This is a genomic window from Nocardia sp. NPDC049190, from assembly GCF_040648115.1.
Taxonomy (GTDB): domain Bacteria; phylum Actinomycetota; class Actinomycetes; order Mycobacteriales; family Mycobacteriaceae; genus Nocardia.
Genome location: NZ_JBEZDE010000042.1, coordinates 1 through 50,077 on the forward strand (window position 1 = coordinate 1; position 50,077 = coordinate 50,077).

Annotated in this window: 45 protein-coding genes and 1 pseudogene; 19 read left to right on the top strand and 27 right to left on the bottom strand. The window is 65.7% G+C overall.

Annotated features, from left to right (window positions below; all coding sequences use genetic code 11):
* Window positions 1-145: 145 nt before the first annotated feature.
* Both AB0B25_RS26895 and AB0B25_RS26900 read right to left on the bottom strand, forming a co-directional pair.
* Complete coding sequence (locus AB0B25_RS26895) at window positions 146-1,114, bottom strand: carbohydrate kinase family protein (protein WP_357184960.1); 969 nt, start codon at window positions 1,112-1,114, stop codon at window positions 146-148.
* Window positions 1,115-1,369: 255 nt separating this feature from the next.
* Window positions 1,370-1,720, bottom strand: coding sequence for an iron-sulfur cluster assembly accessory protein (locus AB0B25_RS26900; protein ID WP_357184962.1), 351 nt, complete (start codon window positions 1,718-1,720; stop codon window positions 1,370-1,372).
* Between the two features lie 257 nt (window positions 1,721-1,977).
* Between AB0B25_RS26900 and AB0B25_RS26905 the strand changes: the two genes are divergently transcribed.
* Window positions 1,978-2,586 carry a DUF3043 domain-containing protein gene (locus tag AB0B25_RS26905; protein ID WP_357185067.1) on the top strand — a complete coding sequence of 203 codons (609 nt, stop codon included), beginning with the start codon at window positions 1,978-1,980 and terminating at the stop codon, window positions 2,584-2,586.
* A 201-nt stretch (window positions 2,587-2,787) separates the two neighbouring features.
* On the opposite strand, the gene AB0B25_RS26910 is transcribed toward AB0B25_RS26905, so the two are convergent.
* The gene (locus tag AB0B25_RS26910; protein ID WP_357184965.1) at window positions 2,788-2,973 is read right to left on the bottom strand and encodes a hypothetical protein; all 186 of its coding nucleotides are present in this window, start codon (window positions 2,971-2,973) and stop codon (window positions 2,788-2,790) included.
* A gap of 61 nt (window positions 2,974-3,034) precedes the next feature.
* Here AB0B25_RS26910 and AB0B25_RS26915 point away from each other — a divergent pair, with 61 nt between their 5' ends.
* The 5 genes from AB0B25_RS26915 to AB0B25_RS26935 all read left to right on the top strand — a co-directional run bounded on the left by AB0B25_RS26915 (window position 3,035) and on the right by AB0B25_RS26935 (window position 7,787).
* Complete coding sequence (locus tag AB0B25_RS26915) at window positions 3,035-4,015, top strand: helix-turn-helix domain-containing protein (protein ID WP_357184967.1); 981 nt, start codon at window positions 3,035-3,037, stop codon at window positions 4,013-4,015.
* A 153-nt stretch (window positions 4,016-4,168) separates the two neighbouring features.
* On the top strand, window positions 4,169-4,726 hold the full coding sequence (gene cobU / locus AB0B25_RS26920; protein ID WP_357184970.1) for a bifunctional adenosylcobinamide kinase/adenosylcobinamide-phosphate guanylyltransferase: 558 nt from the start codon (window positions 4,169-4,171) through the stop codon (window positions 4,724-4,726).
* Between the two features lie 178 nt (window positions 4,727-4,904).
* Complete coding sequence (gene cobT / locus AB0B25_RS26925; RefSeq protein ID WP_357184973.1) at window positions 4,905-5,984, top strand: nicotinate-nucleotide--dimethylbenzimidazole phosphoribosyltransferase; 1,080 nt, start codon at window positions 4,905-4,907, stop codon at window positions 5,982-5,984.
* A 193-nt stretch (window positions 5,985-6,177) separates the two neighbouring features.
* Window positions 6,178-6,924, top strand: coding sequence for an adenosylcobinamide-GDP ribazoletransferase (locus AB0B25_RS26930; protein WP_357185069.1), 747 nt, complete (start codon window positions 6,178-6,180; stop codon window positions 6,922-6,924).
* 149 nt (window positions 6,925-7,073) lie between these two features.
* Window positions 7,074-7,787 carry an MBL fold metallo-hydrolase gene (locus AB0B25_RS26935; protein ID WP_357184976.1) on the top strand — a complete coding sequence of 238 codons (714 nt, stop codon included), beginning with the start codon at window positions 7,074-7,076 and terminating at the stop codon, window positions 7,785-7,787.
* Between the two features lies 1 nt (window position 7,788).
* On the opposite strand, the gene AB0B25_RS26940 is transcribed toward AB0B25_RS26935, so the two are convergent.
* The 3 genes from AB0B25_RS26940 to AB0B25_RS26950 all read right to left on the bottom strand — a co-directional run bounded on the left by AB0B25_RS26940 (window position 7,789) and on the right by AB0B25_RS26950 (window position 10,818).
* A complete protein-coding gene (locus AB0B25_RS26940; protein ID WP_357184979.1) occupies window positions 7,789-8,886 on the bottom strand; it encodes a branched-chain amino acid aminotransferase in 1,098 nt (365 codons plus the stop codon).
* 62 nt (window positions 8,887-8,948) lie between these two features.
* Window positions 8,949-10,049, bottom strand: a complete 1,101-nt coding sequence (gcvT, locus tag AB0B25_RS26945; RefSeq protein ID WP_357184982.1) for a glycine cleavage system aminomethyltransferase GcvT — start codon at window positions 10,047-10,049, stop codon at window positions 8,949-8,951.
* A 142-nt stretch (window positions 10,050-10,191) separates the two neighbouring features.
* On the bottom strand, window positions 10,192-10,818 hold the full coding sequence (locus AB0B25_RS26950) for a GNAT family N-acetyltransferase (RefSeq protein WP_357184985.1): 627 nt from the start codon (window positions 10,816-10,818) through the stop codon (window positions 10,192-10,194).
* Between the two features lie 116 nt (window positions 10,819-10,934).
* Between AB0B25_RS26950 and AB0B25_RS26955 the strand changes: the two genes are divergently transcribed.
* A complete protein-coding gene (locus AB0B25_RS26955; protein ID WP_357184987.1) occupies window positions 10,935-11,744 on the top strand; it encodes a TetR/AcrR family transcriptional regulator in 810 nt (269 codons plus the stop codon).
* Window positions 11,745-11,753: 9 nt separating this feature from the next.
* Window positions 11,754-13,265, top strand: coding sequence for a leucyl aminopeptidase (locus AB0B25_RS26960; protein ID WP_357184990.1), 1,512 nt, complete (start codon window positions 11,754-11,756; stop codon window positions 13,263-13,265).
* 42 nt (window positions 13,266-13,307) lie between these two features.
* On the opposite strand, the gene AB0B25_RS26965 is transcribed toward AB0B25_RS26960, so the two are convergent.
* The gene (locus AB0B25_RS26965) at window positions 13,308-13,670 is read right to left on the bottom strand and encodes an oxidoreductase (RefSeq protein ID WP_357184992.1); all 363 of its coding nucleotides are present in this window, start codon (window positions 13,668-13,670) and stop codon (window positions 13,308-13,310) included.
* A gap of 260 nt (window positions 13,671-13,930) precedes the next feature.
* Here AB0B25_RS26965 and sucB point away from each other — a divergent pair, with 260 nt between their 5' ends.
* The 5 genes from sucB to lipA all read left to right on the top strand — a co-directional run bounded on the left by sucB (window position 13,931) and on the right by lipA (window position 19,286).
* Window positions 13,931-15,697 (top strand): 2-oxoglutarate dehydrogenase, E2 component, dihydrolipoamide succinyltransferase, encoded by a 1,767-nt coding sequence (gene sucB / locus AB0B25_RS26970; protein ID WP_357184995.1) that lies wholly within the window; start codon window positions 13,931-13,933, stop codon window positions 15,695-15,697.
* Between the two features lie 17 nt (window positions 15,698-15,714).
* Window positions 15,715-16,623 (top strand): TIGR01777 family oxidoreductase, encoded by a 909-nt coding sequence (locus tag AB0B25_RS26975; RefSeq protein ID WP_357184998.1) that lies wholly within the window; start codon window positions 15,715-15,717, stop codon window positions 16,621-16,623.
* Entirely contained in the window at window positions 16,620-17,156 is a 537-nt protein-coding gene (locus AB0B25_RS26980) for an N-acetyltransferase family protein (RefSeq protein WP_357185001.1), read from the top strand. The genes AB0B25_RS26975 and AB0B25_RS26980 overlap by 4 nt, the downstream gene beginning before the upstream one ends.
* Window positions 17,157-17,407: 251 nt before the next feature.
* A complete protein-coding gene (lipB, locus tag AB0B25_RS26985; protein ID WP_357185004.1) occupies window positions 17,408-18,160 on the top strand; it encodes a lipoyl(octanoyl) transferase LipB in 753 nt (250 codons plus the stop codon).
* Between the two features lie 85 nt (window positions 18,161-18,245).
* Window positions 18,246-19,286, top strand: coding sequence for a lipoyl synthase (gene lipA, locus AB0B25_RS26990; protein ID WP_357185072.1), 1,041 nt, complete (start codon window positions 18,246-18,248; stop codon window positions 19,284-19,286).
* Between the two features lie 70 nt (window positions 19,287-19,356).
* On the opposite strand, the gene AB0B25_RS26995 is transcribed toward lipA, so the two are convergent.
* From AB0B25_RS26995 to AB0B25_RS27005, 3 genes are all read right to left on the bottom strand, one after another.
* Window positions 19,357-19,998, bottom strand: a complete 642-nt coding sequence (locus AB0B25_RS26995; RefSeq protein WP_357185007.1) for a biliverdin-producing heme oxygenase — start codon at window positions 19,996-19,998, stop codon at window positions 19,357-19,359.
* Window positions 19,999-20,010: 12 nt separating this feature from the next.
* Window positions 20,011-21,153, bottom strand: a complete 1,143-nt coding sequence (locus tag AB0B25_RS27000) for a polyprenyl synthetase family protein (RefSeq protein ID WP_357185010.1) — start codon at window positions 21,151-21,153, stop codon at window positions 20,011-20,013.
* Window positions 21,154-21,619: 466 nt separating this feature from the next.
* Entirely contained in the window at window positions 21,620-22,342 is a 723-nt protein-coding gene (locus AB0B25_RS27005) for a hypothetical protein (RefSeq protein WP_357185013.1), read from the bottom strand.
* Between the two features lie 349 nt (window positions 22,343-22,691).
* Here AB0B25_RS27005 and AB0B25_RS27010 point away from each other — a divergent pair, with 349 nt between their 5' ends.
* Complete coding sequence (locus tag AB0B25_RS27010; RefSeq protein WP_357185016.1) at window positions 22,692-23,411, top strand: hypothetical protein; 720 nt, start codon at window positions 22,692-22,694, stop codon at window positions 23,409-23,411.
* A gap of 82 nt (window positions 23,412-23,493) precedes the next feature.
* Here AB0B25_RS27010 and cynS read toward each other — a convergent pair whose 3' ends face one another.
* Entirely contained in the window at window positions 23,494-23,937 is a 444-nt protein-coding gene (gene cynS, locus AB0B25_RS27015; protein ID WP_357185018.1) for a cyanase, read from the bottom strand.
* 185 nt (window positions 23,938-24,122) lie between these two features.
* Entirely contained in the window at window positions 24,123-25,193 is a 1,071-nt protein-coding gene (locus AB0B25_RS27020; protein ID WP_357185021.1) for an NAD(P)-dependent alcohol dehydrogenase, read from the bottom strand.
* Between the two features lie 602 nt (window positions 25,194-25,795).
* Here AB0B25_RS27020 and AB0B25_RS27025 point away from each other — a divergent pair.
* Window positions 25,796-26,341, top strand: coding sequence for a hypothetical protein (locus AB0B25_RS27025; protein ID WP_357185024.1), 546 nt, complete (start codon window positions 25,796-25,798; stop codon window positions 26,339-26,341).
* A 56-nt stretch (window positions 26,342-26,397) separates the two neighbouring features.
* Here the strand turns inward: AB0B25_RS27025 and AB0B25_RS27030 are convergent, their stop codons facing one another.
* From AB0B25_RS27030 to AB0B25_RS27075, 10 genes are all read right to left on the bottom strand, one after another.
* On the bottom strand, window positions 26,398-26,535 hold the full coding sequence (locus AB0B25_RS27030) for a hypothetical protein (protein WP_357185026.1): 138 nt from the start codon (window positions 26,533-26,535) through the stop codon (window positions 26,398-26,400).
* Window positions 26,536-26,540: 5 nt separating this feature from the next.
* On the bottom strand, window positions 26,541-27,905 hold the full coding sequence (locus tag AB0B25_RS27035; RefSeq protein ID WP_357185029.1) for an OFA family MFS transporter: 1,365 nt from the start codon (window positions 27,903-27,905) through the stop codon (window positions 26,541-26,543).
* Window positions 27,906-28,486: 581 nt separating this feature from the next.
* On the bottom strand, window positions 28,487-29,371 hold the full coding sequence (locus AB0B25_RS27040) for a hypothetical protein (protein ID WP_357185031.1): 885 nt from the start codon (window positions 29,369-29,371) through the stop codon (window positions 28,487-28,489).
* The gene (locus AB0B25_RS27045; protein ID WP_357185033.1) at window positions 29,368-30,195 is read right to left on the bottom strand and encodes a mycofactocin-coupled SDR family oxidoreductase; all 828 of its coding nucleotides are present in this window, start codon (window positions 30,193-30,195) and stop codon (window positions 29,368-29,370) included. The genes AB0B25_RS27040 and AB0B25_RS27045 overlap by 4 nt, the downstream gene beginning before the upstream one ends.
* Window positions 30,196-30,311: 116 nt before the next feature.
* Entirely contained in the window at window positions 30,312-31,676 is a 1,365-nt protein-coding gene (locus AB0B25_RS27050; RefSeq protein WP_357185036.1) for a cytochrome P450, read from the bottom strand.
* Entirely contained in the window at window positions 31,673-32,710 is a 1,038-nt protein-coding gene (locus tag AB0B25_RS27055) for a Rieske 2Fe-2S domain-containing protein (RefSeq protein WP_357185039.1), read from the bottom strand. The genes AB0B25_RS27050 and AB0B25_RS27055 overlap by 4 nt, the downstream gene beginning before the upstream one ends.
* Window positions 32,707-33,186 (bottom strand): SRPBCC family protein, encoded by a 480-nt coding sequence (locus tag AB0B25_RS27060; RefSeq protein ID WP_357185041.1) that lies wholly within the window; start codon window positions 33,184-33,186, stop codon window positions 32,707-32,709. The genes AB0B25_RS27055 and AB0B25_RS27060 overlap by 4 nt, the downstream gene beginning before the upstream one ends.
* Window positions 33,187-33,308: 122 nt before the next feature.
* On the bottom strand, window positions 33,309-34,514 hold the full coding sequence (locus AB0B25_RS27065) for a cytochrome P450 (RefSeq protein ID WP_357185044.1): 1,206 nt from the start codon (window positions 34,512-34,514) through the stop codon (window positions 33,309-33,311).
* Between the two features lie 293 nt (window positions 34,515-34,807).
* A complete protein-coding gene (locus AB0B25_RS27070) occupies window positions 34,808-36,142 on the bottom strand; it encodes a hypothetical protein (RefSeq protein WP_357185047.1) in 1,335 nt (444 codons plus the stop codon).
* A 909-nt stretch (window positions 36,143-37,051) separates the two neighbouring features.
* On the bottom strand, window positions 37,052-37,939 hold the full coding sequence (locus tag AB0B25_RS27075) for a class I SAM-dependent methyltransferase (protein WP_357185050.1): 888 nt from the start codon (window positions 37,937-37,939) through the stop codon (window positions 37,052-37,054).
* A gap of 396 nt (window positions 37,940-38,335) precedes the next feature.
* Between AB0B25_RS27075 and AB0B25_RS27080 the strand changes: the two genes are divergently transcribed.
* The 3 genes from AB0B25_RS27080 (at window position 38,336) to AB0B25_RS27090 (ending at window position 42,130) form a co-directional block, all read left to right on the top strand.
* Window positions 38,336-38,785 (top strand): hypothetical protein, encoded by a 450-nt coding sequence (locus AB0B25_RS27080; RefSeq protein ID WP_357185053.1) that lies wholly within the window; start codon window positions 38,336-38,338, stop codon window positions 38,783-38,785.
* 119 nt (window positions 38,786-38,904) lie between these two features.
* A complete protein-coding gene (locus AB0B25_RS27085; protein ID WP_357185056.1) occupies window positions 38,905-39,693 on the top strand; it encodes an aminoglycoside adenylyltransferase domain-containing protein in 789 nt (262 codons plus the stop codon).
* A 241-nt stretch (window positions 39,694-39,934) separates the two neighbouring features.
* Window positions 39,935-42,130, top strand: a complete 2,196-nt coding sequence (locus tag AB0B25_RS27090) for an elongation factor G-like protein EF-G2 (protein ID WP_357185058.1) — start codon at window positions 39,935-39,937, stop codon at window positions 42,128-42,130.
* A gap of 364 nt (window positions 42,131-42,494) precedes the next feature.
* On the opposite strand, the gene AB0B25_RS27095 is transcribed toward AB0B25_RS27090, so the two are convergent.
* The 4 genes and pseudogenes from AB0B25_RS27095 to AB0B25_RS27110 all read right to left on the bottom strand — a co-directional run bounded on the left by AB0B25_RS27095 (window position 42,495) and on the right by AB0B25_RS27110 (window position 46,898).
* Window positions 42,495-44,552 carry a hypothetical protein gene (locus tag AB0B25_RS27095; protein ID WP_357185061.1) on the bottom strand — a complete coding sequence of 686 codons (2,058 nt, stop codon included), beginning with the start codon at window positions 44,550-44,552 and terminating at the stop codon, window positions 42,495-42,497.
* Window positions 44,553-44,563: 11 nt separating this feature from the next.
* Window positions 44,564-45,838, bottom strand: coding sequence for a hypothetical protein (locus AB0B25_RS27100; RefSeq protein ID WP_357185077.1), 1,275 nt, complete (start codon window positions 45,836-45,838; stop codon window positions 44,564-44,566).
* Between the two features lie 393 nt (window positions 45,839-46,231).
* A pseudogene (locus AB0B25_RS27105) lies at window positions 46,232-46,513 on the bottom strand (type VII secretion target); the annotation flags it as partial.
* A 34-nt stretch (window positions 46,514-46,547) separates the two neighbouring features.
* Complete coding sequence (locus AB0B25_RS27110; protein ID WP_357185063.1) at window positions 46,548-46,898, bottom strand: hypothetical protein; 351 nt, start codon at window positions 46,896-46,898, stop codon at window positions 46,548-46,550.
* 853 nt (window positions 46,899-47,751) lie between these two features.
* Between AB0B25_RS27110 and AB0B25_RS27115 the strand changes: the two genes are divergently transcribed.
* Entirely contained in the window at window positions 47,752-48,783 is a 1,032-nt protein-coding gene (locus tag AB0B25_RS27115) for a hypothetical protein (RefSeq protein WP_357185065.1), read from the top strand.
* Window positions 48,784-49,027: 244 nt separating this feature from the next.
* Here the strand turns inward: AB0B25_RS27115 and AB0B25_RS27120 are convergent, their stop codons facing one another.
* On the bottom strand, window positions 49,028-49,399 hold the full coding sequence (locus tag AB0B25_RS27120) for a CHAP domain-containing protein (RefSeq protein WP_357185074.1): 372 nt from the start codon (window positions 49,397-49,399) through the stop codon (window positions 49,028-49,030).
* Window positions 49,400-50,077 lie beyond the last annotated feature (678 nt).

Sequence of the window (50,077 nt, forward strand, 5' to 3'; positions counted from 1 at the left end):
TTCTTGACAACGACACCAATCGCAAGCTGGTACGACATGAGTACATGGAGTTACCCATCTACTCACGAACTCACTTGTTGCACTGAAAGCTCTGGGGGTGGCTGCCGGATGGCGGCCTACCCAAGAGCTGGAAAAGCGAGAACCTCTAGAGCAGGGGCTTGATGTCCGCCGCGGCCTCGGGGCCGTATGCCAAGGTGAGGCGCTCCAGGGCTTCGTCGCGGTTCAGCGACCACTCCTGGGTGCCCATGGTCTCCAGCACGAGGACGGCGGTCAGCGAGCCGAGCTGAGCGGAGCGCTCCAGGCTGAGGCCGGCGGTGTGGCCGGTCAGGAAGCCCGCGCGGAACGCGTCACCGACACCGGTCGGGTCGACCTTCGCGGTGTCGGGGACAACACCGACGGTCACTTCGGCACCTGCACGGTCGACGATCAGCACGCCGTCCGCACCGAGCGTGGTGACCCGGATGCCGACCTTCTGCGCAACCTCTTCCTCGCTCAGGCCGGTCTTCTGCAACAGCAGCGCCCACTCGTATTTGTTCGTGAAAAGGTAGGTGGCGCCGTCGATCAGCTGCACCGACTGGTCACCGTCGAGGCGGGCCAGCTGCTGGGAGGGATCGGCGGCGAACGGGATGCCGAGTTCGCGGCACTCGGCAGTGTGTCGCAGCATCGCCTCCGGGTCGTTCGCGCCGACCAAGACGAGATCGAGCTCCCGCGTCTCGGCGAGTTCCACGATGGAGATGTCGCGCGCCTCGCTCATGGCTCCCGGGTAGAACGACGCGATCTGCGCCATGTCGTCGTCGGTGGTGCAGACGAAGCGTGCGGTGTGCGCGCGATCGGAGATCAGGGTGGCGGAGCAGTCGACGCCGTGCGATTCCAGCCAGGCGCGGTACTCGGCGAAATCGGCGCCGACGGCGCCGACCAGCAGGGGCTTGCGATTCAGCAGACCCATGGCGTAGCCGATGTTCCCACCGACTCCCCCCCGACGAATCTGCAGATCGTCGACGAGGAAGCTCAGCGATACGTGGTCGAGCTGATCGGCCAGCAGTACGTCGGCGAACCGTCCGGGAAAACGCATGAGGTGGTCGGTCGCAATGGACGCGGAAACGGCGATGGACACGTGACTGAGCCCTTCAACGGTAGGCGGCAGGCGGTGAGACCGGGACGAGATGCCCCGGTCTCACCGTAGTCGATCCACCCCTCCGATCCAGGCGCGGCGGCACAGGAACTGCCCGAACGCGACAACTGATTTCGCAAGGACATGGGTAACTCACCGGGAACGCCCGAAACTCGAGCGCCACCAAACGCAAGACCTGAACGCGAATCAGGTGTCACCCGACCAGCACGGCCTGAATACCCGGAGAGGCGGAACAGTTCAGTTGAAGGAGTCGCCGCAGGCGCAGGAGCCGGTGGCGTTCGGGTTGTCGATGGTGAAACCCTGCTTCTCGATGGTGTCGACGAAGTCGATCGAGGCGCCCTGGACGTACGGAGCGCTCATCCGGTCGACGGCGAGCGTGACGCCACCGAAGTCGACGACCAGGTCGCCATCGAGCGAGCGGTCGTCGAAGAACAGCTGGTAACGCAGGCCGGCGCAACCACCCGGCTGCACCGCGATGCGCAGCGCCAGGTCGTCGCGACCCTCCTGATCCAACAGCGCCTTCGCCTTGGCGGCGGCGGCGTCGGTCAGAGTCACACCATGGGTGGCGGTCTCGTTCTGCACAGTCATGGACTCTCCTCGAGGAACCTATGGTCAACCCGTGAACAGCGCACGGTCGCGTCGGTCAACACCACTCGGCGGGCTGCTATTCCCTATCTTGCCACCACCTCGCCGCCGACGGTACGCAACCTCCGTGAGCTGGCGCACTCCGTCGAATCGGACCGCGTTTCTCGCCGCGAAACGCATCGAATAGCCTGGTCGGTGTGAAATTGTTCCGTCGCGGCGAGTCCAGCAGTACCGACGTGACCGTCGAATCGACGGCAGTCATGGAAAGCGGCTCGGCCGCGGGGTCCACCCGGACGGCAGCCCCAGCCACCGCCGGCAAAGGCCGTCCCACCCCGAAACGCCGTGACGCACAGGGCAAGCGCCGCGGTCCGGTGGCTCCCGCCCCACTCACCGCCAAGGAGGCCCGCGCCCGGCGCAAGGCCGCCCGCGGCACCAAGGCCGAGCGCAAGGAGGCGTCGGCCGAGCGCCGCGCCGCGGCCCAGGATCGGCGGGCGCGGATGCTCGCGGGCGAGGACAAGTACCTGCTGCCGCGCGACCAGGGGCCGGTGCGCGCGTTCGTCCGTGACATCGTCGACGCCCGACGCAACCTGGTCGGCTTGTTCATGCCGATGGCACTGGTGCTGATCCTGTCGATGTTCGTCGCACCCGCGCTGCAGACCATCGTCACACTGGCCATGCTGGTGATGATGGCGTTCATGGCCGCCGAGGGCTTCCTGCTCGGCCGGGTCGTGAACGGCCGGGTCAGAGAGCGTTTTCCGGACAGCACCGACACGGGATACCGACTCGGCTGGTATGCCTTCGTCCGCGCCTCCCAGATCCGCAAAATGCGTGCTCCGAAGCCGCGGGTCGGCCCTGGCGACGCGGTGTAGTTGCGCAGCGGGGTAGTTCTGCGGCGCACTCGACGCTGCGGGTCAACGGATTGTTTCCGGCTCGCGTGAACAACTGACACCCGCGACTACGCCGGTCACGTTTCGGTCGGGCCCGAGCTGGTGCGTGCACGGCATTCGCCGAACTCATGCCGACGCAGGGCGTTGGCGGACTCGTCGGCCGTACCCGAAGCGCCGCGTCGGTCATCTGCCATGGACGTTGCGGCCGAGCATCGCGGTCAGTTCCGCCTGTACGCGCTGGGCGTCGCGGTCGATGACGTCGGACGAGCCTGCGTGGCCGGTGCGGTACGCGACGAACGCCGCGAAGACCACGAGAGCCGCCAGAGAAACCAGAAAAGTAATCATGGCGGTAATTTTGCGCTCGCCCATTTACCGCCGATAGTGGCCGCACTGACATAGTCCGCAAAGATTCAGCCAGTAGACTCGCGGCATGCTGTCGAAGGTTGCCGTCGTGCTGTCCGAACGAATGGCCATGTTCGAGTTCGGTGTCGTCTGCGAGGTTTTCGGCCTCGATCGGACGGCCGACGGGCTGCCCGGCTTCGACTTCCGCGTGTGCGGAGCCGAGCCCGGTACGCCGTTGCGTTCGACCAGCCCGGGGATCACCGTCACACCGGAATACGGGCTCGCGGGGCTGACGGGGGCCGATCTGGTCGCGATCCCGGCCGCCGCCACCACGATGGGCGCGGCGTTGGATCCGCGCATTGTCGAGGCTGTCCGCGACGCGGCAGCGGCGGGCGCCACGGTGCTCACCGTCTGCTCCGGAGCCTTTCTGGCCGGCGCCGCCGGACTGCTCGACGGGCGCAAATGCACCACGCACTGGCGCTACGTGGACAAACTCGCCGCCGACTACCCCGAGGCGACCGTCGATCCCGACGTGCTGTTCGTGGACGAGGGCGACCTGATCACCAGTGCGGGCACCGCCGCGGGCATCGACGCCTGCCTGCACCTGGTGCGACGCGAACTCGGCAGCGGCGTCGCCAATGCGATCGCGCGACGCATGGTGGTCTCACCGCAGCGCGACGGCGGGCAGCGCCAGTTCATCGAACGTCCGGTCGCGGCCTGCACCTCCGACAGCCTCATCCCGACCCTGGAGTGGATGAACGAACACCTCGACTTGCCACACACCATCGAAGAACTCGCCACCCGCTCCACCATGTCCACCCGTACCTTCGCCCGCCGCTTCGCCGCCGAAACCGGAACCACCCCGGTGAAATGGCTCACCAACCAGCGCGTTCTCCTCACCAAACACCTCCTCGAGGAAACCGACCTCGGCCTGGAACAGATCGCCGCCCGCTCCGGCTTCGGCTCCGGCGCCCTCCTGCGCCACCACTTCCAGCGCCTGGTCGGCATCGCCCCCACCGAATATCGCCGGCGCTTCGGCGCGAATCCGGACGCGGGGCACGAGCCGTAGCGCGAAAGCGAGCGGCCACCGCCGACCTCGGCTTGTCCCCGCGACCGCGCGACGGCCGTTGGCCGGCGGTATGGCCTGCGCATCATGAGCCGATGTCGTATGGCGAGGGCAGCGGATCGGTGTCGGTGGCCTTTGGATTGATAGCGTGCACCCGTGTCGCAAGGTTCCTCGTCCGCAGCGCCGCGCCGCACCCTCGTCGTCGGGGCCGCGCGGTCCGGCAAGTCGGCATTCGCGGAGAAGCTGGCGGCCGATGCGGGCGGCGCGGTCCGTTATGTCGCCACCGCGGTGCCCGACCCGGCCGACTCGGAGTTCGCCGAGCGCATCGCCGGGCACCGCGCCCGACGCCCCGCCGACTGGTCGACCATAGAAAGTGCCGACCCCGCAACGATTCTCAGCGCCCCGGACAACCCCTCGGACGTGACGCTCATCGATGACATCGGGACCTGGCTGACCGCACGCCTCGATACACGCGACGCTTGGGACGCTCCGCGCGGCACGATCACCCCCGATACCGACGCGTTGATCGCGGCCGTCGCCGCCTACCGGCACCGCCTTGTCATCGTGACCCCCGAGGTAGGCATGGGTGTCATTCCCGCCACTCGCTCCGGCCGCCTGTTCCGCGACGAAATAGGCACCCTCAACCAGCGCCTCGCCCAGGTCTGCGACGAAGCATTCTTCCTCGTAGTCGGCCTTCCCCAGCGGCTGAAGTAGCGCCTCCCGCCCAGCGGACCGTGTTCGCCCCATATCTCGGTCTTCGGAGCGAAATTCGGATCGGGAAAAGGGGTCCGCGGGTGCGCGAGAAGCGCGGCTCCGACCGAGCGGGACGCCGGGAATGGCAAGATTGGGCGGCGAAGTCGGCGGGAACCGCCACGACCGGAAAGGCTCGACAGTGACCCACGGATTCGGACCGGTAGCGCCTCCGGACGCACAGTCTCGCGCGACGGCCGAGCGGCGACAGGCGCAACTGACCAAGCCCGGTGGTGCACTGGGTCGGCTGGAGGAACTCGGCAATTGGGTCGCGGCGTGCCAAGGCCTGTGCCCGCCGAAGCAGTTCGAGCGAGCCGCAGTCGTCGTGTTCGCCGGCGATCACGGCGTCGCCCGGCACGGGGTGTCGGCGTATCCCAGCGAAGTCACGGCGCAGATGGTCGCGAACTTCCTCGGTGGCGGCGCGGCGGTGAACGCTCTCGCGGCGGTGGCGGGTGCGGCGGTCCGGGTCGCGGACATCTCGGTCGACGGCGATACCGATCCGCAGGTGTCCCAGCACAAGGTTCGCCGTTCCAGCGGCGCCATCGACCGTGCTGACGCGCTGACCGACGAGGAGGTTCAGGCGGCGCTCGCCGCGGGCCGCGCGATCGCCGACGAAGAGATCGACGCGGGCGCGGACCTACTGATCGTGGGCGACATGGGCATCGGCAACACCACCCCGGCCACCGTCCTCGTCGCCACCCTCACCGACACCGAACCCGTCGCCGCCGTCGGGCGCGGCACCGGCGTCGACGATGCGGGCTGGGCGCGCAAAGTCGCCGCCATCCGCGATGCGATGCGCCGCGCGCGTCCGGTCGTCAAGGATCCGGTCGAGCTTCTGCGTGTCGCCGCCGGCGCCGATTTCGCTGCGATGGCCGCATTTCTCGCCCAGGCCGCTACCCGTCGAACTCCCGTCATCCTCGACGGCGTCGTCGTCACGGCCGCCGCGATGGTCGCCGAAGACCTCGCCGCGGGCGCGAGCGCCTGGTGGCTGGCGGGCCACCGCTCCACCGAACCGGCTCATTCCCTCGCATTGAAGCACCTGCGCCTCGACCCGGTGATCGACTTGACCATGCGGCTCGGCGAAGGTTCCGGCGCTCTGGCAGCCCTCCCCATCCTCCGCTGCGCGGTGGCAGTTCTCGCCGACATGTCCACCTTCGCCGAGGCCGGTGTCAGCACCGCCGACGCGCGATCGGCACCCACCCCTCCGGACCTGCGCAAGTGAATCGTCCCCGGCGCCACCACACCACCGGCGCGGCGGCGCCGGATGCTGGTCGGTGGTCGCCATTCGATTCCTGGGTTGTCCTGACACCTACCGCCGCCCACGGGATTCCGGTGCGGCCGCGGCGGGTCAGCACGGTATCTGCGCGCCTTTGTTGCGAGCATGGGGCGCCGAGCGTCGGCAGAAGGTGCTCACGGTGACCGGACTACGGCTGGCGATCTCGTGGCTGACCGTGTTGCCCGTGCGCGGACCCGCGGATGTCGATCGCGCGACGGCGAGACGGGCGATTCGGCTGGCGCCGATCGTCGGTGTGTTGCTCGGGTCGGGTGCCGCGGGACTGCTATGGCTGCTGACCTGGGCCGGCGGGGCCACTCCGTTGGCCGGCCTGCTGGTGGTCGGCGCGTTGGCGCTGATCACCAGGGGCATGCATCTCGACGGGCTCGCCGACACCATGGACGGCCTCGGCAGCTACGGTCCGCCCGAGCGGGCCAGAGCAATTATGAAACGCGGTGGCGCGGGTCCGTTCGGCGTCGCCGCGATCGTGTTCGCCGTGGGGATACAAACATTCTCCTTCGCGGCCGCGGCCGACTCGGGCCGGTGGTGTGCGGTGACCGTCGCGGTCGCGGCCGGCCGGGTAGTCGTCGTCCTTGCCTGCCGAAGCATCGCCGCCGCACCTGGCACCGGGTTCGGCGTCCTGGTCGCGGGCACCCAGTCGACACTCGCCGCCGCGTTGTGGTCGGCCGCGTTGATCGTTCTCGCGGTCTGGGCTGCGCCCGACCGACCCTGGCTCGGCCCGCTCGCCGTCCTCCTCGCCCTCGGCACCGGGATGGTCCTGGTCTGCCATTGCGCGCGCCGCCTCGGCGGCCTCTCCGGCGACGTCCTCGGGGCCGCGCTCGAAACGTCGGTAACCGTCACCGGGACAGTGCTGGCGCTGGCCGTCTAGCCGCGCGGACCAGGCCATGGTTGGCGAGGTCGGCGCACCCCGCCGCGGTGGACATCGGTCCGGTGGGGACAGGGACCGGAGTCCGGGACCAGGGCGGATTTCCGGCTGTCGTGCGTGGATCGTCCGGGTCGGGCAATAAGGTGTGCGGTATGTCATCTGAGCGCCGCTATTTTCGCCAACTGTTGTCGGGACGCGACTACGCCGTCGGTGATCCGATCGCGACACAGATGCGCAACTTCGCGTACCTCATCGGCGATCGGGAGACGGGTGAGTGCGTAGTGGTCGATCCGGCCTACGCGGCAAGCGATCTGGTGGACATCGCCGAGAACGATGGTCTGCGGCTGACCGGGGCGCTCGCGACCCATCATCACCCCGACCATGTGGGTGGCACCATGCTCGGGTTCACCCTGTCCGGTCTACCCGAATTGCTCGAAAGGACACATGTGCCAGTGCATGTCAACGCGGAAGAGCTGCCGTGGGTAGCCACCGTCACCGGCATCGCCGAAAGTGAGCTGACCGGCCACGAACACGGTGACAAGATCACCGTCGGCGCTTTCGACATCGAACTGTTGCACACTCCTGGACATACTCCGGGCAGCCAATGCTTCCTGTTCGACAACCGTCTCATCGCGGGCGACACCCTGTTCGTCGACGGCTGCGGCCGCACCGATTTTCCCGGCGGGAACTCCGACGACATGTTCCGCAGCCTGCGCTACCTCGCGGGACTGACCGGTGACCCGGTGGTCTATCCGGGCCACTGGTACTCCGAGGAACCCCACGCCGCGCTGTCCACTGTCCGGGACAGCAACTACGTCCTACGCCCGCAGACGCTCGAGCAGTGGCACATGCTCATGCCGGGCTGAGTCACATCCCCCGCATCCACCCGTGGATGTCGGCGAAGGTGCCGCGCTGAATACCGGTGAGCGTGTCACGCAAGGCCATGGTGACCTCACCGGGCTCGCCGCCGCCGATGGTGAACTCGTCGTCGCCGGAACGCACCCAACCGACCGGAGTGATCACCGCGGCGGTGCCACACGCGAAAACCTCGGTGATTTCACCGGATTCGGAGCCCGCGCGCCACTCCTCCACCGAGATCTTGCGCTCCTCGACGGGGAAGCCGGAGTCGGCGGCCAAGGTCAGCAGCGACTCGCGCGTGATGCCGGGCAGCAGCGAGCCGGACAGCTCCGGGGTGACCAGCCGCGCCTCCGAGCCCGACCCGAAAACGAAGAACAGGTTATTGGTACCCATCTCCTCGACGTAGCGGCGCTCGCACGCGTCCAGCCACACCACCTGATCGCACCCCCGCGCCGAGGCCTCGGCCTGCGCGAGCAGCGAAGCCGCGTAATTTCCGGCGACCTTGGCCTCGCCGGTGCCGCCGGGCGCGGCCCGCACGTACTCGGTGGACAGCCAGACCCGCACCGGCTTCACGCCGCGCGGGAAATACGCGCCCGCCGGGGAACCCAGCAGCAGGTACTTGTACGAACCGGCCGGCTTCACACCCAACCCGGCCTCGGTCGCGAACATGAACGGTCGCAGATACAGCGACTCCTCGCCGCCCGCCGCGGGCACCCAGTCCCGGTCCACCTCGAGCAGCTGGCGCACCGACTCGATGAACAGCTCCTCCGGCAACTCCGCCATCGCCATGCGGCGGGCCGACCTGCGGAACCGCGCGGCGTTCGCGTCGATCCGGAAGCAGGAGACGCTGCCGTCGCTCTGCCGGTAGGCCTTCAAGCCCTCGAAGATGGCCTGGCCGTAGTGGAACACCATGGTCGCCGGGTCCAGCGCGAGCGGGCCATACGGCTCCACCCGCGCGTTGGTCCAGTCACCGTCGGTGTAATCGATCGAGACCATGTGGTCGGTGAAGTACCGGCCGAACCCGGGCGCCGCCAGTACTTCTTGTCGCCGCTGCGCCGGCACGGGCGCGGGATGCGGAAGACGGGTGAACTGCGCGGCGATGGTCATGCCGGTGATCCTAACCGGGCGCGATTTCCCCGGTACTCCCCTGGTCCGGCCAGTGAGCTCGACTACTTGGTGTTGGTCTCCACGAAGGGCGGACGGACGACCCGGCAGCGCACCCGGCGTCCGCGCACATCGACCTCGACCTCGGCGCCGGGTTCGATGTCCGCGGTGGTGTCGAGCAGTGCCAACGCGATGCCGACCTTCAGGGTGGGCGAGAATGTGCCGGAGGTGGTTTCACCGACCGGCGCACCGTCGTGGAGCACGGCTTGTCCATCCCGCAGCACGCCACGGTCGAGTGCCTGCAGCCCCAGCAGGAGGCGGCGCGGCCCGGCCGACTTCTCGCGCTCCAACGCGGCTTTCCCCCAGAACTGCGACTTCTTCCAGCCCACTGCCCAGCCGCAGCGCGCCTGCACCGGCGAAATCCGCAGCGTCAGTTCGTGCCCGTGTAGCGGGTAGCCCATCTCGGTGCGCAGGGTGTCGCGAGCGCCCAGGCCCGCCACCTGCCCCTCGGCCGCCCGCACCTGCTCGACCAGGGCACGGAACAGTGGTTCGGCATCATCCCACCGGGGCAGCAGCTCGTAACCGTGCTCGCCGGTGTAGCCGGTACGGCACACCCGGACCGGACGGCCATCCCATTCGGCATCGACATACGCCATGTACCCGAGTTCGGTCGGCAGGCCGAGCGCGCGCAGCACCTCGATGGAACGCGGACCCTGCACCGCGAAGACGGCGTAATCGCGGTGCTCGTCGGTCACCGTGACGCCCTCGGGCGCAGCCTTGCGCAGTTCCGCGACCACCGCCGCGGTATTGGCGGCATTCGGTACCAGGAAGATGTCGTCATCGCTGACGTAGTAGGCGATCAGGTCGTCGATGACGCCGCCATCCGGCGCGCAACACAACGTGTACTGCGCCTTACCCGGGTGGATCCGCCCGAGGTCATTGGTGAACGCCGAGTTCACGAACGCCGCGGCGCCCACCCCGCGCACCGTGGCCTTCCCCAGATGACTGACATCGAACAGCCCGACCGCGGTACGAACCGCGTGGTGCTCGGCTACCGTCCCCGCGTACGAAACGGGCATCTCCCACCCCCCGAAGGGCGCGAACGTAGCACCCAGCTCGACATGCACGGCGTGAATGGGTCCTTGCAGCAGGTTCGTCTCGGTCACCCGCCGAGCTTATCCGGCACTACCGCGTCCTTATTCGGCACTGGGACGCCCCTATTCGGCATATGGAACGCCCTGGTCCCTCCGCTACCGGCCCCCACCGACTGATCACCGACGAGTGGCGCATACCGAAGCGATAGCGAATTCACTGCGGCTGTGTCCCATCCGACGGACGGAACCACATGGGAATGAGAGTCGGGCCGTTGTCCGGGAGGGGGTGAGCGGTTCCGACGCGGACGAAGCCGGAACGGGCATAGAGACGGACGGAGCGTTCGGTGCTGGCTTCCAGGAATGCCGGGACGGCCGCCTCGGCGGCGGCGCGCAGGCGGTCGGCGAGGATCACAGCACCCGCACCCTTGCCACGATGCTTCGGCACCGTGACGATCACCTGCAGGTACCGGTGCGGAAATTCGCGTGGGTGTTCGCGGGCGAGCAGTCCGGTCACGATCGCCAGACGGCGCAATGACTGCACGTCGGGTGCCTGGCCGGCCAATGTTCGTGCCTCGGCGGCCTCCTCGGCGAATCGCTCGACCGAGGTGACGGACTGCCAGATCGAGACCGACCAGATGTCCTCGCCCGGGCCCGCGACCCAGATCTCGTCGTCCCGTAGCGCTCGATCGACCAAGCCAGGCACGAACGCGCTCCGAATATCGGTGTCGGGCTGGTCCTCCAACACCCAAGCCGTCACCACTTCGTCCGCGCCGGCCGCACCGAACGCCTCGACAAGCGCGTCACGGTCCCGAGCGCCGGCTCGTCGTGCGGTGAGTTCCATCGACCACCCTTTCGTCAGTGAACACTGTGTGTAATCGCTCAATCTATGGAGGTGAGAAGCACTTTGCTAGCATTTCGTCACACTGTCTGGCGTGATGAAACAAGAGAGGTCCGCGCATGCGGTGCACGATCTGCCGAGACGAACTGACCCAACCGACCCTCGGTCGCCGGCGTAAGTACTGCTCGCGGTCCTGCCAGGCTCGCGCCTACCGTGCCCGCCGAGACAACGTGGCGCCCACCCGCCGCGGCGCCCGGCCCGCCCGGATGACCAAGATCACCATCACACGATCCGCCGTCGACCTGGCCGACAGCCACGGCATCGACGGACTGACCATGCGCCGCCTGGCCGCCGTCCTCGGGGTCGCGACTGCCGGCCTCTACCGGCACTTTCCCGACCGGGAAGCACTCTTCGCGAGCATGGCCGAGTTGGTGCTCGACGAGATCCCGCCGCCCTCGTCGCACTGCACCGATTGGCGCTCGCGGCTGCGACACGAGGCGCTCGAGGAGTGGCGCCTCTATCGCAGGCACCCGTGGATGCTGCCCATCCTGGCGCGTACCCGGCCGCCGCTGGGCCCCGCGTTGCTGGACATCCTCGAACGCAATTTCGCCGCCATCGATCACCCCACCCTGACCACCCGGACCGCATTCACCATCTACCTCGCGCTGTCGGGCCTGGTCCAGGGCTTGGCGCTGCTGTGGAGTTCCGAACGCGTCGACCGTCTCGATGCTTCGCGGTCGCCGGCCGAGTCCGACGCGCTGCGCGACGATCTCGCCGAGTTGCTCGACCCGGCAACCCGTCCTGTCCTGCATCGTTTCTTCACCACCGACCCCGCCGGCCTCGCACTGGACTTCGACGAACTCCTCGACGCAGGCGTGGAACTCCTCCTGGACGGCGTCGCGATGCGACAGCGGGAGCCGACCGCATAACCTGTGCCAATGACCGCTGTTGCAGATCGCTCGCTCGGACCAGAACTGGCACGCACCGAGACCATCGGCGCGGACACCGATGTCCTCGTCGTCGGATTGACCTCGTCGGAAGACGGCCCCGCTATCGTGCCCGAGGACCTGTTCGGCGACGTGCTGAGCGCCGAGGTACGCGCCGAACTGCTCGACCAACTCGGCGCGGTCGGCGCGAAAGGCAAGGCCGAAGAGCTCACCCGGGTTCCGGCCCCGGCCGCGCTGGGTGGAGTGTCCAGCGTGCTCGCGGTCGGCCTCGGCGCGGCCGACAAGGTCGACGCCGAGCAGATCCGCCGCTCGGCCGGGGTGGCCGCCCGCGCGTTGTCGGGCACCGAACTGGTGGTGACCACGCTGTCGGGCCTGGACCTCGGCGCCGCGACGGAGGGCTTCTACCTGGGCGCCTACTCGTTCACGCCGTTCCGGTCGGACAAGTCCGCGCCCAAGCCGGATGAGCGCCCCGTGGCCCGCGTCGAGTTCCTCGTGCCCGAGCCGGGATTCGGCGAACAGGCGTTCTTCCGGGCGAAGCTCACCGCCGAGGCCGTCGCGACCGCACGCGACTTCGTCAACACCCCGCCCAGCCATCTGTTCCCCGCCGAATTCGCCGCGCGCGCCGCGGAACTTGCCGAGGCCGCAGGCCTCGCCGTCGAAGTGCTCGATGAAAAGGCCCTGGAAGCAGGCGGTTACGGCGGTGTACTCGGCGTCGGCAAAGGCTCCTCACGTCCGCCCCGCCTGATTCGGATCACGTATGCGGGCGGCCCGAAGAAGGTCGCGCTGATCGGCAAAGGCATCACCTTCGACACCGGCGGCATCTCCATCAAACCCGCGCAGAACATGGAGAACATGACCTCGGATATGGCGGGCGCGGCCGCCGTGATCGCCACCACACTGCTGGCCGCACGACTGAACCTGCCGCTGACCGTCACCGCGACGGTGCCGATGGCCGAGAACATGCCCTCGGCCACCGCGCAACGTCCCGGCGATGTGCTCACCCAATATGGCGGCACCACGGTCGAGGTGATCAACACCGACGCGGAGGGCCGCCTGATCCTGGCCGACGCGATCGTCCGCGCGGGCGAGGACGACCCCGACTACATCATCGACGTGGCCACGCTTACCGGCGCGCAGATGGTCGCGCTCGGCACCCGCACACCCGGCGTGATGGGTACCGACGAGTTCCGCGACCGCGTGGCCCGCATCTCCCGGGAGGTCGGTGAGAACGGATGGGCCATGCCGCTTCCCGGCGAGTTGCGGGCCGATCTGAACTCCAAGATCGCCGACCTGGCCAATGTCGCGGCGCACCGCTGGGGCGGCATGCTGATGGCGGCGACGTTCCTCCAGGAGTTCGTCCCGGGAGGTGTGCAGTGGGCCCACATCGACATCGCAGGCCCGTCATACAACACCGGCGGTCCGTTCGGGTACATCGGCAAGGGTGGCACCGGCGTCCCGGTTCGGACACTCATCACTGTGATCGAGGACATCGCCGCCGAGTGAGCCCGCGGGGGCGTCGTCCGAGCCGAGCGGGACGACGCTCCCTTATGGTTCGCGCAATTCCGCTTCCAACGCCCGCTGGCGCTCGACCCGCTTGCGCGCGTCGTAGTCGCGCATCCGCTGTGGATAGCCGGTCTTGCGCACGTCGTAGACGGGGATTCGCAAATCTCTCGCAAGCCGCCGTGCCCCGCGCTCGCCGACGATCCGGCGGGTCCATTCACCATCAGCGGCAATAAGAATCACTGTGACATCGGTCACCGTCGTCTTCGGCTCGACGTAGCCTTCGACCCCCTCGTGGCTCCGGACCCAGTCGGTCAGATAGCGAGCATCCACGCTGCCCACCGAACCCGCACGTAGAGCGCCACCGCCCCGGGTCGCGCCGCCACGGAAACGATCCAGCAAACCCAACGACGTCGACCTCCTTTCCAGCACCGGAGAATGTTCATCGCCGGTCTTCTCATACTGCCAGCTCCGCGCAGTTCGCAGCCCTGCGCTTCGCGGCTCACGGGCGAATGCAAGGATGGACCGCGGTACCAGAACCACACAGCATCTCCGAGGCCACGCACAATGATCGGTGGCGTTCGGACACACGTCGCGACCTGCGACGGGCGTCCGCGGTGAGATCAGCTGTCGTAGAACCCGTCGAGCAGTCAGAGGAGTCAACGGACATGGCCTTCTCCGTCCAGATGCCCGCTCTTGGTGAGAGCGTCACCGAGGGAACGGTGACCAGGTGGCTGAAGCAGGAAGGAGACACGGTCGAGGTCGACGAGCCGCTGCTCGAGGTCTCCACCGACAAGGTCGACACCGAAATCCCGTCCCCCACGGCGGGTGTGCTGTCGAAGATCGTCGCGCAGGAAGACGACGTGGTTGAGGTCGGCGGCGAACTCGGCGTCATCAGCGAGGCCGGCGAGGTGGCTTCGTCCGCACCGGCGCCCGCTCCGGAGGCCGCGGCCCCGGCCCCTGCGCAGGAGGCTCCCGCCCCCGAATCCCAGCCCGCTCCAGCCGCCCAGGAGCCTGCCCCCGCCGCCCCGGCCGCGTCCGCGTCGTCCGGTGACGGCACTCCGGTCAAGATGCCGGAACTCGGCGAGTCGGTCACCGAGGGCACCGTCACGCGCTGGCTGAAGGCGGTCGGCGATCAGGTCGCCGTCGACGAGCCGCTGCTCGAGGTTTCCACCGACAAGGTCGATACCGAGATCCCGTCTCCGGTCGCGGGCACCCTGCTGCAGATCACCGCGCAGGAAGACGATGTCGTCCCGGTCGGTGGACAGCTCGGCGTGATCGGCAGCGGAGCGCCCGCAGCCGCCGCACCAGCACCAGCTCCGGCTCCAGCTCCGACACCGGCACCTGCTCCGGCACCGACACCAGCGCCCGCACCGGCTCCGGCGCCCGCACCGGCACCAGCTGCCGCAGCTCCCGCTCCAGCACCGGCGCCCGCTGCTGCAGCTCCCGCACCGGCGCCCGCCGCCGACTCGGCAACCAATGGCGCGACCCCGTACGTCACCCCATTGGTTCGCAAGCTGGCCGAGGAGAACAACGTCGATCTGGGGTCGGTCACCGGTTCCGGTGTCGGCGGCCGCATTCGCAAGCAGGACGTGCTCGCCGCCGCCGAGGCAAAGAAAGCTCCGGCTCCTACCGCTGCTGCGTCGGCGCCCGCCGCGCCCGCCGCCAAGACCCCGGCAGCCCCCGCCGCGGTGCGTTCGGACCTGGCCCACTTGCGCGGCACCGTGCAAAAGGCCAACCGCATCCGTCAGATCACGGCGACCAAGACCCGCGAGTCGTTGCAGACCACTGCGCAGCTGACCCAGGTGCATGAGGCCGACGTCACCAAGATCGCCGCGCTGCGCAACCAGACCAAGGCCGCGTTCAAGGACCGTGAGGGCGTCAACCTGACGTTCCTGCCGTTCTTCGCCAAGGCCGTCGTCGAGGCGCTCGGCGTGCACCCGAACGTCAACGCCAGCTACGACGAGTCCACCAAGGAGATCACTTACCACGCTTCGGTGCACCTCGGCATCGCCGTCGACACCGACCAGGGCCTGCTGTCCCCGGTGATCCACAATGCGAGCGACCTGTCGCTGGCCGGCCTGGCGCGCGCCATCGCCGACATCGCCAACCGCGCGCGCAAGGGCGGCCTCAAGCCCGACGAGTTGGCCGGTGGCACCTTCACCATCACCAACATCGGCAGCCAGGGCGCACTGTTCGACACCCCGATCCTGGTTCCACCGCAGGCGGCAATGCTCGGTACCGGTGCGATCGTCAAGCGCCCGGTCGTGGTGACCGATGAGACCGGCAACGAGTCCATCGGCGTCCGCTCGATGTGCTTCCTGCCGCTCACCTATGACCACCGACTGATCGACGGCGCGGATGCCGGTCGCTTCGTGACCACGATCCGGCACCGGCTCGAGGAGGCGGCGTTCGAGGCCGACCTCGGCCTGTAAAGGAAGCTCGGCACGAAATGAAAGTCGTGATCGCCGGCTCGTCCGGGCTGATCGGGACGGCGCTCGTCGCGGCATTACACCGCGACGGGCACGACGTCGCCCGATTGGTGCGCAGAAATCCGGCGGGCCCGGACGAATTCGTCTGGGACCCCGCCCGCGCCCACCTGGACGAGCAGGCGCTTCGCGGCGCAGACGCGGTGGTCAACCTGTGCGGCGCGAGCATCGGCCGACGTCGCTGGACCGGAAGTTTCAAGCAGGAGTTGCGCGACAGTCGCATCACCCCCACCGATGTGCTGGCCGACGCGGTCGTCGCCGCCGGCGTGCCAATATTGCTGAACGCCAGCGGCGTGCACTACTACGGCGGTGACACCGGCGATCGGGTAGTCGACGAAGCCTCGTCCTCCGGTTCCGGTTTCCTGGCCACCTTGTGCCGGGATTGGGAGGCCGCGACCGGTCCCGCCATCGCCGCCGGTGTGCGCACTGTTCTGCTGCGCAGCGCCGTCGTACTGTCCGGCGCCGGCGGGATGCTGAGCATCCTGCAACCGCTGTACTCGGTCGGGCTCGGTGGACGGCTCGGCAACGGACGCCAGTACACGCCGTGGATCTCGATGGCCGACGAGATCGGTGCGATCCGCTTCGCGCTGGGTAACGACAGCCTCTCCGGGCCGATCAACGTCGTCGGTCCCGCACCGGTCACCAACGCCGAGTTCAACCGCGCGCTCGGACGGGCGCTACACCGACCCACCCCCCTGGTGGTGCCCGCATTCGTCCTGCACACACTGATCGGAGAGTTCGCGCAAGAGGCGGTTCTGCACGGTCCGCGCGCGATCCCCACGGCCCTCGAAGAGGCGGGCTACCACTTCCAGCATCCCACCATCGGCGCCGCGCTCGGGGCCGCGGTGGGGCGACCCGGAGACGCCCGATGACCGACCAACTCGATACCAGGCCAGTGACCGTCATCCGCGACGCGCACCCTGACGATCTGCCCCCGATCCTCACCATCCACAACACGAACATCGCCGCCTCCACCGCGATCTGGGACACCGAGCAGGTGCAGTTGGACGAGCGTGTCGCCTGGTTCCGCGATCGCACCGGAGCGGGGCTGCCGGTACTGGTCGCCGCGATCGATGGGGAGCTGGCCGGTTACGCGAGTTACGGTCCGTGGCGCACCAAATCCGGCTACCGCTTCACAGTGGAGAACTCGGTCTACGTCGACGAGCGCTTCCACCGCCGCGGCATCGCCACCGCACTGCTCGGCGAGCTCATCGACCGAGCGCGGCGCGCCGGCACCGTGCACGCGATGGTCGCCGCGATCGAATCCGGCAATACCGCTTCCATCCAGCTACACGAGCGCTTCGGCTTCCGCACGGTCGGTGTGCTGCCCGAGGTCGGGCACAAGTTCGGGCGCTGGATGGATTTGACACTCATGCAGCTGACATTGCCGATCGACCCCGACTGAGCCGCAGCTGCGCCCGATCCAGGCTGGCCTTGTGGGCAGTGATTCGAATCACTGCCCAGTTATTCCATTCGTCGCGATCGGCGGCCACCCGGAGCCATCGCGCCGCTCGTCGGCAATCTCGGCGCCCACGGTGGCGCCGCTGCACGCTCGGCAGCCGAGCGAATGATCAGCTCTCCCCCGGCAAACCCGATCCGATGTGGTAGTTCCCACACCGAGGCGCTGGAGTCGGCTATCGCCCTGGGCGTACCGTCATGGCTGTGAACGACACGCGCACCACCCTGTCCGCTCGATTCGATACGACCCCGATCGTCGTCGAGGATCTCGGACTTATCGACTACCACGCGGCCTGGGACCTGCAGCGCACCATCGCCGCAGAGCGGGCCGAGGGCAGCGGATCCGATCATCTGCTGCTGCTCGAACACCCGTCGGTGTACACCGCGGGCCGCCGGACCGAGGCCGAGGATCTGCCGATCGACGGCAGCCCGGTAGTCGAGGTGGACCGCGGCGGAAAGATCACCTGGCACGGCCCCGGCCAGCTCGTCGGCTACCCGATCGTGCGCTTGGCCGAGCCGGTCGACGTGGTGAATTATGTGCGCCGGCTCGAGCAGGCGCTGATCACCGTCTGCACCGACCTCGGCCTCACCTGTGGCCGAGTGGAGGGCCGTTCCGGCGTATGGCTGCCCGCGACCGAGCTGTTCGCCGAGCGCAAGATCGCGTCGATCGGCATTCGCGTTCAACGTGGCGTCGCCCTGCACGGCATCTCGTTCAACTGCAACTCCGCCTTGGACGGCTTCCAGGCCATCGTCCCATGCGGCATTCGCGACGCGGGCGTGACCACGCTGACCCGTGAGCTCGGCCGGGAGGTGACCGTGGCCGAGATCAAGCCACTGGTGTCCGACGCGATCATCCGCGCCCTCAACGGCGAACTTCCGGTCACCGACCACGACATCCCCCGCGCGACGCAGGTCGGTACGACCCCACAGCGCCCGACAGCCACGGCGTAAGGTCGATCGAGTGACCTCAGTCGACACCCCGACACCACATAACGGCGCCGCGGCGGAATCCGCTGCGCGGATCTCAGGGCCCTCCATGACTACGCAAGCTTCCGCCTCCGCCTCCGACGCTCGCGCCGCGAACGGCCGCAAACTCCTGCGCATCGAGGTCCGCAACGCGGAAACCCCGATCGAGCGCAAGCCCAAGTGGATTCGCACCCGCGCCACCATGGGCCCCGAGTACTCCGAACTCAAGGGCCTGGTGAAACGCGAAGGCCTGCACACCGTCTGCGAGGAAGCAGGCTGCCCCAACATCTTCGAATGCTGGGAAGACCGCGAGGCCACCTTCCTGATCGGCGGCGAGCAGTGCACCCGTCGGTGTGACTTCTGCCAGATCGATACCGGCAAGCCCGTCGCGCTCGATCGCGACGAGCCGCGCCGCGTCGCGGAGAGCGTCCAGGCCATGGGCCTGCGTTACTCCACCATCACCGGCGTCGCCCGCGACGACCTGGAAGACGGCGGCGCCTGGCTCTACGCCGAAACCGTGCGAGCCATCAAAGCGCTGAATCCCAGCACCGGCGTCGAACTCCTCATCCCCGACTTCAACGCCGATCCCGACCAACTATCCGAGGTGTTCTCCTCCCGCCCCGAAGTGCTGGCACACAACCTCGAGACCGTGCCGCGGATCTTCAAGCGCATCCGGCCCGCCTTCCGCTACGAACGCTCTCTCGCGGTGCTGACCGCGGCTCGCGACGCCGGACTGGTCACCAAGTCCAACCTGATCCTCGGCATGGGCGAGACCCCGGAGGAAGTCACCCAGGCCATGCGCGACTTGCATGAAGCAGGCTGCGACATCCTCACCATTACGCAGTACCTGCGTCCCTCCCCGCGCCACCACCCGGTCGACCGCTGGGTGAAGCCGGAGGAGTTCGTGGAGCACTCGACGATGGCCGAGGAAATCGGCTTCGCAGGTGTCATGGCGGGGCCGCTGGTCCGTTCCTCCTACCGAGCAGGCCGCCTCTACGCGCAGGCGATGGTCCACCACGGCCGCGAGATCGCCCCGACGATGGCACATCTCGCCGAAGAAGGCACTGCCTCCCAAGAGGCCAGCGCCGTCCTGGCGCGCTTCGGCGATTGACCGTCACGTCCGGCCCGCCGCACGAGGACACTACCGACAACCACGCATACCCGGATCATGGTCGTCGGCCTCAGTCGGCGTCGTCCGGCGTCGGTTCACCGTGAGCCGGCTCGGACAGTGCGGCAATCGTGCCAGCGATCGCCCGGTAGCCTTCGTCTGCCGTCTCCAGGACTCGCCGCTGCTGGGATTCGTCGAGCAGTGCGTCGTTCATCCGGGTCGCGTAAGCCGCCCAACGCCGTCGATCGCCGCTGCTGTAATAGGCAAGTCCACGACTGTCCGTCAGTCCGAACGTCGCCCGGACATGTCCGGCCAACTCCAAGCCGCCCAGCGTGGAACCCTCCATGACGTAGAGGAACCCGAGCGACGACACCGGGTCTTTTGACGCGTAGTCGGAGATCGTCGCGGCGAACTGTTCCGCAGCGCAGACGACCGCGGCCGGGATGTCGTCGGCGGACACCGCGGCGAAGAACTCCAGATCCTCGTTCAGCAGCGGGACTTTGGCCAGGTCGGCACACCACACCGCGGCCACGATCGGATCGGCCGACCCAGCCAGCCGGGTCTCCAGGGTGTCGAGGATGATTCGATAGGCCGCCAGCTGGCCGACATATCGGCGCAGCGGCAGGGTCCGGCCCACCAGATCGATGCTGAACGGCGTCGCCTCCAGCGCGTCATGCCAGGAACGGGTTTCGGCGCGAAGCCGCCGCATGATCATGCTCGTGTCGTTCTACTCGGTCGGACGTTGGGCGCGGACGGCGTCGCGCAACCGCTCCATCATGTGGCCTTTACGGTCGATCGTCAGGTCGAAATATGCCGCGCTCTCGGCCGATCGGCACAATTGATGAATCCGGCCCTTGGCCTGCTCCTTGAGGTCGACCGCTTGTTCGGCGAGTTCGCCAAGCGTCGCACCGAGTCCGCGGTGGCCGAGGGTGAACGTCTTCAGCCGGTCTCCGACCAGGTCGGTAGCGAGGTCGGGCAGCGCGGATTCGGTGCCGAGCAGTTCGAGCGACACCCGGTTGGTGAGCCCGTCGAAATCCTCGTAGGTGTTGGCGCCGCCGAATTCGGGCACGAAATCGGTGAGGTCGTTGAAGATCTGGCTCGCCAATCCGAGCTGCCGCATCGCATCGTCGAGTTCGGCGAGTTCGTCGTCCGGCACATGTAGCGCGGTCGCGGCGGCATTCAGTGGCATCCGGAACAGTGTCGAGGTCTTCAGCGTCGCGACCGACTCCCAGAACGTCAGGCGGTCTTGTGCTTTCGCCGCCACGATCTCGCGGCGAATCTCGGCCAGCCGGGTCGACATATCCACCGCCTGACCGATGAAGCCGTTTTCGACAGCTCGCACCAGGTAGTTCACGACAGCGGGCGTTTCGGTGTGGCGCAGCGCGGCGAGCACCATCCACGCACCGGTATTGAGCGCGAGTGGCACCCCGTGGACGGCGTGCAAGGCGGATTCGCCGTATCGCACCGGACTGCCGTCCTCGATATCGTCGAGAACGACCGCGGCCTTCAACAGAATTCGAACCGCGACCGCCACCCGGCGGATGACCGGAAGATCGGCAGCCGCCTCGCCAGAGTTGGTGAAACCCCGATAATTCCGGAAAACCCAATACGAGATCGACGGCCGGAAGCCGGGTCCGCCAGCCGGGCGCAAGGCTTGCTGCCCCACCTTGGAGCCGAGTGCGTCGGCGACCGGTCCGTGGAACGCTTGCCGCAGAGCGGAATCCAGCTCTCGCGGCCCATTGGCCGCACCCGCTACGCGCGAGGCCGAGACCGTCAGTTTGGCGAGGAAAACCGCCAGATCCACTTCCAGCAGTTCCGAGTCGGCGCGCACGATCTCGTTCACCTGTATGCCATTATCAACGGCGGTCATCTGTGGCCTCTCCCTGTTATCCGGACCGGCCCCGGGCCTTCGGGGCCTCCCACCTCGGCCCCGAGGTCATTCGATGGAGGCCGTACACCTTGTGGGAGTGTCAGGAGTGTACGAAGGAGCCGAGCAGAAATGGCTTCCCACAATCGGGAGGGTCGCCATGTCGACCAATCCGGCATCGCACGCGAGTCGTAGCGCGCTGATTGCCGGATCATCCACTTCCACAGGACATTTCGCCACTACCACCGAACAAAGCCGAGCGGCGAGTGTCGGTCGATGCCCGACGGCCTCGGTGCGGCGACGCGCGGACGGCTCCGCACCAAAGCCTGGGGGCGTCTCCGCGCCAGGGTACGCAGGCGAAGTGTCCGCGGGCCCGGTACGAATCTGGGCGCGGCCCGGGTGTGGTGGTCGGATGCGGTCTCGAAGCGCCATCCTCTGACGAAAGTGGCCACGACCAAAGCCATTTCGTTCAGGGCGAAGTGCCGATGCACTTTCGGGCTCCCATCCTCTCGTCGCGAGCCACCGCCAGAACGGACAGGATGGCGCCACCATCGGCGGCCCGCGAACCGGCGATGATGTCCGCACCCAGGCCGCGCAGTCGTGCCACAGCGTGGTCGCAGCGGCGTCTTCCCGGCGTGGGAACCCGATCCAGCGAACGCTGGAAGGAGAACACGCCGGTACCGCCCCGACATGACGGCATCCAGGTCCCGCGCCACCTGGGTGAGCCGCTGGTAGCTCGGTCGCGAGCATCGTCGCGCAGGCGATCCGCGTGCTGATCGCGTACATGGCCGCCAGTGCGTCGATGATCCCGCCGTCTCACCATGCTCCGCTCACCGCGGCGACCGGTTCGGCTGTCGTCTCCGCATAGCCGGGCAGCGAGTCTCTGTGGAAGGCGGGTTGCACCCGCCGCTGGCGACGATGGGGGGGCGTGACCACAGGTGACCAGGCCGTTGCCCACGATCGCCCTGCCCCGCTCGGCGAGCACGCCGCCTTTGTCGTAGGTTCGATCGTCGACCAGGACCTGCCTCATCAGTTCGGGGTCGCAGATCACGAACGCCCGCCGCCGTCCCAGTCCGATCGGCACGATGTCGCCCTGTGCGGGCAGCGCGGCCAACGCCTGCAACGGATCCCTCACTAGTCGGATAACGTTGCCGACCAGGCGAAAACGTCTCAGCAGCACCGTCGTCGCCATCGCGTAAGCCTTTCGCAACGAAACCGCCGTCTCGGGGCCGATCTGCCTCGAACCGTCGCGAGTTCGATACTCACTTGCGCTTGCCCGCGGCCGGTTGTTCGGTGCGGTGTGCACAGCCGGCGGACTCACCATTCGAGTGCGGATCCAAACGACACCGAACCGAGCCCGCTGCTCCCCGATGAGCGCGCACACTGGCTCTGTGGGACTTGATCGCGCATCAGGAAGGCACGGCAGGCGAAGGGACATCGCCACCCCACCGCCGCGCACGCCTTCCCGCGCCGGTACCCGAAGGAGGTTGCCGCGTTCGTGAACGAGCCGCTCGCTATCACCCAGTAAGGAGTTGACCACGATGACCACACTGCTCACCACCATCTTCGACGCCTATGGCGGCCTCGATCGCTGGCAGGCCGCCGAACAGATCTCGGCCCGGCAGCGGGTCGATGGCGTGCTGTGGCCGATGAAGGGTCACCCGGGCGCCCTCGATGACATCCGCGTCACCGTTGATCTGCACCGACAGTTCACCTCGCACGAGCCGTTCTTCGCACCGGACCGGCGCACCGCGTTCACCCCCGATCGGATCGCGGTCGAGACCACCGACGGCGACGTTGTCGAAGAGCTGCGAAATCCGCGCGATTCCTTCGCGGGGCATGAACTGACCACGCCTTGGACCAGGTTGCAGCTCGCCTACTTCGCTGGGTATGCGATGTGGACGTACCTGACCGAGCCGATCTCACTCACCTTTCCCGGCGTACGGACAGCGGAGATCGAGCCGTGGACCGAGAACGGGGAGAAGTTCCGGCGGCTGAAGGTGACCTATCCCTCCGATATCGCCACCCATAGCACCGAGCAGATCCTCTACGCCGATGCCGCAGGCCTGCTGCGGCGCCGCGACTACAACGTCGACATAGGTGGAGGCGCACCCAGCGCGCACTATATGTCCGGCCATCGCGAGGTCGAAGGGCTCATCATCCCGACCACCCGAATGGTCTACAGCCGGGACGAGGCCGGCAACAAAGTGCCGGAACCCCTGATTGTGTCCATAGCCCTGGACGACATCGTCGTCCGGTAGCGACCGTTGTGGCGCGATCAGCGACAAACGATGTCCGTCACGCGGATGCCGCCCTGTGCCACGGTGATCGACGCGGCAATGGTCACCACTGGTATTCGAGAAACTTCCCGTCCAGGGTCACGACGACACGATCCCCGCCGGGGTCGGCGCGCCGCCGGACGTCCACGGTGAAATTGATGGCACTCATGATCCCGTCACCGAATTCTTCGTGAATCAATTCCTTGAGTGCCGGCCCGTACACGCGCAGCGCCTCGTAGAACCGATAGATCGTCGGGTCGGTCGGGATCAGGGAGTCGGAGGCACCGCGATAGGGCTGGACCTGGAGCGCCTCTACGACGTCGTCGTCCAGTTTCAGTATCTCCCCGACTTTTCTCGCGTCTTCCGCGCGCATCGGGTGCTGACCCAGAAGCGCTGCCGTCGTCCATACGACAGGCTTGCCGATTGTGCCGGCGATCTCCGACCAGGAGATGCCGGACCGGAATCGAGCGCGGGAGATCATTTCTCCAGCTTCGGTTTTGCTGATCATCAAGGTTCACCACTTCTTCGAATATGTGGCGCATGACACCAATCAGGCTTCGATAAGCCTGCGACGAGTGAATTGTCGACCGATCGACGCCGGTGATTCGGTCGGCGCGCCGGACGACCGCCGCGTCCGATGTGGTGAGAAACCGCGAGCGACCGAACGATCGCGGTGCTCGATGTCGTGTCGCCCTAGTTGTAGACCATGACGGCACGTCCGACGATGTCACCGCGGGCCAGCGCGTCGACCGTGTCGTTGATGTCATCGAAGCGAACCGGGGTCACGGTATGCCGGATCCGACCGGCTTCGGCTAACGCGATCACCTCGGTGAGGTCGTTGTAATTGCCCCAAAACGATCCGAAATAGCTGAATTCCTTGGCCACGAACGGGAACAGGGGAATGTTGATGCGGTTACCGATCAGGCCGACCGATGCGACCGCACCCTCGATCGCGAGCACGTCGAACGCCATCCGGATGGATTCTTCGGATCCCGCGCACTCGATGACCGCGTCGACGTCCGGACGTCCGGTGCCGCTTTCCAGCGCGGTCCGCACTTCCTCGGCCGTCTTGCCTCGAGTGTTGATGGTGTGGTCGGCGCCGTTTTCCCTGGCGACCGCGAGTTTGTCGTCATTGCGGGCAAACGCCACCACTGTCGCGCCGCCGCCGAGCAACTTCGCGTACTGCGTCGCGTAGACGCCCAGGCCCCCGACACCCATCACCGCCACTGTGCGCCCGGCCCCCAGGACACCCGCTGATCTGAGCTTCTTGAGTCCGCGGTACGGCGTCAGCCCGGCATCGGTCAACGGCGCCAAGTTCTGCGGAAGAACATCATCGTGTGCCGGTACCCGGATCAGATGCCGGTAGTGCACGGGCACATACTCCTGATAGCCGCCGGGCGGACCGAAACCCGCCCACTGTCCGTGGCCACACAGCTGTTCGTTTCCGTCGTGACACTGACGGCATACGCCATCACCCCAGCAACTCTCGACGACGACCTGATCACCTTCCGCGAGACCGGCCGACTTGGGCACCTCGGCGCCGATGCCATCGACCCAACCGGCGATCTCATGTCCTGGGGTAACCGGAAATTCCAAGGTCAGCGAGTCCGCGAAGTAGCCGTCTATCATTTGGAAGTCGCTGCGGCATACTCCGGCGCCGCCGACCTTGACCAATACTTCCTCCGGTCCGAAATCTGGAACCGGAATCTCTTCGAGCCGCAGCGGCTCTTTATACCCGTGCATTCGGGCCGCACGCATCTTCATGGTCACCAACCTCTCTACAACACGGTCAGAGATTCGGCCCAGGCACCACCTGATACCACGGGTTCTAGAAAGCGGGCATGTCGAAAATTAGCACTTGTCGCCGCACGACGTCAGAAAGCACGCATAATTGTTGCGATAAGGAGATGACGTCACAGCCTGATATTTTTGCGACCTCCGGCGCGCCATATCGCCTTCCGAGAGTGAACCGGAACTCCCTTACGCGTCTGACGGACGCCGGCCGCAGATGCGCGAACGGGTGCCGACCCGAGACCAGGCAACCACCGCGGCAGTTCTCGGTCGGATCCGGACAACACACACATCCGGCGGCGCTGCCCGCGTCGGTACTCCCGCCAGTGACAACAAGCGCAGACCCACAGCCATCTAGGCTTGGCACATGCCCCGTTGGAGCGCACTTGGTCGGACAGCAGCGAGATTCGGTCCACCAGTTCGGATCGCGGGCGATCCCGAAGGTCTCGTTGCGACATCGATCTGCATGACGAGTGCGAAAGCAGCCACTACCGCGAGCGGCGCCAGTCCGCTGTCCGAGGCCGGCCGCGAGCTCGGTTCACCGATCCACCGTGCACCCACCGCGGGATGCGACGATGACCGGCGTTGAATCATCCGGCGGCTCCGATACGGAAGCCACGACGCCTACGCCGAAACCACAAGGCACACTGGACGAACCGCACCGCCTGCGCCACTCGAGCGCGGCTGCACTCGTCGGACTCTGCATCGGCGTCGTGCTTCTGGTGGTCTCCGGTTGTCTGATCGCCGACCGTTCCACCGAGCCCGCGGCGTCGAAAACCGCGTTCCGTACCAGCGCTCCGCCCAGCATCACGACACCGACGACCACCGCGCGCGCGACAACACCCGTGTCCGCTCCCCCGGTCACCCCGGTGGGGGGCGGGGCGGCCTTCGGGAGGGTCACCACCAATGACGGCAAGACCCTCGTGGTCGCGAATCTGGCGACCGGCAGCAACATCAACGTCCACACCACCGCGCGCACCAGGGTGTACGTGATGCTTGCCACTCGGGCGGCCGACATCCGCGTCGGCGCCACCGTCGCCGTTTTCGGGCAGAAGCAATCCGATCACTCGATCGTCGCCGGTGTCATCACCGGCTTCTCGATCGGCGCGCCCACCAAGTGATGGCTCGCAGAACTGCGAGCCATCCGTCTCGATGCGGCGGACCCGAGTGCCCGACCTTATTGGAACAGCTTGAGCAGATTCACGATCAGGCGATCTACGCCGTAGGCGAACGGCACGGTAACCCACACCCAGGAGAAGACCAGCAGTGGCATACGCCGTGCCGAGGCGGCCTCGGCTCGGTTGAATTCGGTCATGTCGGTTATCCCTCCGCGACGACGGCCGGCGCGGCGACCGGTCGGTGGTACTTCGCCGCGACCGGGCGAATCAGTTCGTTGGCGACGAAGCCAACACAGAGCAGTGTGATCATGATGGCGAATGACGGTCCATAGAGCCCGGGCCCGGTCTTACCCGCCTCCTGACCCGAGTCCGCGACGGCGTTGACGATCAACGGCCCGGCGACGCCGGCCACCGACCACGCCGTGAGCAGTCGACCATGGATCGCGCCGACCTGATACGAACCGAACAGATCCTTGAGATACGCCGGAGCGGTGGCGAATCCACCACCGTAGAAGGACAGGATCACCATGGCGCCGAGGATGAAGACCGGCTTGTTCGCTTGACCGACCGACCAGACCAGCGCATAGGCGAGCGCACCGACACCGAGGTAGATCCGGTACATGCTCTTGCGGCCGATCAGGTCCGACAGGGAGGACCAGCCGATGCGCCCTGCCATATTCGCCGCCGACAGCACGGCGACGAAGCCGGCCGACGCGGCGACCGTCACCGGAGTCGAGGTGTTCTTGAAGAAGTCCACCACCATCGGCGCCGCCTTCTCGAGGATGCCGATGCCCGCGGTGACGTTGAAACACAGCACGATCCACAACAACCAGAATTGCGGAGTACGGATCGCGTCGCGTGCGGCGACGTCGTAGCTGCTGATCAGCTTGGAAGTGTTCGCCGAAGGCTCCCAGCCCGCGGGCCGCCAACCGGGCGGCGGCACCCGGATGAGCAGCACGCCGACCGACATGAACACCGCGTAGATCACACCCATGACCAGGAAGGTCTCGGCGATACCGGTCTGGTCTTTACCGAAACTCGACAGCAACTGGGTCGTCCACGGCGACGCGATCAGCGCGCCGCCACCGAAGCCCATGATCGCGAAGCCGGTCGCCATGCCGGGCCGGTCGGGAAACCATCGGATCAGGGTGGAGACCGGCGAGATGTAGCCGATGCCGAGCCCGATCCCACCGACGAACCCGTACCCCAAGACGACGAGCCAGTACGCGCCGACCGCCGCGCCGAGCGCGGAAATCAGCAGACCGGACGAGAAGCACGCCAGGGAAACCTTCATCGCCCAGCGCGGACCGCGCCGCTCGACAATGGTGCCGCCGAAGGCCGCTGACAAACCGAGCATCACGATGGCGAGCTGGAACGGCAGCGCACTACCTGTGCCCGAGATGTGCATCGATTTTTCCAGCGGCGGCTTGAAAACGCTCCACGCATACGCCTGTCCGATGGCGAGATGGATAGACAGTGCGGCGGGCGGAACCAGCCAGCGGCTCCAGCCCGGCGGCGCGATGACGCGGGAATAACCCGGGGCCTTGACTTCGGTTGCTACGGTCATGCTGCGATCTCCACAAGTTAGCTGTGCGGCGATCATAGAGGGAAGATAGTTCGCCTAACAAGCTATAGTTTCCACCCGACGAGCGACATCAGCTAGCGAACGCGCAGGCTGCTGCCGTGCCACTCGTCGTCGGGAGTCGCTCCCCCCGCCTCGTCGCGGCACGGATCGCACCCGGCCTCTCGATTCGCTGGCTCCACCATGGCGCTCGGTGCAGGCTCCCGTGCTCTCCGCACCGATGGCTGGCGGCACCATCGAGAATCCATTCCTGCCAGACCGCGCGCAAAGGCGCCCGGCCTCGCTGATCGCTCCGACCGATGGCATGCGTCGCGAAACCACGGGAGGCGATCGGGCACGCCCGGTGAGCACCGCACGTGCCTTTTCGGTCAGCACCGGTTCGATGGCGGCGAAATTCCACCCAAGAATCGGACTGGCCGTAGTGCTGGACACCGCGATGCACCGCGGGCGCGGGGCCGAAGATCACCGGCGCCACCGAAGCCACCGTGCGCCGCGCCCTCGGTAGGTCGTCCGAAATCGCCATCCCGGTGATGTTGTCGGAGAACGAACGCTATCGGGCAGGATCCTCAGAGTCTCCCGGTATCCGGAGATACGGCCTGCCGATCGCCTTTCTTCACGGCGAGCGTCACCAGCTGGCGGGTGTCCGGATGCAGACAATGGGAGTGCAGGTCGAGACCACTCCGGAAGCAGATCACTTCCTTGTCGAGAACGGTGAGTCCAGCCGTACTCAACCAATCGATCACGGCATTCTCCTCGGTCCAGGAGATGTGGTGTCCCGGGATGGGATGGTCGACCTCCACCGGCAGCGAGAAGATGAAATGCGTGCCGACGGGTACGCCGTCGACATAAGAACGCAGAGTCTCGGTAGGACGCAACGCATGTTCGATCGAATCTTGAAAGATATAGACCGAGTATCCGGAAGGGAGCGGGTCGTCATCCATGCTGTGTCGGAGCAATGTCACCGAGTCCGCCCAGTCGGGCCGCCAGTGCTCGAGCACTGTCGCCGCGAACTCCAGACTGCCGGTATCGTATTCGCACAGCGCCATCGCCGTCCCGGAACCGCCGAGAAACTCTCGGACGTAGCGTTGCGGAGTGCCGAAACCGATCTCACAAATAGTGGTCGGCGAGATTCTGCTCAAATACTCCACAACAGTGGCCTGCCGCCGGTCGTGCCAGTTGCCGACCAGCGAGTTGTGCAAGTGCATTGCCAGTCTGAGCACCGTCGAAGAATACGCTTCATTCGAATAACTCGTGATGGAGAGATCATAGAACAGCCACGCGGCTATTATTTCTTCGCGGCTGACCGACAGGCGGTGCTGTAGATATTCGATCTCCGCACGATGTTCCGGCACCCGCAGCAACGAATCGAGCAGATTCGCCACCACCGCCGGGTAATCGATCTCAGTGCGATCCAGCGGCATCGGACTATTCGGCTGTACTGGCGCGGTCACAGGGCACCGCCGGCATCTATCGTGAGAGTTGTTCCCGTGACGTAACGACCGGCATCGGACACCAGGTAGCACACCGCATTGGTGACGTCCTCGACTTCCAGAGCGGCGACCGGCAGCTTGTTGAGTGTCCGCGCGGCCACTTCGAAATCTGCGCGGCTCGGATTGTCCAGGTCCGGTCGGAAGAGCCGGTATACCGAGTCGTTGAGAATCATTTCGGTCGCAACGGTCGTCGGATGCACGGTGTTGACCCGGATCCGGTGGGGCGCCCATTCGGTCGCCATCACTTTCATCATCGCGACCAAGCCGGCCTTCGCGGCGCTGTAGTGCGCCATATTCTCGTTCGTCTTCATCGCCGCCAACGAGCTGGTGATCACCACCGCGCCGCCCCGGCCGCCGGCGATGATGTGCGGGACGGAGACCTTGAGCGATTTCCATACCCCGGTCAGGTTGATGTCGATCATGTCCTGCCAGGCCTGCTCGCTCATCTCGAGGGTGGACGCCGGGTTCGAGATCCCCGCGTTGGCCAGAACGATGTCCAGCCGCCCGAACCGGTCCACACCCCGCTCGACAATCGCAGCCTGCGCGGCGAGATCCCGCACGTCGGCCTGACCGGCGATGATCTTCCCGCCGACCGCCTCGACCGCACGCACCGTTTCCGCCAGATCCGCCGCGGTGGCAAGAGGGTAGGGGACGCTGTCCACCTGCGCGGGGATGTCGGTGGCGATGATGTCGGCGCCTTCCTGCGCCAGCCGCACCGCGTGGCTGCGCCCCTGCCCACGCGCGGCCCCGGTGACGAACACCACCTTGTTCGATAATTGGCCCATCGGACCTCCTCTGACTCTGTGTCGATAGAACAAGGCGTCGAGCCTCGTAAGTCGTTGGTCGTGCTCGGCGGATTTCGCAACCCGAACCTGCGCGGGTTGTTACGCGGTCGTGTGCATCAGCTCGCTTTCAGCACCGGGGACATATGCGAGACGCGCGCCGGAGTCGGAACAGACGGATAAGTCAGATGAACCCGACAGCGGCGAGCGGGTGGCGCCTCGAGCAGGTCGAGTTCGTACCGAGACAGCAGGTGATCGAGCGTGACGGCGGTCAGTACCTTGCTGAATTCCCTTGCCACGCAACCGAATGCACCGCGGCCGAACAACGCCAACTGTGCGGTTTCCCCGCGCGCGTGCCGGTCGGGCCGATAGTTGTCCGGGCTCTGCACCAACCCCGGATCACGGTTCAACGCACCCGGAAACACACCGATATAGCCACCCGCCGGCACGTGATATCGCCGACCGTCGTGGTCGATGTGCAGTGGCACCGTCAACGAGCGGACCAGTGAAGTGACCGGGTTGAGCCGGATGGTCTCCTGCAGACACCGGCTCAGAAACGCTTGACGTTCGGATAGTTCCGGCTCCGCTCGTAGTTCGGCGAGCAACGGCGGACGCTGCAGGATGTCGATCAACGTCCAATAGGTGTAGCTGCCCGGATAGGCGGTAGCGTTCCACAGCACGTACATGAGCATCCAGACGCCGTCGGCGTCCGATAGTGCCGTGTTGTCGCTCCGAGCCTCGGCGACCGCCTGCAGAAGTGGCGAATCGGCATCGGCATGCCGTTGCCGGGCCCCCCGTAGTACCCGATACAGGGCCTTGGTCGCCCGATATTCGGGCATGAAAATCTGCCACGGGGTCTTGGCCAGCGTGGCTCGTGGAATGTCTATGCCATTGGCGATCGCCCGATAGAGCGGAATCAGCTGTTCCCCGATGTCCGCCCAGACGCGCTCACCGAGCAGTGAGCGGCACGATGCTTCGTAAATGATGGGGTGGATGTCGGTGGAGAGATCGACCTGGTCGCTCCAACCGGTGGTTCGCCGGGTGACTATCTCGGGGATGGCGTCGGCGAGTTCGGCTATCCGTGCGGATGTCATCAACTGCGCCATCAGGCGCCGACCGGCCAAGACCAGGTTCTGCAACGAGTCCGTATCACGCGATGAACGAGGGAACCAGAATCCCACCGTCGGTACGTTGCCGAAGACCGGGCCGATGGTGGCCTGCTCCGCGGGCAGGGACATGACGGCACGGTAAGCGTCGGCGCCGAGCACATAGGTGAGGTCGAAGGCGAACGGGATCCGGAGTGTGAACAGGTCGCCGTGCGTAGCGGCCGACCGTTCGACCAGACCGACCGGATCGGTGATGATGGCGCGAAGCCGACGGTAGACACCCACCAGCGGCGTCGTGCCGCCGGCGGGGAAAGCCAAGGGCGGGGAGGCTTCGTGCGGCGACGGGCACGAACCCTGTTCTGCGATCGCGACTTTCATGACACCTCCGAGGAAGCGAACGGGTTCTCTGCCGTGTCCGGCTCACTGTCGCCCTGGTAGAACTGCTGTGCCCACTTGCGGTACCGGCCGATCGGGCCGTCACCCGCAGCCAGTGCAGGCCTGCCGAGATAGCACTTGTGGTCCCAGATCGCGATGTCGGCGCGCACCTCGGAGACGAACGCGTGCAGCGCGAATCGCTGGAGTAGAAGATCCGGGCCGGCCCACGCCCGACCGCGTCTGCGCACGGTGAGGGCCAGGCGCAACTCCAACCGGTCCCGGTCGATCGGAGTGGGCAATACCAGCTGTCGCAATTGCCATCCGAGTGTGGGCATCGTGAGCTCGACTCGCGAAAAGCCCAGACCGTCGACGTGCACGTCGAATTCGAGCGGCAGGCTGCCCGGCAAGAACGGCGTCCGCCGCCGAATGGCGTACCGGGTATGCAGGCGCTGGCCGTCGACGCGCAGCGGCTCGAGTACCTCCACGTTCCGGAAGCCGTGCAGCACCGTGAGGTGCCCGAGATCCGCACTGTTCTCGGTGACCTCCTGCGGATGCCCCCGATGCCGCAGCGTGGCGTGCCCTACCGGCCACCATTCTCGATCGAGTTGCTCGGGCGCGGTCACCTCCCAGGTCGCCTCGGCGCCCAGCGGGTCGTGAAAGAGCAGGAGAGCACCACACACCTCCCGCAGTTCGAGCACTCCGAGCCGGGCCGCCGGTGGTGGCGACCCGTACGGCGTCGCGGCGCAGCTGCCTGTGGTGTCGAACTGGAAACCGTGAAAAGGACAGCGGAGGTTCTCCCCCATGACGACGCCGCCTCGGCCGAGATGCGCTCCCAGGTGCGGGCAGTGGGCCTGCACCGCCGCGGGACGACCGCTCGCCGTGCGGAACAGAACGATCTCCCGCCCCATGAATTGCCGCGTCAGCACGCTACCCGCGCGCAACTCGCGGCTGAACCCGACCGCGTACCAACCCTGCGGATACGGCGGCGGAGTGGGAGCGGGCCTGCGGCTGTCGATCGCGTTGCGCGCGCCGCTCATCGGGGCGCACCCGGAGAAACCATAGCGAACCGGCGACGAAGATTGTCGAGCATCGTGACGTGCGCACCGACACCCAACCGCCGAACGATCGTGAGCAGCCCCCACGGTGCGGCCAGTCGTAGCCGTTCGGTCAGCAACGTACCCGAGTCGTGATCGGCGAACGAGACCTCGTTGTGCACGTGAATCCGCGGGAACTGGTAGACGTCGACGACAAGGTTTCCGTCGTCGGTCAGTCGGCTCTGTACCCGGTAGGTGATCCGATACGAGAACAGTCCGAAGGGCATGCGATCGGTCACTCGATAGTTGCTCGAGCTGACGCCGCCCTCGTCGGTGTCCGGTAATCGGTCGACACGGACGATGAGTGGATGAACCCGGCTCAGCTGGGAAAGGTCGCGATAGAAATCTCGGACATCGCCGGGCGGGCCCGGAACCACCTGGGTAAGAATCGTTTCGGCGTAGGGAACTCTGGTGGCCATCCGCGTCGTCCTTCAACCAAGTCGCGGGCGCCGCGTCGCGCACCGCGTCCGGCTCATCATCGAACAGCACCGTGTGGCCCGCAACTCGAGGGACAACCTCGAGAGAGCCGATTCCGTGGCGGTCAGATCGCATCGGGTTGTGGCAGCGCAACTTCCAGCCCACGCAATTCGTAGCTGTTGATCTCCTCGTTGAAACTCACCCGTGGCGGCGCCACCATGCGCACACCGTCCAGGGCGAACAGTCTGCTGAGGAAGATATCGGTCTCCAGCATCGCGATGTGCACTCCTGGGCACTTGTGCGGGCCCGCACCGAAGGACAGCCCCACATCGGTGGCGCCCTCGGCAAGCAGGCGGCCGGGGCAGACGGTCGACGGGTGCGCTCCCATCGCCCTCGGGTCGAGGTTGGCCGCGCTGAGCACGATGTCCACCAGTTCGCCCGGAGGCACGGTGACTGTCCCGCCATCCGCGGTCGGCACCTCTACCGCAGTCGTGGTGCGACGCAGCAGATTTCCGATCACCGGTTCGAGCCGCAGCATTTCCCGCAGGATCGCCAGCCGATCGGATTCCGCCGCGGTGCGGTACCGCTCCAACAGCATGCTGTCGGTGAAAAGGTGCCACGCGGCGACATTGACGAACTCGCGCGCGGTGATCATCCCGGCAGCCGCGAATGTCAGGCATTCGCCGAGGATCTCGCCATCGGTGCACCCTTCGTCGAGCAGGTGCGAAATCAGGTCGTCCTGCCGTTCTCGACGCCGCGCTCGAACCGCAGGCCGCACATCGCCGAAATACAGTCGCAGCCACGCCGAGGTCTGCCGGATCGTCCAGTAGACCCCACTCACACTGGTCAGCCCGGGCTTGCCGAACTTCTCCGGGAAGAAACGGTCCAACCTGCGCTGGATACCGGGGCGACTGTCGGTGAGTCCGATCACCGCGGACACGACCTCGATGGCGAGCGGAAAACTCAGCTCTGTGAGCTGTTTACGGCCCGCCCGTCGCAGCTCGGCGAGCTGCGTTTCGGCCACGCGCACCATCACCTCGCGATAATGCTCGTCCACCCGACGCGGAGTGAAGTACCGGGCCGTCTGCCGTCGGTGTTCCCGATGTTCCGGACCGTCCCGGTACAACACCGGGCGGCGAATCCGCGCCGGCAGCTTTTCGATGGTCTCGATCCCCAGTCCTGCCTGTCGAGTTCCCGCGCTGCGCAGCATCGCGAGGCCGGCCGCGTAGCCCCGAACCCGCCAGACCCCGTCCTGGCCACGCTCGACCGGACACCCGATCTCGGGGCCGCCGCGAGCGGCCTTACGAGCATTCACCCCGATATCAGCCATATGCGCGCACTCCCTCCGAGAATTCCGGCAGAGTCTAGTGTTCCCGGGGCTGCTTCACACACCGACCGATGCTTGGTCCAGTTCCCATGTGCACGTGCACAACTAGCCGCAAAGATTTCCCGACCCAGGCCGGGAACGCCGATGCGGGACGGCCAGGAACTCGCCGGCAAGCATGGTGGCATTCGGGCCTCGGCGACCGCTGCCGGAAGCTCGGTCCCGGCTTCGATCAGCACCTCGGTCCCCATCAGGCTCAGCTCGCTGACGTATTGGTTCGACAGTGATTGCGCGGCCCGCTACCGAGTCCCGCACGAGGAAGCGAGGCTTGACGTCGACAACGAACTCGGCGATTCGCCGGGCGCGAACAACGCGAGGGCCTCGTCCATCGAGAGGTCGCGCTGGACGGTCGCCCCGCAGAGCGCAGCCACCTCGGCAGTGCGCCATCGACCGATCGCGGTCATGACATGGTCACGGCGTGCCCGGTTGAGAAGATCCAGGGCGGACTCGGTCAACTCGGTAATGCCCTTGTCGTTCGGAACGGGGGCCGGTACCGCCGCGTCTCGCTGGCGGTTGGGCTTGTACAGGTACTTCTTCGCCACCATCAGGTGGGCGGCCGACAGTCGCGCGTTGAGTTCCAGGTACAGGTAGCACTCGCCGAGGGCTGGGCATCGGCGCAGCGCCGATGCCAACTCGGAGTCCGACATGGTGGCGAGGTCGACGGTGGACAGCCCGGCCTCGTCCAGCAGAACTCTGGGCAGCGAAGGTCGTGCCGCCGCGTCGGTGACCACCTGTCGCTCTTCGGCCAGCAATCCGGCGTGTATCCGCTCGACGTGGCGTTTGAAGCTGGGCAGCTGAATATCGGTCATCAGGTCGCGCAGGATGAACTGGATGTCCTGCGGACCGCTGGGCGGGACATCGTCGTGATCCCAGTGGATCGCGTACTGACGAAAGACATCCACGAAGTGATCCACCGACAATGCGCCACGCTCGTCGCCCAGATGGAAGTTCAGGAACAGCCGCCGAACACCGGCCAGCATCAGCCGAGCCGTCGCGAACCGCTCGGCGAGTTCGTCGCGACCCATGGTGGATGTCCCACCGGCCCAGATCGGTTGCAGGACTTCGTTTGCGGCCAACTCGAGGGTCTCGCAGCGCTTGAACAGCTCGATGATCAACGTTTCGCCGATCTCCGCGGTATAGGTGCGGATGCGGCCGTCGTCGAAGACACTGGGCACGGTGCAGAGGCGGCTGTCACCCCGATACGCGGTCATCTCCGGCGCGTTCCAGCGGATCAGCGACGCATAGGCGTCCCGGTTCGGGTGGCCGGTACCCGAACGTGCGATGAGGCCGCGGAAATACGCCCGGAACGGCGTCCCCGTCGCGCCGACGCGGAGTGCTTCCAAGCTGTGTCCAGGATCGCGCCGGGCCACGTCGAGGTTCTCCCGGTGGTTGTAGCAGACAACCGAGGAGCCGATAATGCCCAACTCGACGATCAGCCGCCGCGCCGTGTGGGGGTCGTTGCCGTCCGCGGACGGTAGATCCGCAAGAGCCTGGTTGGCCAGACCGGCGAAGGCGGACGCCGTCAACGAGCCCTCGACGACCGAGGAGCCGAGAGTCGGGAGCGAATCGATCACCCAGGCCGAGAATGCGTCACGCGACCGTAGCGCAGAATAGGGCTGTTCCGACACCACTTGACCCATCACGCTACCTCTACCGTCTATTCACAACGAACTTGCGCCGCCATTCTGACCGACGAGCAAATCAGCAGCTTCCCGATTGTGGGAAACTCGCACGTTTCATGCCTTCGAGCCCCTGATGGCCACCGACTCCGAGCTCCCCGCGGTTGATGAATGCACGTTGCCATCGCCCCGGTCGGCCCCCGTTGCAAGCGAGTTCGGTCGCCCACAGACCAGACGGCGCCACCGCTATCAACTCCCGAAATCCGATCATCGGCATATACCGCACCACGACATCAGCCCGGTCCCGGGCACATACGACAGCGTGAGGTGAACGTTCAGAAATCACATCTGCCCAGCTCGTAGCGGTACCCACACTGCCACGGCCCGCGGACATTTCACCGATGAATGCGAGTCGGTCAGCTCGCCACCACAAATCAGCCCTGCAATGGAAATCGCTTGACCGAGGCAAAAGTATTGAGCGCCAATTCCATCGAGAAGAACAGATGGATCCCACCAGTGCGCTGAACCCTCCACCGGTGGCTGCCACCACGCCCGCCTGTCCCGATCACACACCCGAACCAGGCATTGCGCCGTTGCCGACAACCACCCGGAGTTGCCGCGACGACGCACGAGCAGCTTCGTCAACACCGACATCCTGATGAAGAAGCCATGCCTCAGCACGAATTTCCGGTGCGTGCGGCCGTCGCGGAATACGGTGGCGTACAGCTCGAATCCACCCGACTACCGGCCTCGTCATGAACGCTGTGCGCACCACGCCGGCTCTGGCGTCGACGGCGCCTATCACACAGGACCACCGTGAGGCTGTCTCGCGGTGGCGGGCAGTTCATCCGAACGGCGGCGAGGCTAATGCACCGCGATCAGATACCTCGGTCGCTCCCACAGATCGGCGACCTCGTCGGGGAGCTCCCCCACCGATCGATGGTAGGCCGTGGCCAGCTCGGCCGGACTGAAAGTTTGTACCGACCAGCCGCTTTCGATCAGCCACTGCACCGGATCGGCACGCTCGTCGTCGTAGAACAGCTCGGTCAGGTCGATATCGCCGAAGGGGCTGTGGTCGAAATACTTCGATTCGATGCTCGCGAAGCGCTTGACATCGGTTCCCGCGACGAAACTCTCCACGCCCAAGTGACTACCGGGGGCGGACAGTTCATCGATGCGCTCGAACAACGCGTCCTGCGCCGCACCGGGAAGATACGGCAGCAGCCCTTCCGCCGACCACGCCGTGGGCTGATCGGGATCGAAACCCGCCCGATCGAGCGCGGCAGGCCAGTCGTCGCGCAGGTCCACCGCCACCACTCGCCGATCGGCCTTCGGGTGCGCATGATGTTCGGTGAGCACCTTCTCTTTGAACTCCAACACCTTCGGCTGGTCCACCTCGAACACTGTGGTACCCGCCGGCCACTCGAGCCGGTAGGCGCGCGCATCCAACCCCGCGGCGATGATCACCGCCTGCCGCACTCCGTCCGCGGCGGCCGACAAAAAGAACTCGTCGAAGAACTTTGTCCGAAAGCCCATGAAACCGGGAACCAAGGGCGTGTCGGCAAGCGTGGAGGGGTCGGCCAACAGCCCGGCGAAATGCGGTTCACCAGCGGCCTCGACGAACAGCGGCGCGTAATCGTCCTGGATCAGCGGATCAGGACCGGCCGCCTCCAACGCCCGAAACGTCGCAACACCCAACGCAGTGAGTCCGACGCTGCTGACGATGTCCCACTCGTCACCTTCAGTTCGCATAGCCGAAACACCATCCGATCTTGTCGACAGATGTTGACGTGACAACGAACCAGGCGAGCCGGCGAACAGTGCGGCGCCTCGACGGCCCCGCACCGAGCCGCTCGCCCACACCGAGCCGGAAACACCCGACTGTTCGGTATTCTACGTCGACCCGGCGCCCAACCCACGTTTCATCCGACCACCGAATCGCTACCGGTGGCCGTGATCGCCCAACGGTGCCCGCCGGGATCGATCCGAGGGACGTCGTCGAGGCCAGCGTGGCCGATACGGAGATCGGAACCGTCACAGTTCGATCTCCGCCCGGCGCGCCCCCCGCTCACCTGAAACGGATACCCCGGCGCCGTCGACAAAACTGTCGATTCATATTCCGCGTCATCGAATTCAGAGGAGTTGTGCATGAATCGCATCATGCGTCGAGTCATCGCAGTTGTAGCGACCGCGGCTGCGGCCCCGATCCTGTTGAGCGCGACAGCGCAAGCCGATCCGGGGCCGGTGTACTTCAGCGCGGGCAGCATCAACTGCGCCATCGCCGCGGACGGCACGGTCGGCTGCGACTTCGGCTACCCCATGCGCCTGCAGTACAGCTTTCTGCCGTTCCCGTTCACTGTGAACGACATCGTCATCGATCAGTCCTGGCTGCCCGCGCACCCGATTTTCGACTCGGGCACCGCCTACACCCTCCCCGGCGGCAACCCATCCCTCGATTCCGTCAAAACAGGCAGTGGCCAGTGGGGCCCGTTCATCGAATACGCGGGATCCAGGTGTGAAGCCGGCTTCCACGGCAGCTTCAGCTGCCAATCGAAAGGTCGGGCTTTCACCGCGTACAGCGGAACCATCTCCGCGTGAGATGACCACCGGCGTCCAGCGCGCGGCAGCCCGTGCTCGCGCGCTGGATCTCCCGAGTGGGCAGCGGGATTCGTCCGGCCGATCCGCCGACCCCACACTGCGGGATGGATACTGGCCGCATGACCCACTCCCTCGTGGATCCGCAATCTCTTCCCGTCGAATTGCGTCCGTACCTGGAAGACCTCGTTCAGCGCACCCGCGCGGTCTGCGGCTCTCATCTCGTCAGTGTCTTCGCGGTCGGGTCCATCGCGCTCGCGGACTATCGACACGGACGCAGCGACATCGATGTGGCAGTGATAACCGACCCGGCCCTTCCCGCAGATGCCGTGCGCGAACTGGCGCAGTCGGTCGCTCATCCCGCCCTGCCATGTCCCGCGGCCGGGTTGGAGTTGGTGGTTTACGACGCGCACTTCGCTGCCCACCCGTCTGATGCGGCCGGATACCTGCTGGATCTCAATACCGGCCCGCTGCTGTCGAACCGCGCCAGTTTCGATGCGACGCAAGCGCCAGCCTTCTGGTACGTCATCGATCGCTCCATCGCCTATCAGACCGGGCGTCTGCTCTTCGGGAGTCCGGTGCGGCAGGTCATTGCGGCACCGACCCGGCATGACCTGTTGACCGCGATTCTGGCCTCGGTTCGCGAACACACCGACGGGGACGGCCACCTGGCCGACAACCAGGTGCTCAACGGCTGCCGCTCGGTAGCGTTCTGCCGCACGGGCAGCTGGCTGGCCAAGCGCGAGGCCGCACAGCTGATCGCGGCGTCGGAGGACGAATTTCGACCTCTCATCGAAACCGCGCTGCGCAGCTTCCAGCGTCCCCGCGCGACAGCATTCGCGCTGCCCTCCGCCGACGTGCGGACCTTCCTCCTCTGGGTACGCGAACGTATCGAAGAAAGCATCATCTGACCGCACCGCTGCACCGACGATCCGACCCCGCGCCACCCGCCGATCCGTGGCACTGCGACCACACCGGAGCATTCTGCCCGAACCGCATCCACAGTGACGGGCCGACCTGCGGCAACGCCGTCAATAACGCGGGCCGACCCCAGTGCCGCGATTGCCCGGTTCTTGCCCGATTCATGGACGTGCCGCAGCCAGAGGTGGGAAGCTCGAAGTACTGCGGTGTCGAAGCGAGGAAGCGAGACCCATGGCGGACAAGTCGAGCGGTGCTACGGGGGGCAACGGCAGAGCAATGGCGGCTGAGCGGCCGGAACACATCCGGAATGTGGCCCTGGTCGGCCACAGCGGATCGGGAAAAACCACGCTGGTGGAGGCGATGGCGCTCACCGCACGGGCGGTGAACCGGGCAGGACGGGTGGAGGACGGCACCTCGCTGTCGGATTATGACGAGATCGAGCATCGGCAGCACCGGTCGGTGCAATTGTCGGTGGTGCCGGTGGCCTGGATGGGAATGAAGATCAACCTGCTGGACACACCTGGGTACGCGGATTTCGTCGGTGAGCTGCGGGCCGGGTTGCGCGCCGCGGACGCGGCGCTGTTCGTCATCTCGGCCGCCGAGGGAGCCGAAGGCATCGCGGGCACGACCAGGGCGCTGTGGGAGGAATGCGCCGCGGTCGGCATGCCGCGCGCCATCGTGATCACGCACCTCGACACCGCACGGGCGGAGTTCGACGAAATGACCGAGACCTGTCGGAGGGTGCTCGGCAATGGGTCGTCGGAGAATATTCTGCCGCTGCATCTTCCGGTCTACGGCCCGAAGGGCCCGGACGGTCACCGCCCGGTCACCGGAATGGTCGAGCTGCTGCCGAGCTGCGTCGGTGACTACTCCTCCGGCGAAGAGGTCGAAAACGATCCCTCCCCTGAGCAGCTTCCGGAGTTGGCGGAAGCGCGCAACAGACTCATCGAGGGCATCATCGCCGAAAGCGAAGACGAAACCCTGATGGACCGCTATCTCGAGGGCGAAGCCATCGGTCTCGAGACCTTGGTCGCCGATCTGGAGCGCGCCGTCGCCCGTGGCAGCTTCCATCCCGTCCTCTTCGCCGCGCCGGCCCCGGAAGACGCCAAACAGGGCCTCGGCACCGTCGAACTGCTGGACCTCATCACCGGCGGATTCCCGACCCCCGCCGAACACGCGGTATCCGCCACCAACGGCGCCCAGCCGCATCAGCTACGTTGCGACCCCGAGGGCGAACTCGCGGCAGAGGTGATCCGCACGGCGTCCGACCCCTACGTCGGCCGGGTCTCACTGGTGCGCGTCTACTCCGGCACCCTGCACACCGACGACACCGTGCATGTCCGCGGCCACGGAATGGCGGACCGCGGCCACCAGAGCCATGACGTCGACGAGCGGGTCGGCGCCATCTCCTCCCCTTTCGGCAAACAGCAGCGGCCACTGGGCAAGGCGATCGCGGGCGATATCGCCTATGTCACCAAACTCGCTCACGCGGAAACCGGCGACACCCTGTCGAGCACCGACACACCTCTGCTGATCGAACCATGGCCGATGCCGGATCCCTTACTGCCCATCGCTATTCACGCCCACAGCAAGGTGGATGAAGACAAACTCTCGCAGAGCCTGGCGCGTTTGGCGGCCGAGGATCCGGCGCTCCGGCTGGAGAACAACAGCCAAACCGGCCAGCTGGTCCTCTGGTGCCTCGGTGAAGCACATCGGGACGTGGCCCTGGAACGCTTGCGGACGCGATTCGGCGTTCAAGTCGACACGGTCGAGCACAAGGTGGCGCTCCGAGAAACCTTCGCGGCCAAGGCGACCGGGCACGGCAGGCACGTCAAACAGTCCGGCGGGCATGGCCAGTACGCCGTCTGCGACATCGAGGTCGAACCACTTCCCGGCGGTTCCGGGATCGAGTTCGTGGACAAAGTTGTCGGTGGAGTCGTTCCGCGACAGTTCATTCCGTCGGTGGAGAAAGGCGTTCGCGCACAAGCGGCGCGCGGAGTGGCGGCCGGGCATCCGCTCGTCGACGTGCGGGTCACGCTCTATGACGGCAAAGCTCACTCGGTCGATTCCTCCGACGCCGCGTTCCAGACAGCGGGAGCGCTCGCCCTGCGGGAGGCGGCCGCCGCCGCGGGCATCGATCTCCTAGAACCGCTCGCCGAGATCTGGGTCATCGTCTCCGACGACTACGTCGGCCCGGTACTGACCGACCTGTCCAGCCGCCGTGGTCGCGTCCTCGGCACCGAACCACACGGCACCGGACGAACCCGCGTCCACGCCGAGGTGCCGGAACTCGAACTCAGCCGTTACGCCATCGATCTACGTTCCCTGTCGCACGGATCGGGCGATTTCACCCGCACCTACGTGCGCCACGAGCCCATGCCGGGTCAGCTCGCCGCCACGATGCGCGGCGAGAAGACCCGCGCTTGAGCCCATAGCGATGGCACGAAAATCTGACGCGAGAGCTGCGGTCGCTGCCCGCATGCGGTAACACAACGTCGACCGCCGCCAGAACCTCGTTACCCGATCAGGATGATGCGCAGTCGGATACAGCCGACCAGCAGCGGCCCGCACAACCTCCGCCGGATCGATTTCGACGAGGAACGAGCGCGGGACGCCGACCACATCTGGTCCGCCGATGCGGCGGCCCGACGGCTGCGATCCCGGTCGTGCCCGATGCGATGCCCGCATAGCGAATTCGATCACGACGAGACTCAGCCATACTCGGGATGGGCCCATTCACCACGCCCCCCACCGTGACGATGTCCTTCCTCGGGCCCATCCCTTCGGCTGCTCAGATCTGTTGCGGCGGTGTCACGGGTGGTGGACCGGCAGGCTGCGCCTGGCTCGCTACGGGCGGTGGTGGCGCCGCCGCTGCCGAACCAGGGTTGGGATTGGAACCGACGTCCAGACCGGTCGGGTGATAGAAACCCGTAAAACTCCCGTATTTTTCGGTCAGTGGCGGGTTGTTGGGATCCAAGGGAACTAGTTGACCGTTTTCCAGGATGTTCAGGCCGTTCTCGTCCCTGACGATCAACGCACTGTATTTCTCCCACTGCACGACATCGCCCGGCGCCAGCTTGGACAGATCATTCACCGTCGCCCACGGATGGTCTTCTGGCGAGTTCTCACCCGCAGTTCCCGCATACGCAGATTCGGCGTCGATTGCGACATTCATCTGCTGCCGCTGCAAAGCCTCCGCGACCACCGGCGGTACTTTCACCGTCTTATCGCCGATCGTGTGATCGACCATCGTTCCCGGTGTTGTCACCGCCGGCGGTGTACCCGTATACGCCGGCGCCGCCACTCCGGGAGGAGCCGTCTGAGCGCCGGGGTTGACGGTGGGCGCAAGCCCGGTGCGCTCCCGCTCACGTTTCCGGGCCTCGCGCGCTTCCTTCTCCTCCTCGCGTCTGTCATCAGTCGGAATACGGTTGCCCTGATTCCCCATCTGCGACATAGCGTTCATCATCATCATCGGGCCCATCAAATCGCCGATGCCACCGCCACCACCAGTACTGGCGGGGGCAGCATTGACGGCGGGCATAGCCTGGGCCGCGCCGATCCCGCTGCTGGGACCACCCGGCAGCCCGTCTTGCAGCGCAGAAGTTATGTCGCCACTCGGCGATCCGCCACCGCTACCACCGATGCCGCCGTCCAGAAGGGACTGCGTACCGTCGGGTGAACCTGTGAGGTCCGTGGACCCGCCGAGTAGATCGTCGAAAGTGGAACTGAAATCCTCATTACCCGTAGGCGGAGTAGTAGTCGCGGGTGGCGTGTAAGTAGTCTGATACGGGGGCGGATTATTGTTATTGTTATTGTTGTTATTGTTATTGTTGTTTTTATTGTTGTCGTTGGCGTTCTTGTTGTCGACGTTGTCCGCGTTGTCCTGGTATTTTTTGGCCGCTTTTGCGTACTCCTTTTCCCAATCCTCGGCGGCCGTGTCAATACTCGAGACGTAGTACCTCTGCTCCGCTTCGGCAGTCAGGAAATATTTTCCGAAACCATCGGTACCGTCCTTCGTATTCTTCTCATAAACAGGGATCTGCATATCCGAAGTCGGAGGACCCCCGGAGTGCTCCGTGATCGAGTCTCCGGTATGCGTAGTATCCGAAGGCTCGAACTTGAGCTGCCGGTTGAGGTCGTCCTTGATGGCCACGAGCGCTTTGAAGGCATCGGAGCCCGTTATCGCAGAATCGTATGTGGTGCCCTTGACATCTTTATGATCATCTTTGTACTTGGTCTGCCGATCGCCCAGCTGTTTATTTAATCCTTCGTGCGCGCTTCTGATGTCCGACCAGCCACTTGCGGTCGTGACCTGTTCACCGTCCAGCACTTCGGTAAAATCCGGCGCGGCTTTCGGGTTACCGAGGCCGAGTGTGTCGAGATCCCACTGCATCGTGAACTCGGTATCCGCGATCAGGCTTCTCAGCGCCGCACTGGCCCCCTTCGGCACCCACAGGTCCACATAATGCGCATGTTTGTCCTCGTTCTTATACTTATCACCTCCATAATCCTCGAATTTCGGTTTGCTAGCCTCTTCCTCTTCCTTCTTCTTGGCGGCGATGACATCTGTCAGGTCTCCAGTCCGGAGCGCTGCGACGAGATCCTTGTATCTCGGGTCATTCCCGAGGTCACCAGCATCCTCCGCGAGATGTTTAGCTAAATTGTAGTTATAGCTCCTCGACGTGTCAGCAGTAATTCTGCCATACGCCTCCTTGAACTCGGTGGAATTCAATTCGGACAGCAACTTCAACGAGTCTTCGGCTTCACTGTCTTTGAAATCCTCAGAGTCCCAGATACCCCTCTCACCATTATTTATGACCTTATTGACGACGTCGTCTACTTTGCTCATCAGGCTCTCCTCTACTTCGCGGGTCCCCCAGACCCCGCTGGACCTTTCAGCAGTTCGGCGACGGACGGGGAACCCCCACCGAAGCCGGGGGCACCGACACCATGGGAACCCGGCCCGACACTGCGGGAGACCTCGACGTCCGGAACCGCCGCCCTACCTATCCGGGTCATCTCCGATGTCAATACACCTGCCGCCGCCGGTAACTGCGGGTGCTCGACTATCTGGCCATACGCATAGAACGCATCGCGTAGAGTCTGTCGATCAGGTGCATCTACGGCGAGCAACAGCAGAAGTTCATCGGCACGACGCTCGAAAACCTTGCCGCGGATGGCCTCCCTGCCGGATACATCAGGGCGGATGCCGCCGACCGGAACGTACGACACGTCCACCTGCCGAGACAGCAGTGCGGACGCCATCGTGTTATCCGCTGCGCGGATCTGGTCCCACCAGCTCGCTGGGATGTGCTGACCGGCGTGCAGCGCGTCGAGGATATGTTGTCGGCGGGCACGGCGGGTGGCGGTCTCCCAGTCGATGCCGGAGACGGCGGCGCGCACCCGCGCATCCGCGACTCGCGCCAACTCGAGGCACTTGGCCCGAATTTCCCTTTCGGGCACCGTCTCAGCTTGGCGCAACAGTTCGTCCGAGCCGGCAAGCGCGAGCCGATCGACCAGTCCGACACCGGGTGCGGTGAAGTCGACGGCGCATTCCGCAGAGGACACCCACCCCTCGACCGCGGCATCGTCGGCGATGGCTGCGCGCGCGCCGTCCGAGATGGCCGCCGATGACACCAGCGCGCTGATCCGAACTCTCCTGCGGCGGCCAGCCATCATGCCGAACTCGGCGAGGATTCGGGCGGGGTCGGCGGTCCCTTCCAAGGCTGCGAACGCCTCCCGACCCGCGGCGCCGAGGATGGAGTCCCTCCTCCACGGCAGGTTGACCTCTGACGGCAGGAACAGGCCGGGAGGTAGCCAACCACGCCCTTCGGTCGAGGTCAGCATGACAACGGGCCCGCCAGGGGTCCGCCCTACCGCCACCGCCCATTCCAGACCATGCGACGAATCAGCTACGGCAGCGAGGGTCGCGGCAAGCAGCGTGCGGGCGAGCACCAAGTCATCGTTGACCTGCCCACCCACCACGAGCGACGGTAGCGCTTGCCTGTCCTTGGCGGTGTGGACCGCTGCAGCGAACGGACCTTCCGCCAGTGGCCCATGGGTCTGACCTGCTATCCCCGCACCGCGGGCGGCGACCGCTGCCGAGATCACTGGTGCGGGAATCCCAGCAGCCATGCCCGAGACACTGTTCGAGTCACCGAACATGGCCACAGCTCCGCTCGAGTCGCCGACCGGTGCCACCGACATATCAACGTGACCGTATTCAGGTCTGCTGCCCGAGGTAGGCGTGGTTTCGATCAGCGAGGTGACGCCTGCAGGCACGGTAGCGAAGGTCTGTGAAGCCGATCCGGGGGGCGGGAGGGGTGCCTGGTCAGCGCGAACCGTCTCGCCGGGCCTGTCTGGCGCGCCCGGCGTGTCCGTAGAAGGCTGCCCCTGTTGTGTGCCGTTCACCGGCGGCGTGGCCGGGCCGGTGTGCGCCGGCACCTCAGATCCTGTCGGCGTTCCGAGTGTCGGGCCGCCCGGAACGGCTACATGATCGGTACCACCCGTCTGGGCAATGTGGCGCCCGCCGGACTGATCGCCATCTTCGAGCGCCCTCGCCGCCGCGAGCAATTCGTCTCGCGTCCGCTCATGGTTTGCTGCTAGGCGTTCGGCACGGTCATGGCGCTGGTTGTAATAGTCCACCAGAGCCCCCCGCATCGGGTCGGCAATCATGCCGTATGTACGCTCGAAATCGGCGAGCCAAACATGCGGGATTTCACCCCACTTCCGGAGATTTGCCGCGGCAAGATGGTGCTGCTGGGCAATTTTGCGCAGCTCATCCGGCTCAACAACCAGTCGTTCGGGCATGCTCGGTTGATTCCTCCCGCCGTCTACCTCGGATTCATTGTTCCGCCTTCCCAAAGTTGGGGGGCCGACGGTCCGACTCCGGCCCGGCTCGCCATTCCCGCATAACCTCTGCGAAAGGCCGCGGCAGATTGTCGGGGTTGTTCATGGCGATCTGGTATTGCCGCCGCGCGTCCTCGATGCTCTCGGCGATCGCGGCAACGATCTCATCTGCCAGTTCCCGATTGCCGAATCGAGCGCAGGTTCCCGGCGCAAGATACAGATCCTGCAGTCGTCCCATCGCATCAACCTCGGGAATGATCAACCCGCTCCGGGACGGGCGACGCGCGACGATCGCGTCGGCCCGCTCGCGCATGTCGGCGATGCGATGCCGCAGCTCCCGCGCCATGCTGAGCCCGGCGCGTACGTAAGGGTGTACTTCTCTCATAGATCCTCACTCATCCGCGAGCCGAAGGCCCGCCTGCGCGGCGACTGACCAGAGAGCCCCTTGTCGTTTACAGCGCTGGCGATGCCATCGAGAGGTGCGCCGCCCGCCGAATGCGCTCGCCATCCAGGATGCTGCACGACGACTGCGATCAGTTCCCAACGCGGGGAAGAGGACCCCCCGCTCGGGTGCGAGACGGTTTGATTGCGAGATCATGGGTTCCCGCAACTGCTCGACTCCGGTTGACACTGCGTGGGACAGTTGTTCTTTGATGGACAGACCGTCACCCCCACAGTGAACTGCCGGCTACTGCACGACACGCCGAACGGATCGCACAGCGCGACGATGTCGACAACTACTGCGCATCCCCGCGTCGCAGTATGCTCGCCGACCACCACCGGCTGACGCGGTAGCGGTCCGCAGCGATGTGTCAATGAGAACTGCAAACTTGTGCCCGATCTGTCGCTCGTGAGCCATCCCACGCCGCCCCGCCGGTCGCCGGGGTACGCACCCTGGTCAGGAGTCCGACAAGAGGCGTCCACCGCGCCGAGCGGACCATGCATGCCTGAAATCCTGCCCCCAGGTATGGGGATACGGAAATTTTGGACGACGGTCGGATGAGAGACTTTATGGGTATGGATAGGAATATCACTCCGCAGGGCGGGGCGAACTCGGTGCTTTCCAAGGGCTTCAGCATTCGACCGCGCTCAACCCCGGCCGACGGGGACGGGCGGAACGCGCCAGCCATTCCAGCGGTCCCTGCCAACGCATCCGGCACCTACGGCGCGCCACCCGCAGGCGCCTTTTTCACCAGGCAATGCTGACGATGATGCCTGAAGCTGCCGGAGATTTCCTGGTCAACTTAGCCGAGCGGTTGACGGTACATTGTGATCCAGCGCTCATCCGCGCCATGATGAAACGCGCCTGTGGTGGACAGCTGGATACACGAGGGCCGGATGGGCGCCGGGCGAGCATGCTGACCATCTCTGGTATTCCATTCGATGCCAGCGTGACAGGTGGCCGAGGGGAGTTCGCGCCAGCTGTTCGATATGTGACCGAGACCGGCACGCAGGAAACAGAGTTCAGCTCGCGCGTTGCCACTCAACTCGCCGCGATCCAAGATCTCGTCGCATGGTTGCCAAAAGGAGATGAGACTGTCGCTGACGTGCTGCACTCCTTCGTCACGACGCTGTATCCTGATCCTGCGAAAGTCCATGCGCGTCATCACTTCGCCACGTGGACAGGAGTTGTCCATAATGCCGAAACGCCACACCATGCAGCCCGTCTCAAGGTGTACGGAAGTCCGACGATAGTGCCGGGTACACTGCACCGGCTGTACAGTACTTGGCCTGGATTCGCCGGATTGCCGTCCGTACCCACCCACGAAGAACTTATCAAGCCTGTTTTCGTCGCGATCGAGGTGGACGCGCGCGGCAACCTGAACCATAAGATCTACCTGAGAACCCGGTACAACGACGTCGCTGTGCCGATGAAACTGGTCCGACACTTCGGCGACCCGGCATGGGAGGTGCTTTCCGAGTTCGTTCGGTGTGGGGTCGATGCAGCCGAACTCCACCAACACGACTTCTTCGTCTGCTACGCACGCGGTACCGGGGCCCCCACCTTCCAGCTCTCCTTGGCCGTACGGCAAGGCAATGACTTGACCGGACTTGTGCGCGAGCTCGCATCCCGGCACCATGGCACCACTCATGCCGTCGACGCCCTCACCCAGGCAGCACGATCGTGCAGAGCGACCTGGCGTTACTATTCTGTCGGCCTTGGCTTCTCCGCCGACCACGGCATCGACAAGCTCAACGTCTATGGCACACCCACATGGAGTGCCGTGTAGCACGCGAGTGACTGGATGCCGCGTGGGTACGGCAGAAATGCCTGTGGTCAACAGCATTCCGTTCGCATCGGAGATGGCAGTCTTCGAGCAGCGCTTGCCGCGGTCGGCTGGGCCTGTCGGCAATCCCGATTGCCCGCACGGGCGTCGCTGTCCAGGATCACCGAGATTTAGCCCAGCGGAAATGCGGCGCTGACAGCTGCCGGCATCGCCGATACCCACTGATGGCGACGCAATTCGAACTCAGCTAGACCGCGACGTTGTTCTGCGTCGGCGGCTTGACGACACCGGTGACGCGCGGATCACCCACGACGTAGGTGTTGCGTTTTACCCTGTCGCTGGAGTTGCCTTCGATGGTGGTGATTTGATTGCCGTTCACGGATACCACGATTCCGACATGGCCCGGCCTCCCGTCACGTTTCCAGTCGAAGATGATCATGTCGCCGGGTCGGGCGTCCGCCGAGTTCGTCGACGCCAATCCCAAACTGTTGCCGTCTTTCCAAATGTCGACCACACGTCTCCGCTCGGTCCAGTCGACCTTGTAACCGGCCTGCTCCCAAACGTAAGTCGTGAAGGAGGCACACCAGGCATCGTTGATGTTGTATGGTCGCGTCCCGATGAGACGACCATTTTGTCGTAGACTCCGGCGACGTTGTTGCCACCCCCTTCACCGACCCCGAGACCCAGCTCGTACCGCGCTCTGTTGAGGATATCCTCGATAGTGCCGTTCCCGGTGGGGTCATAGCTGGCATTGGTCGCGGTCATCGGTGTGGAGGAATAGCTCTGCGAGGAATAGATCGGGTTACCGCGCGGTGCGCTCGCGAAGGACGGGCGCGAATTATCGATTCCGTCGGCCTGATTCCGGATTTGGTCCGATGCCCCCTCGACCGATTCGTGCACGTCCCGGACGGCTTGGAGTACGTGGTGCAGCGCGCGTACTTCTTGACCGACCGTGAGCGGCAGATACGCTCCTTGCTCGTCCTTCCGCTCGTCGATGCCACGTAGATCGTTGTCGAGTTTGTCGACCCGTTCTTTGATCGACATGTACGTGTCATTCGAGAGACTGAAGGTTTTGAAGGCGGAGTCGCTGACCTTGCGGCTCTGCTGATCCATTTCGTCTTTCTTTTGTCGACCTCGCCTTGACGCGTGCTGTAGTTGTCGGCCATCACCGACTCACCCGGAGGTTCGTCGAGTCCGTCATCGCTGAGCAGGCTCCGCTTGTCCAGCCAACTCACCAGATCCGGTTGCTTCTCCCCCGCACCGGAAGCGAACAGCACGATCGACCCCTCGATAGCCT

Coding starts and splice junctions, on each gene's coding strand:
- AB0B25_RS26900 (WP_357184962.1), bottom strand. CDS start 1,720: ATGACTGTGCAGAACGAGACCGCCACCCATGGTGTGACTCTGACCGAC.
- AB0B25_RS26905 (WP_357185067.1), top strand. CDS start 1,978: ATGGAAAGCGGCTCGGCCGCGGGGTCCACCCGGACGGCAGCCCCAGCC.
- AB0B25_RS26910 (WP_357184965.1), bottom strand. CDS start 2,973: ATGGGCGAGCGCAAAATTACCGCCATGATTACTTTTCTGGTTTCTCTG.
- AB0B25_RS26915 (WP_357184967.1), top strand. CDS start 3,035: ATGCTGTCGAAGGTTGCCGTCGTGCTGTCCGAACGAATGGCCATGTTC.
- AB0B25_RS26935 (WP_357184976.1), top strand. CDS start 7,074: ATGTCATCTGAGCGCCGCTATTTTCGCCAACTGTTGTCGGGACGCGAC.
- AB0B25_RS26940 (WP_357184979.1), bottom strand. CDS start 8,886: ATGACCATCGCCGCGCAGTTCACCCGTCTTCCGCATCCCGCGCCCGTG.
- AB0B25_RS26950 (WP_357184985.1), bottom strand. CDS start 10,818: ATGGAACTCACCGCACGACGAGCCGGCGCTCGGGACCGTGACGCGCTT.
- AB0B25_RS26955 (WP_357184987.1), top strand. CDS start 10,935: ATGCGGTGCACGATCTGCCGAGACGAACTGACCCAACCGACCCTCGGT.
- AB0B25_RS26960 (WP_357184990.1), top strand. CDS start 11,754: ATGACCGCTGTTGCAGATCGCTCGCTCGGACCAGAACTGGCACGCACC.
- sucB (WP_357184995.1), top strand. CDS start 13,931: ATGGCCTTCTCCGTCCAGATGCCCGCTCTTGGTGAGAGCGTCACCGAG.
- AB0B25_RS26975 (WP_357184998.1), top strand. CDS start 15,715: ATGAAAGTCGTGATCGCCGGCTCGTCCGGGCTGATCGGGACGGCGCTC.
- AB0B25_RS26980 (WP_357185001.1), top strand. CDS start 16,620: ATGACCGACCAACTCGATACCAGGCCAGTGACCGTCATCCGCGACGCG.
- lipB (WP_357185004.1), top strand. CDS start 17,408: ATGGCTGTGAACGACACGCGCACCACCCTGTCCGCTCGATTCGATACG.
- lipA (WP_357185072.1), top strand. CDS start 18,246: ATGACTACGCAAGCTTCCGCCTCCGCCTCCGACGCTCGCGCCGCGAAC.
- AB0B25_RS26995 (WP_357185007.1), bottom strand. CDS start 19,998: ATGATCATGCGGCGGCTTCGCGCCGAAACCCGTTCCTGGCATGACGCG.
- AB0B25_RS27000 (WP_357185010.1), bottom strand. CDS start 21,153: ATGACCGCCGTTGATAATGGCATACAGGTGAACGAGATCGTGCGCGCC.
- AB0B25_RS27005 (WP_357185013.1), bottom strand. CDS start 22,342: ATGGCGACGACGGTGCTGCTGAGACGTTTTCGCCTGGTCGGCAACGTT.
- AB0B25_RS27010 (WP_357185016.1), top strand. CDS start 22,692: ATGACCACACTGCTCACCACCATCTTCGACGCCTATGGCGGCCTCGAT.
- cynS (WP_357185018.1), bottom strand. CDS start 23,937: ATGATCAGCAAAACCGAAGCTGGAGAAATGATCTCCCGCGCTCGATTC.
- AB0B25_RS27020 (WP_357185021.1), bottom strand. CDS start 25,193: ATGAAGATGCGTGCGGCCCGAATGCACGGGTATAAAGAGCCGCTGCGG.
- AB0B25_RS27025 (WP_357185024.1), top strand. CDS start 25,796: ATGACCGGCGTTGAATCATCCGGCGGCTCCGATACGGAAGCCACGACG.
- AB0B25_RS27030 (WP_357185026.1), bottom strand. CDS start 26,535: ATGACCGAATTCAACCGAGCCGAGGCCGCCTCGGCACGGCGTATGCCA.
- AB0B25_RS27035 (WP_357185029.1), bottom strand. CDS start 27,905: ATGACCGTAGCAACCGAAGTCAAGGCCCCGGGTTATTCCCGCGTCATC.
- AB0B25_RS27045 (WP_357185033.1), bottom strand. CDS start 30,195: ATGGGCCAATTATCGAACAAGGTGGTGTTCGTCACCGGGGCCGCGCGT.
- AB0B25_RS27050 (WP_357185036.1), bottom strand. CDS start 31,676: ATGAAAGTCGCGATCGCAGAACAGGGTTCGTGCCCGTCGCCGCACGAA.
- AB0B25_RS27055 (WP_357185039.1), bottom strand. CDS start 32,710: ATGAGCGGCGCGCGCAACGCGATCGACAGCCGCAGGCCCGCTCCCACT.
- AB0B25_RS27060 (WP_357185041.1), bottom strand. CDS start 33,186: ATGGCCACCAGAGTTCCCTACGCCGAAACGATTCTTACCCAGGTGGTT.
- AB0B25_RS27065 (WP_357185044.1), bottom strand. CDS start 34,514: ATGGCTGATATCGGGGTGAATGCTCGTAAGGCCGCTCGCGGCGGCCCC.
- AB0B25_RS27075 (WP_357185050.1), bottom strand. CDS start 37,939: ATGCGAACTGAAGGTGACGAGTGGGACATCGTCAGCAGCGTCGGACTC.
- AB0B25_RS27080 (WP_357185053.1), top strand. CDS start 38,336: ATGAATCGCATCATGCGTCGAGTCATCGCAGTTGTAGCGACCGCGGCT.
- AB0B25_RS27085 (WP_357185056.1), top strand. CDS start 38,905: ATGACCCACTCCCTCGTGGATCCGCAATCTCTTCCCGTCGAATTGCGT.
- AB0B25_RS27090 (WP_357185058.1), top strand. CDS start 39,935: ATGGCGGACAAGTCGAGCGGTGCTACGGGGGGCAACGGCAGAGCAATG.
- AB0B25_RS27095 (WP_357185061.1), bottom strand. CDS start 44,552: ATGAGCAAAGTAGACGACGTCGTCAATAAGGTCATAAATAATGGTGAG.
- AB0B25_RS27100 (WP_357185077.1), bottom strand. CDS start 45,838: ATGGCTGCTGGGATTCCCGCACCAGTGATCTCGGCAGCGGTCGCCGCC.
- AB0B25_RS27110 (WP_357185063.1), bottom strand. CDS start 46,898: ATGGCGCGGGAGCTGCGGCATCGCATCGCCGACATGCGCGAGCGGGCC.
- AB0B25_RS27115 (WP_357185065.1), top strand. CDS start 47,752: ATGCTGACGATGATGCCTGAAGCTGCCGGAGATTTCCTGGTCAACTTA.